The sequence below is a fragment of the Peribacillus butanolivorans genome, from assembly GCF_001273755.1.
Taxonomy (GTDB): Bacteria; Bacillota; Bacilli; order Bacillales; family DSM-1321; genus Peribacillus; species Peribacillus butanolivorans.
In genome coordinates, this window is record NZ_LGYA01000001.1 from 2,599,256 (window position 1) to 2,656,926 (window position 57,671).

At 35.6% G+C, this 57,671-nt stretch carries 46 protein-coding genes and 8 pseudogenes; 9 read left to right on the forward strand and 45 right to left on the reverse strand.

The features are described 5' to 3' along the window. The 4 genes and pseudogenes from AKG34_RS11865 to AKG34_RS11880 all read right to left on the reverse strand — a co-directional run. On the reverse strand, nt 1-259 hold a 259-nt coding region (locus tag AKG34_RS11865; RefSeq protein WP_161804927.1), incomplete at its 3' end, for a transposase. A gap of 103 nt (nt 260-362) precedes the next feature. Next, nucleotides 363-986: an FMN-binding negative transcriptional regulator gene (locus AKG34_RS11870; protein ID WP_053346256.1), complete on the reverse strand. Its 624-nt coding sequence runs from the start codon at nt 984-986 to the stop codon at nt 363-365. A 23-nt stretch (nt 987-1,009) separates the two neighbouring features. Beyond that, nucleotides 1,010-1,528, reverse strand: a complete 519-nt coding sequence (locus tag AKG34_RS11875; RefSeq protein WP_053346257.1) for a spermidine/spermine N(1)-acetyltransferase — start codon at nt 1,526-1,528, stop codon at nt 1,010-1,012. A 21-nt stretch (nt 1,529-1,549) separates the two neighbouring features. Beyond that, nucleotides 1,550-2,003 (reverse strand): annotated as a pseudogene (locus tag AKG34_RS11880) (MarR family winged helix-turn-helix transcriptional regulator). A 142-nt stretch (nt 2,004-2,145) separates the two neighbouring features. Between AKG34_RS11880 and AKG34_RS27550 the strand changes: the two are divergent. Continuing rightward, nucleotides 2,146-2,301, forward strand: a pseudogene (locus tag AKG34_RS27550) (YitT family protein); the annotation flags it as partial. Nucleotides 2,302-2,864: 563 nt separating this feature from the next. Next, on the forward strand, nt 2,865-3,848 hold the full coding sequence (locus AKG34_RS11885; RefSeq protein ID WP_053346258.1) for a glycosyltransferase family 2 protein: 984 nt from the start codon (nt 2,865-2,867) through the stop codon (nt 3,846-3,848). 352 nt (nt 3,849-4,200) lie between these two features. On the opposite strand, the pseudogene AKG34_RS11890 reads toward AKG34_RS11885, so the two are convergent. From AKG34_RS11890 to AKG34_RS28940, 5 genes and pseudogenes are all read right to left on the reverse strand, one after another. Further along, a pseudogene (locus AKG34_RS11890) lies at nt 4,201-5,398 on the reverse strand (IS110 family RNA-guided transposase). Nucleotides 5,399-5,943: 545 nt separating this feature from the next. Further along, entirely contained in the window at nt 5,944-7,104 is a 1,161-nt protein-coding gene (locus tag AKG34_RS11895; RefSeq protein WP_053346259.1) for a CapA family protein, read from the reverse strand. A gap of 410 nt (nt 7,105-7,514) precedes the next feature. Further along, on the reverse strand, nt 7,515-8,903 hold the full coding sequence (locus AKG34_RS29460) for a M28 family peptidase (protein ID WP_053346260.1): 1,389 nt from the start codon (nt 8,901-8,903) through the stop codon (nt 7,515-7,517). Between the two features lie 903 nt (nt 8,904-9,806). Next, the gene (locus AKG34_RS11910; RefSeq protein ID WP_053346262.1) at nt 9,807-10,493 is read right to left on the reverse strand and encodes an MBL fold metallo-hydrolase; all 687 of its coding nucleotides are present in this window, start codon (nt 10,491-10,493) and stop codon (nt 9,807-9,809) included. Between the two features lie 2 nt (nt 10,494-10,495). Further along, nucleotides 10,496-10,582, reverse strand: a pseudogene (locus AKG34_RS28940) (GNAT family N-acetyltransferase); the annotation flags it as partial. Nucleotides 10,583-11,074: 492 nt separating this feature from the next. Between AKG34_RS28940 and AKG34_RS11915 the strand changes: the two are divergent. Then, nucleotides 11,075-12,309: pseudogene (locus AKG34_RS11915) on the forward strand (IS110 family RNA-guided transposase). 463 nt (nt 12,310-12,772) lie between these two features. On the opposite strand, the gene AKG34_RS29660 reads toward AKG34_RS11915, so the two are convergent. From AKG34_RS29660 to sigH, 4 genes and pseudogenes are all read right to left on the reverse strand, one after another. Continuing rightward, the gene (locus AKG34_RS29660) at nt 12,773-12,988 is read right to left on the reverse strand and encodes a helix-turn-helix domain-containing protein (RefSeq protein WP_407946254.1); all 216 of its coding nucleotides are present in this window, start codon (nt 12,986-12,988) and stop codon (nt 12,773-12,775) included. Between the two features lie 139 nt (nt 12,989-13,127). After that, nucleotides 13,128-13,331 (reverse strand): annotated as a pseudogene (locus tag AKG34_RS29665) (GNAT family N-acetyltransferase); the annotation flags it as partial. A gap of 555 nt (nt 13,332-13,886) precedes the next feature. Then, entirely contained in the window at nt 13,887-14,441 is a 555-nt protein-coding gene (locus tag AKG34_RS11925) for a cysteine hydrolase family protein (protein ID WP_053346263.1), read from the reverse strand. A 347-nt stretch (nt 14,442-14,788) separates the two neighbouring features. After that, nucleotides 14,789-15,436: an RNA polymerase sporulation sigma factor SigH gene (gene sigH / locus AKG34_RS11930; protein WP_053346264.1), complete on the reverse strand. Its 648-nt coding sequence runs from the start codon at nt 15,434-15,436 to the stop codon at nt 14,789-14,791. A gap of 688 nt (nt 15,437-16,124) precedes the next feature. Between sigH and AKG34_RS28320 the strand changes: the two genes are divergently transcribed. Further along, complete coding sequence (locus AKG34_RS28320) at nt 16,125-16,301, forward strand: homing endonuclease associated repeat-containing protein (RefSeq protein WP_162878869.1); 177 nt, start codon at nt 16,125-16,127, stop codon at nt 16,299-16,301. A gap of 586 nt (nt 16,302-16,887) precedes the next feature. Here the strand turns inward: AKG34_RS28320 and AKG34_RS11935 are convergent. Next, nucleotides 16,888-17,847 (reverse strand): D-2-hydroxyacid dehydrogenase, encoded by a 960-nt coding sequence (locus AKG34_RS11935; protein ID WP_053346265.1) that lies wholly within the window; start codon nt 17,845-17,847, stop codon nt 16,888-16,890. A 96-nt stretch (nt 17,848-17,943) separates the two neighbouring features. After that, complete coding sequence (locus tag AKG34_RS11940) at nt 17,944-18,570, reverse strand: fumarylacetoacetate hydrolase family protein (protein ID WP_053346266.1); 627 nt, start codon at nt 18,568-18,570, stop codon at nt 17,944-17,946. Nucleotides 18,571-18,947: 377 nt separating this feature from the next. Between AKG34_RS11940 and AKG34_RS11945 the strand changes: the two genes are divergently transcribed. Continuing rightward, complete coding sequence (locus AKG34_RS11945; RefSeq protein WP_161804961.1) at nt 18,948-19,385, forward strand: AAA-type ATPase lid domain-containing protein; 438 nt, start codon at nt 18,948-18,950, stop codon at nt 19,383-19,385. Between the two features lie 28 nt (nt 19,386-19,413). Here AKG34_RS11945 and tnpB read toward each other — a convergent pair. Then, nucleotides 19,414-20,345 (reverse strand): annotated as a pseudogene (tnpB, locus tag AKG34_RS11950) (IS200/IS605 family element RNA-guided endonuclease TnpB); the annotation flags it as partial. 225 nt (nt 20,346-20,570) lie between these two features. Here tnpB and AKG34_RS27570 point away from each other — a divergent pair. Continuing rightward, nucleotides 20,571-20,753 (forward strand): hypothetical protein, encoded by a 183-nt coding sequence (locus tag AKG34_RS27570; protein ID WP_152952280.1) that lies wholly within the window; start codon nt 20,571-20,573, stop codon nt 20,751-20,753. Nucleotides 20,754-20,946: 193 nt separating this feature from the next. Here the strand turns inward: AKG34_RS27570 and AKG34_RS11955 are convergent, their stop codons facing one another. Next, nucleotides 20,947-22,305: a LysM peptidoglycan-binding domain-containing protein gene (locus tag AKG34_RS11955; protein ID WP_236694937.1), complete on the reverse strand. Its 1,359-nt coding sequence runs from the start codon at nt 22,303-22,305 to the stop codon at nt 20,947-20,949. Nucleotides 22,306-22,791: 486 nt separating this feature from the next. Then, the gene (locus tag AKG34_RS11960; RefSeq protein WP_053346268.1) at nt 22,792-23,043 is read right to left on the reverse strand and encodes a hypothetical protein; all 252 of its coding nucleotides are present in this window, start codon (nt 23,041-23,043) and stop codon (nt 22,792-22,794) included. Nucleotides 23,044-23,679: 636 nt separating this feature from the next. Between AKG34_RS11960 and AKG34_RS11965 the strand changes: the two genes are divergently transcribed. Next, on the forward strand, nt 23,680-24,330 hold the full coding sequence (locus AKG34_RS11965) for a 2OG-Fe(II) oxygenase (protein ID WP_053346269.1): 651 nt from the start codon (nt 23,680-23,682) through the stop codon (nt 24,328-24,330). A 1,124-nt stretch (nt 24,331-25,454) separates the two neighbouring features. Here the strand turns inward: AKG34_RS11965 and AKG34_RS11970 are convergent. The 8 genes from AKG34_RS11970 to AKG34_RS12000 all read right to left on the reverse strand — a co-directional run bounded on the left by AKG34_RS11970 (nt 25,455) and on the right by AKG34_RS12000 (nt 34,269). Next, nucleotides 25,455-26,024: a hypothetical protein gene (locus AKG34_RS11970; protein WP_053346270.1), complete on the reverse strand. Its 570-nt coding sequence runs from the start codon at nt 26,022-26,024 to the stop codon at nt 25,455-25,457. Nucleotides 26,025-26,170: 146 nt separating this feature from the next. Further along, complete coding sequence (locus AKG34_RS29670; RefSeq protein WP_201783550.1) at nt 26,171-26,359, reverse strand: cytochrome P450; 189 nt, start codon at nt 26,357-26,359, stop codon at nt 26,171-26,173. A 532-nt stretch (nt 26,360-26,891) separates the two neighbouring features. Then, a complete protein-coding gene (locus AKG34_RS11975) occupies nt 26,892-28,451 on the reverse strand; it encodes a class I adenylate-forming enzyme family protein (protein ID WP_161804928.1) in 1,560 nt (519 codons plus the stop codon). Between the two features lie 478 nt (nt 28,452-28,929). Further along, nucleotides 28,930-29,859: a nucleoside hydrolase gene (locus AKG34_RS11980; protein ID WP_053346272.1), complete on the reverse strand. Its 930-nt coding sequence runs from the start codon at nt 29,857-29,859 to the stop codon at nt 28,930-28,932. 23 nt (nt 29,860-29,882) lie between these two features. Next, nucleotides 29,883-31,064, reverse strand: a complete 1,182-nt coding sequence (locus tag AKG34_RS11985; protein WP_053346273.1) for a NupC/NupG family nucleoside CNT transporter — start codon at nt 31,062-31,064, stop codon at nt 29,883-29,885. Nucleotides 31,065-31,192: 128 nt separating this feature from the next. Further along, on the reverse strand, nt 31,193-32,122 hold the full coding sequence (locus AKG34_RS11990; protein WP_053346274.1) for a pseudouridine-5'-phosphate glycosidase: 930 nt from the start codon (nt 32,120-32,122) through the stop codon (nt 31,193-31,195). Beyond that, nucleotides 32,123-33,217 (reverse strand): carbohydrate kinase, encoded by a 1,095-nt coding sequence (locus tag AKG34_RS11995; protein ID WP_053348089.1) that lies wholly within the window; start codon nt 33,215-33,217, stop codon nt 32,123-32,125. A 152-nt stretch (nt 33,218-33,369) separates the two neighbouring features. Next, nucleotides 33,370-34,269: an EamA family transporter gene (locus AKG34_RS12000; protein ID WP_053348090.1), complete on the reverse strand. Its 900-nt coding sequence runs from the start codon at nt 34,267-34,269 to the stop codon at nt 33,370-33,372. 418 nt (nt 34,270-34,687) lie between these two features. Here AKG34_RS12000 and AKG34_RS12005 point away from each other — a divergent pair, with 418 nt between their 5' ends. Further along, nucleotides 34,688-35,779 (forward strand): carbohydrate kinase, encoded by a 1,092-nt coding sequence (locus tag AKG34_RS12005; protein WP_053346275.1) that lies wholly within the window; start codon nt 34,688-34,690, stop codon nt 35,777-35,779. Nucleotides 35,780-36,627: 848 nt separating this feature from the next. Here AKG34_RS12005 and AKG34_RS12010 read toward each other — a convergent pair. The 10 genes and pseudogenes from AKG34_RS12010 to AKG34_RS12050 form a co-directional block, all read right to left on the reverse strand. After that, complete coding sequence (locus tag AKG34_RS12010) at nt 36,628-37,005, reverse strand: nucleoside triphosphate pyrophosphohydrolase family protein (RefSeq protein ID WP_053346276.1); 378 nt, start codon at nt 37,003-37,005, stop codon at nt 36,628-36,630. Between the two features lie 148 nt (nt 37,006-37,153). Beyond that, on the reverse strand, nt 37,154-37,507 hold the full coding sequence (locus AKG34_RS12015) for a Na-translocating system protein MpsC family protein (protein ID WP_053346277.1): 354 nt from the start codon (nt 37,505-37,507) through the stop codon (nt 37,154-37,156). A 21-nt stretch (nt 37,508-37,528) separates the two neighbouring features. Beyond that, the gene (locus AKG34_RS12020; protein WP_053346278.1) at nt 37,529-37,939 is read right to left on the reverse strand and encodes a phosphate-starvation-inducible protein PsiE; all 411 of its coding nucleotides are present in this window, start codon (nt 37,937-37,939) and stop codon (nt 37,529-37,531) included. Between the two features lie 164 nt (nt 37,940-38,103). Continuing rightward, a complete protein-coding gene (locus tag AKG34_RS12025) occupies nt 38,104-38,592 on the reverse strand; it encodes a helical membrane plugin domain-containing protein (protein WP_053346279.1) in 489 nt (162 codons plus the stop codon). Next, nucleotides 38,592-38,792, reverse strand: a complete 201-nt coding sequence (locus AKG34_RS12030; RefSeq protein ID WP_053346280.1) for a helical membrane plugin domain-containing protein — start codon at nt 38,790-38,792, stop codon at nt 38,592-38,594. Before AKG34_RS12030 ends, AKG34_RS12025 begins: the two co-directional genes overlap by 1 nt. Further along, a complete protein-coding gene (gene fdhF / locus AKG34_RS12035; protein WP_053346281.1) occupies nt 38,792-41,746 on the reverse strand; it encodes a formate dehydrogenase subunit alpha in 2,955 nt (984 codons plus the stop codon). Before fdhF ends, AKG34_RS12030 begins: the two co-directional genes overlap by 1 nt. Before the next feature lie 303 nt (nt 41,747-42,049). Next, entirely contained in the window at nt 42,050-42,142 is a 93-nt protein-coding gene (locus AKG34_RS26980) for a MoaD/ThiS family protein (RefSeq protein ID WP_082527500.1), read from the reverse strand. Nucleotides 42,143-42,447: 305 nt separating this feature from the next. Beyond that, a complete protein-coding gene (gene moaA / locus AKG34_RS12040; protein ID WP_053346282.1) occupies nt 42,448-43,464 on the reverse strand; it encodes a GTP 3',8-cyclase MoaA in 1,017 nt (338 codons plus the stop codon). Nucleotides 43,465-43,522: 58 nt separating this feature from the next. Next, the gene (fdhD, locus tag AKG34_RS12045; RefSeq protein WP_053346283.1) at nt 43,523-44,320 is read right to left on the reverse strand and encodes a formate dehydrogenase accessory sulfurtransferase FdhD; all 798 of its coding nucleotides are present in this window, start codon (nt 44,318-44,320) and stop codon (nt 43,523-43,525) included. A gap of 355 nt (nt 44,321-44,675) precedes the next feature. Beyond that, a pseudogene (locus AKG34_RS12050) lies at nt 44,676-45,724 on the reverse strand (Mrp/NBP35 family ATP-binding protein). 911 nt (nt 45,725-46,635) lie between these two features. Here AKG34_RS12050 and AKG34_RS29465 point away from each other — a divergent pair. Next, nucleotides 46,636-46,827, forward strand: coding sequence for a Na-translocating system protein MpsC family protein (locus tag AKG34_RS29465; protein WP_330219170.1), 192 nt, complete (start codon nt 46,636-46,638; stop codon nt 46,825-46,827). Nucleotides 46,828-47,502: 675 nt separating this feature from the next. Here AKG34_RS29465 and AKG34_RS12065 read toward each other — a convergent pair. The 9 genes from AKG34_RS12065 to AKG34_RS12105 form a co-directional block, all read right to left on the reverse strand. After that, entirely contained in the window at nt 47,503-48,777 is a 1,275-nt protein-coding gene (locus tag AKG34_RS12065) for an MFS transporter (protein ID WP_053346285.1), read from the reverse strand. A gap of 66 nt (nt 48,778-48,843) precedes the next feature. Next, nucleotides 48,844-50,319: an aldehyde dehydrogenase family protein gene (locus AKG34_RS12070; protein WP_053346286.1), complete on the reverse strand. Its 1,476-nt coding sequence runs from the start codon at nt 50,317-50,319 to the stop codon at nt 48,844-48,846. A 35-nt stretch (nt 50,320-50,354) separates the two neighbouring features. Further along, nucleotides 50,355-51,521: an acyl-CoA dehydrogenase family protein gene (locus AKG34_RS12075; RefSeq protein ID WP_053346287.1), complete on the reverse strand. Its 1,167-nt coding sequence runs from the start codon at nt 51,519-51,521 to the stop codon at nt 50,355-50,357. Between the two features lie 22 nt (nt 51,522-51,543). Further along, complete coding sequence (locus AKG34_RS12080; RefSeq protein WP_053346288.1) at nt 51,544-52,740, reverse strand: acyl-CoA dehydrogenase family protein; 1,197 nt, start codon at nt 52,738-52,740, stop codon at nt 51,544-51,546. A 40-nt stretch (nt 52,741-52,780) separates the two neighbouring features. Continuing rightward, nucleotides 52,781-53,197: a Zn-ribbon domain-containing OB-fold protein gene (locus AKG34_RS12085; RefSeq protein ID WP_053346289.1), complete on the reverse strand. Its 417-nt coding sequence runs from the start codon at nt 53,195-53,197 to the stop codon at nt 52,781-52,783. Nucleotides 53,198-53,208: 11 nt separating this feature from the next. Further along, a complete protein-coding gene (locus tag AKG34_RS12090; protein ID WP_053346290.1) occupies nt 53,209-54,372 on the reverse strand; it encodes a thiolase C-terminal domain-containing protein in 1,164 nt (387 codons plus the stop codon). 35 nt (nt 54,373-54,407) lie between these two features. Beyond that, nucleotides 54,408-54,824: a MaoC/PaaZ C-terminal domain-containing protein gene (locus tag AKG34_RS12095; protein ID WP_053346291.1), complete on the reverse strand. Its 417-nt coding sequence runs from the start codon at nt 54,822-54,824 to the stop codon at nt 54,408-54,410. Nucleotides 54,825-55,016: 192 nt separating this feature from the next. Beyond that, nucleotides 55,017-55,475 (reverse strand): MaoC family dehydratase N-terminal domain-containing protein, encoded by a 459-nt coding sequence (locus AKG34_RS12100; RefSeq protein ID WP_053346292.1) that lies wholly within the window; start codon nt 55,473-55,475, stop codon nt 55,017-55,019. 7 nt (nt 55,476-55,482) lie between these two features. Beyond that, nucleotides 55,483-57,666 (reverse strand): acetate--CoA ligase family protein, encoded by a 2,184-nt coding sequence (locus tag AKG34_RS12105; protein ID WP_053346293.1) that lies wholly within the window; start codon nt 57,664-57,666, stop codon nt 55,483-55,485. Between the last annotated feature and the right edge of the window lie 5 nt (nt 57,667-57,671).

A 57,671-nucleotide genomic window follows, 5' to 3' on the forward strand; every position in this document is an offset into this window, starting at 1 on the left:
GGTTATAGTGTACAGCGGTCTCGTTGATCGATGCCCCATATTCGTTCATATATTTAAGTACCTCTAGTTTAAAGGGCAGAGTGTAATTTGTATAGGATGAAGCAAGTCCTTCCATCCCATGTTTTAGATAGCGAGCGACCCATCTTTTCAGAGGGGATAAACCTACATTTCTTTCTTGTGCAATGGATTTATAGGATTTTTTCCCTTCTAAGTACTCTAAAACTGCATGTGATTTTTCGTCTATCGTATATTTAGTCAAAAAAACTGCACCTCCAATTATTAGATGTTGTCTAACAATTGGGGTGCAGTTCATCGTCACAGCTCTTTAATTCTTGCATCTGAGGGTTGAATAAAAATTGGGCTTATATGTGATTTTTTAATCTCTTTTCCATCAGTTCTGCCATTTGTTTCGAATTTGGATTTCCTTCATTTTGTAATTTATCAATGATGTTAATATAATCCGTTTCATTTCGGTTCTGACTTAATTTATCAGCAGCCTGAATTTCTCCCACCTTAATCTTAAAACCAACTATACCTTTCAGTTCACTTTCTAAGAGATGAGGAGAAAGTTTATCCCATAAAACAGGATTTTCACGATTTTCTTCATATTTTTCCAGTATTATTGTTAACTCTTCTATTAATTCATCTTTCTCTAAAATGCTTGCATTACCATATACATGGACGGCTTGATAATTCCATGTTGGAACTTCTTCATGCCCATACCAAGAAGAAGAAATGTAAGCGTTCGATCCCTGAAACATTACAAGCACATCTTCACAGGTTTCAAATGTTTTCCACTGAGGATTTCCATAAGCCATATGCCCAGTAATATAGTAATCATCACCCTTTTTATTTAACCCCAAAGGCAAATGAGTGGCAATTGGTTTCCCTTGTTCTGTTGTGACAATCGTGCCAAAAGAGTTTTTTTGAACAAAATCCCAAATTTCATCAACATTTTTGACCTTATAATATTTTGGAATATACATAATAATCCACCTTTCAAAAAAAGTTATATGAGTGTTTTGGTCATTATAAAGTCCATTTGTCCTTCATCACCCATATAAAAAGAGTGGACTCCAGTTTGAACAAACCCCAGTTTCTTATAAAAAGCAATAGCATTTTCATTTTTTTCCCATACGCCTAGCCAGATTTTCTTTTTATTACGCTCCATCGCAATTTCCATAGCTTTATTTAGCAGATATTTACCAAGCCCATGTTTTTGAAATTTTTTCTTTATATAAATCCTTTCGATTTCAAGTGATTCAGCACCCATTTCTTCAGACTGAGCTTCATTGGTATTGACCTTTAAATATCCAGCGACTTCATTATTAAAATAAACAAAAAAGAATTGCGAAGAAATATTGGATAATTCTTTTTCTAATTGTTTTAAGTTAAATGCCCTTTCCAAATAGGCATTCATATTTTCGGGTGAATTCTGATGCTTAAATGTCTCATTAAATGTTTCATAACTAATTTCTTGAAGTTTGCGAGAATCTTCAAGGATACACTTTTTTATATTTATAGTCATATATGTCGCTCCTTTATATAATCAATAATTTCTCTTGTTTCCCTTTTTTACAAATTCCCAGTCTTTTTCTATATTTTTTCTTACTCTTTCAAGAAGATTGAAAATGGTTTCTACTTCTCTTTCGGAAAATTCCTCTAATGCAACGATATTGGAATAATCATTTTCTCTTTTTATAAAAGGATAAACATTTTTCCCTTTCTCTGTTGGAAAGAGTTTTTTAATTTTTTTGTTATGTTTATCTTCTTTCTTTTCAATAAAGCCATTAATTTCAAGTTATTTTTATAGCACGAGCTGCTGTTGTTCGATCTACCTTTATCATCTCAGCTAACTTTTCTTGAATGATTCCTGGGTTTTCGCATATTCGCACAAGGTACAAATACTGCCCTTTTGTAAGGTCATATTCTTTAAATTCTATATTACTTATAGAATCTAATGCCCTTGCAATCATTCCAATTTCACGAAGAATTTCATTCATAATTAACTCCTTAGTACATATTTTTGTTGCAAATGCAATAAAAATAACATATATTAAATTTAACCTAACTTTGTTGCGTTTGCAACAAAAATATTATGATAAAGAGGTCGAGTAAAGTAAATGTGTTTTTTATGTATTAGGAATTTTAATATTAACCCTTGGTATTTCTTTCACTATACAATCAGTCCTTGGAACTTCACCTTTTGATGCACTTTTGGTAGGACTGTCTATAAATGTGGGGCTTACTGTGGGAAGTTGGGAAATGATAATAGCTTTAATATTGATATGTTGTAATACATTTAGTTTATTATCAACATTAATTTTTAAATAAGCATAAAAAGCCCCTCTCTTTATGAGATGGGCTTTTTGATGTGGAGTACTTAGGGGGTACTCATGAATACTTTATCTATTCAATTTCATTTTATTCTCCAAATTACTACATTATACCCTAACTCTTTTTAAATGGTTTTAATGTTTGGGAAGACTATTTTGCTCTATAACTAACAGGTGGTTTACTTCAATAAGGGAGGTTGCTGCGACAACCTTATTCTTACGGAACTAAAGGGACAGGTAAGGTTAAGCGTAACGTGTGTAAATGAGACTTATTTATTATTCTTAATTATAAATGAACTCCATCATTATTCAAGAAGCTTTGCTACATCAATAATCACATTAATACAAAGAAGATTCAGCACATCAATTTCTAGCGAATTAAATATGATTAATATTCCTCGTAACAATTATTAATTGTTAAATTCATATAAATCATCTATTAACTAGACTTATAATGGTATAATTAACCAAAAAATGACGATAAATATTTCTGATGTGCAGTTTATAGTCTTTTAAGGAGAAGTGGTTATGCGTAAGGTTACAGTTGGGATACCTTGTTACAATGAAAGTAAAAACATTTTAAAATGCCTAGATAGTATAACATCTCAATCAGATATATTTCAGGGTATCGAAGTACTAATAGTAGATGACGGGTCAACGGATGATACAGTAAAAATTATTGAGAATTATAAAAAACAGTACAATATAAATGGAAATATGAGGATATTAACTCAAAAAAATACTGGCGGCCCATCAACCGCTAGAAATAGAATTATCGATGAAGCCGAAGGGGAATATATCTTCTTTGTTGATGGAGACGATTATCTTGCTGAAAATTCCATTTCAAATATGTATACATTAGGTAAAGAAAATGATTCAGATGTTATTATCGGAAAATATGAGGGTGTCAATCGTAGAGTTCCTGTATATGTATTTAAAAGTACGCAAATAAACACGAATTTTTTTGATTCGCTAGTAAAAGACACGATGTCAGTATTGAAAATGTTTAAAACTGAATATCTCCGTTCTTTGAATATTCGTTTTAGAAAAGATATTAGATTGGCAGAAGATCACCCCATTGCTATGAGTGCTTATTTACACACTAAAAAAATTAGTATATATGCAGATTCTCCTTGTTATTATTGGGTGAGACATATTAATTCTGAGAATAAAACTCATTTAACTGGCGGGGTCATCCCAGTAGATGAATTTTATAAGTATTTATTTGAAACATTTGAAGTAATAAAAAATGCCCGAATCACTGAAAAAGAAAGAACAGAAGCTTATAGAATATATTGGGACAGATTACTTACACTTGATATAGTTAATGAGTTTAAACGTAATAGAACTGAAATGGAAAGAAATCATTCATTTGCGATTCTACTACGTTTGTTTAATAAGTATGAAGGATCCTTAATAACACCGTTATTAGCAGGTTATAAACGTTATACTGCAATGCTACTTTGCAATAAGGATTATCTTTTATTTACTGAGTATTTGAAAATAAAATAATGTTAGTTAATTTTTATAGAGGCCATTATTAGTAAATAGAAATTCACTCGAATATTTTCAATTGCTGGCTTTCTGATACAAAGTATAACAAACTAATCGACGTCATTCTTAAGTTTATAAAAATAAACGATGTATAGAAAAACTTCTAATATCAAGTGTTATATGCATATCTATATTGTTCTTACTTCAATAAGGGGTTACTGTGGTGAACCTAGTACTAAACCAGCTAATAGGATGTCAATATCTTTCTCTAAAATTTTCATTTCCCTTATAATATACTATTTTTGGCCATGCCAAATAACCCTCCAAAATCCTTTTGGAAGGATTTTTCTCTGTTACACAATACCGTTAATCAGGCTAAATCTAGGAACGTTTCTTTTCTCTTTAATAAAGCGTAAATCCAGTGAAGCAACTTATTTAATACAGGCAACGATTGACACTTTGGCAGGTTTTCCTTCTGATTTTTTCTTATCATAGAATTCATTAAGCTTTTTGTTCCTTGAACTTCTTATGCCGCATAGGACAGATACAGAGAATGACGTAGTCTGCTCGAACCTCTTTTAGTCATACGATTAATGGTTGCCGTAAACTTACTCGATGAGTGAACACTTGGATCTACTCCAGCGAAGGCAACCAGTTTTTTCGGATGATTAAACCGATCGATTTCACCAATTTCAGAGATAATCGTGGCTGCGATTTTTTCTCCTATACCGGGAATCGATTGAATTATCTTATATTCTTCCATTTCATTTGCCAGGGCCACTATACGATCTTCCAAATCAGAAAGTTGTCCCTGGTAATGTAAAAGCAACTCAATATACATACGCAGATTAATTATGTGACTTTGATACATGCTTGTTCGAAAGGATTTCGTGATACGGAATCCATTATTTTTTTGGCTTTTCCCCATGCCCATTGACCAGATCGGCTAGGGCAGAACTCCATTACTCTCTCTGCTAGTTTACTTTCCCCGGCTGTTAATACCGCCTCTAAAGTGGGATATTTCTTTGCTATCAATAAAGAAACCCTTGAATATAGATCGCCAAAAACCTTTCGGGTATTCAGGTAACACTTGATCTAAAATAGTGTGAAACTGAGGTTTAGCTTCCACATACATATTCGTTAGGATTTCCTGTTGTCTTGACAAATTCCGAAGGTCTAAAAGCTGAATCCCTCTAATTTTATGAGGTTCAAAATCCTCCTTGTAATACAGTACACACCACTGATACGCATCGATTGCGTCTGTTTTTACCTTTCGTAAACTAGACTTCTTTGCCTGATAAGAAATAATCGGATTGAGTAAGATATATAGAATCCCTTGTTCCTCCAAGTATTTTGAATAACGGGAGAATGGTAATGCCATGTAGCTTCTAAAATGATCATAGGCATTCTCCCTGTCACCTCTTCGATCTCTACTAAAAAATCAAATGATCTAATTCCTCTTTGATATGCTTCATTGAAAAGCTCTTCGCATACGGTTTAGATTGATCTAAAAATGCCTGAACTTGGCTCTCTCCTTTTGCCACATCCAGACCAACAATTGGATTCATTATTTTTTCCTCTTCTACTTATTAACCAGTACCCCTAGTCCCCCAGGCAGTGTCATAGCTTCGCTTGTTATACGAGATCTACCTTCTACAAGTAGAGGCGGACAGTTTAGTTCACTGGATCATTTCCCACGCACCCGTACGTCCTACCACTGCTACTGATAAAATAGATTCTATTAAAAAAAGGTCAACCAGTAATTTTACTGGTCGACCTTATTATACGAACGCACCTGTTAGTTGAACAAGGGGTTAATATCTTGTTTTTTCTTTTTTCTTAATAATACGGACTATTTTATCTAAATTCCACCACTCTTCAACTTTAGATATAAGAGAAATAACCTCATATGACAGTTTTTAGTATATGGTTTGCGGAATAGGTTCTTTGTCAATGAGTCGTGTTCGTCTGTTGGTCCAAGCCGTTTAGCTGGAACATGGCGAATAGTGTTTACCTTATTAGAAGGAATATGCGGTCCACCGGCTACATAGCCGGTGGCTTTTTCATTATGTAAAACAATTAGTTTTTTCCAAGTCCAAAGACTGTACCTTCATTAAAAATCAAATGACAGTTCAGGCATGAATTGATTCATATGTTTTTGGATTTCGTTATATTTGTCGGACTGATCATTCAAGGCTTTCATTGGAATGATCTCATATGGCCGGTTGACCCAGGTTGGCAGGAATTTGGGATTTTGCAGTTCGATCTTCACATCATCCCCGGTTTGGATTTTCTTTACGCCAATTTGCATAATACCGCCGATGTCTTTGTAATCTCCCTGCTGGCCGGATAAGAAATTCCCAAGCGAATAAGCAACAAATGCCCGTTCGCCGTTAGGTTTTGTAAGCCATGAAACAGGCTGCAAAACGTGTGGGTGGTGGCCAATAATAATATCAGCACCTGCATTAGCTGTCGTTTGAGCAAGCTGCTTTTGCTCATCATTAGGCAAACGTTCATACTCTTTGCCGAAATGCAGACTGACCACAACGACATCTGAAACTTTCTCTGCTTCTTTAACTTCCTCCTGGATTCTCGTGGTATCAATTAAATTCACAAGATGCGGCTTCCCCTCAGGAACAGGAATCCCGTTCGTTCCATATGTATAGCTGAGAAACGAAAAGGTAATATCGTTTCTTTTTAATATCCGAATGATCTCCTGGTCTTCAGACGATTGATAAGCTCCTGTATAAGGCATCCCAATACTGTTCCAGTGGTTAAGCGCATTCAAAATGGCCTTTTCTCCTCGGTCAAGTGTATGGTTATTGGCGATTGTCACGAGATCAACCCCGTTTGCCTTTAGAGCATCTCCCACCTCTACTGGTGAATTAAAGGAAGGATATGAGGAAAGCCCTATTTCTTTCCCGCCAATCATCGTTTCCTGATTAGCCACCGTAATATCCGTTTTTCCCAGATAGGACTTCACAAATCGGAACATCGGATTAAAGTCATACGAGCCGTTTGACTTGCGGGCGGGTATATACACCCTATCGTGAATTAAAATATCTCCCACAGCGCCTATGGTTGCTGCCGTTACTTTTTGTTTCGGAACAGGTGTATGAGCGTGAGATGAAGCGTTTTCGGCTTTAAGTTTCTTTTTATTCTCAGCCTTTGTTTCCGAGACTTTTGGTTCCTCTTGAAATTGACCTTTTACAAATGGCGCAAGGAACCATAACAAACACATAAATGTAGCTAGAAACACTAGTATTCTTTTCATGGCAAATGCTACCTCCCTACTATTATAGTAGAGTGTTTTTAGGAAATAACAACAAAAATATCTATTTGATATTTAAAATGAACACTTCATTCGTTTGAAACAGAGTACGAAATAGGAAAAAACTTAGACATATCATGTGTTGCTATGTCAGATGTGCTTGCTATCTATGATATGCCTACCGTATCTGTGAGTATTTACAGTGGGAATGGTATTGGAGTTGGATAAGCATGTATGTTTTATTACATATTTCATATAGGATTTTCACTAGACTTAGAGCTTAGAAATAGTGAAATAATTAAGCACGAGGCGCTGGCCGATAAAAAGAAGAGAGCATCTGTAAACTACACAGCTGCCCTCCTGATTTTCTCCAAGATCCATTATTAATCTCGTAATTCTGTACAATGAAGTATTTAATCTACCGGACGGTCATCAAAATCATAGTCTACCGTGCCAGGAGCTACACGTGCATTTGTTAATGCCGGAGTTTCCGGACGGGCAATTTGATACACACTGGCACCGACAATTTCAGCTGCTTGCTGCAATTTTTCTTTCGATATCTTATCCAGTGTATCTGTAGGCTGGTGATACCAAGGCTCTACAGGGGAATGGATAAACAAGGCGGATGGAATGCCAAGCTCATGGAATGGTTGGTGGTCACTCCTGCCCAGCTGTCCATAAGGAATCGCAACATCCATCGTTCTGGCCCCTGCTGAGGAACCCAGGTCCGTCACAAGGTTTTTCATTCCATCAATGGTATACATAATCAAACCACCTGCAGGATTATCCTCGCCAGCATCACGTCCGCCTATCATATCCATTTGGAAGTGAGCCACCATGCGGTCTACATCCTCTTTGGGAAGGGAATCTGCATAGAAGGATGATCCAACGAGCCCTCTTTCCTCAGATCCGAACGTGAGGAAGCGAATTTCAGTGTCAATTGGCGTTTTGGCCAGGATCCTTGCCAGTTCCAGCACAGCTGATACACCCGAAGCATCATCGTTTGCACCAGGGCCGCCCGGGACAGAATCATGATGGGCTCCAACAGTCACGATTTGACCATTATCCTTATTGGCTTTTGGTTTTAGGGAAGCGATGACATTGTAGGATGTTTTTTCGATTCTTTCAGCTTTTCCCACTTCTAGAGTGGACGTGATTTGTTTAGTTTTAAGCTGTTCGACCAACTCTAACCCTTGGGCTTGGGTAATGGCTACAGCAGGTATATTTTGCCCCGCTGATACTTGTCCGAAATTATTTCCTGATGGTGAGTTGTTGTACATTAAAACGCCAACCGCTCCTTTATTTAGGACATTCTGAACCTTTTCAACAAAGGTAATGTCCCCACGTTCAACTAGTGCAATTTTCCCAGATACATTTTCTCCAACTTCCTCTGGCTTTGCTTTTCCAACATTAACAAGTTCGGCCGTTACCTTCCCGCTGATACTGCCGCTAATGGCACGCGGTGTTCCTCCTAAATCACTGTCACCAATTTTCACTTTTACATTTTGCACCGTATCATAGATGGGAAAAGGCTGAACCTTTGTTTCAAAACCAAGACTCTTAAACTGACTTTCTATGTATTTGACTGCACGGAGCTCCCCTTCTGTACCAGCAGCCCTCGGTTGCTCTGATAGATAGGCAATCGTATTATACATATTGTCCGCACTAATTTTTTTGATAACTTTGTTATCAAAAGCTGTGTCAGACTGGGCATTTGTTGCCCCGTTTGTTTGTGCAAATACTGTACCAGTTGATAGAACCATACCCGCAGCTAATAGTACTGTTAGTGATTTTTTATACATATAATCCCTCCTTATTCATAATCTTCCTAATTATGCATTTAACTGAATAGTTTGTAAATGAGTCATTAGTCTTTAAATTCCAACTATCAATCGGTATCTGACACCCGTTCTCTTACCAGCCCTTTTTCTATTTCATCACTATCCATATGATCAATAGAATTACCGCAATATTACTCAAATTATTACTTGACCGTTTTTTTTAAGTTTTTAGTATTCTTTATAGGACTTTTCTTTGTGATAAATACAACAAAAAAAGAGTAGCAATACGCTACTCAACTTCCATTTCATCAATCAATTGTCCACTATATTTTTGTTTCTCAATGAGACTCTTGATTAAATTTCAATAAATCTTGATTCCATGCAGCAATTAATTTATAAAAATACACATTTTCATCTTTACCCTTGTACTGATCTAGCTCACGAATTTCGTTCAGGGCGTTCGTAAAAGTATATGAGGGTCCAAGGACGTTCGTAAAGTGTTTCAGAACTTTAGCGAACATGAATAACGGGTGTTTTGAGAAGAAACTTCACCGTTCGTAAAAGTCTACTTTTACGAACCTACAGCTTTCATAATTAGATAAATAAAGATGAAATAGAAAAAGCTCTAGTGGTTAATCTAGGGCCTTTTTATTGATCATCTAGCAAACCCTTGCTACATCAAGGTTGTATAAAATCCTGAATAAACGATAAAAAACAAACAAACGCCAAACTCTTGAACCATATAGCAACTCTCTTATTGAAGTAAAGCACCCGTTAGTTCTTTAAGAAAAGCGATTCTTATTAAAGTATCGCGCCCGATTACGGAAGATATAATGTAATATAAAAGGTTGTTAAACCCGGCTTGTGTGTAGAGATAATAAAGTTGTTTAATTCAAGTGCCGAATATTAATGTTCAGCCCCCAATTATAAAGTGAATTTTCCACCATGATAACAATAGTAATTTTCAGCTTTAAGATTTTTAATCTTTGTCAAAGACTGTTTTGCTTTCTCAACATTTAAACAAAAGTGTGGATTAGCAATGACTAATTCATGATTTTCTTTAACAGCTGAATCACCTGTAATTACACTTTTTAAACTTGGAAAATATAATGAAATATGCCCTGAAGTATGCCCTGGTGTTGCTATGACTCTACAATTGTTATCTAAAATCATATCACCATCATGTAGCTTTTCATCTATTGAAACATGCTTCAAATTCTTTAATTGCTGTATAAACCATTTACCAAATTCCATATCTTCATTTGGCATATTTTCTAGCATTTTTTCGGCTTGAACCAATCTCTCTGCCTTCATTTCACCACTAATGTATTTTGATTCAATTTCACTAGCTATAATGTTAATCCAAGGATACTTTTCTTTGAAATCATATAAGGAACCTATATGATCATCATCATAGTGAGTAATGATTATATTCTTTAAATTTTTTATTTCATATCCATTTTTTAAAATTTCATTTTCGATTAAATTTAAAAAATTTGTATACCCTGTATCGACCAAGGTAAGTTCATTTTCTAATATAATTAAGCTAGGATAAATGTAATTTTTTTGTCCATTAAATTCAAATTCAATTGGTAATTCTATAATCTTCATTTTTCTTCCTCCATTGTATTTTCTATCATAATAGGTGCATCTAACTCGCAAAGAGGTCTTAAATAAAACCTCTCACTCTCTAATTTCATTTTAAATTTCACCTTAATTCTGTTGTTTTATGTATAGTTTAAATTATATGAATCTTACTTCGATATTACATGAATCTTATAATGCTATGATATACCAAAAACAAATAATAAAAGTTTTATACATAACAAAATACAATTTCTTGCAATGCTATTATTATTGCTTTTCATTCTACTTTTAAATGACCATGAATTTTATATAGATGTTCTAATCCAAAAAAAACCTTATATCACTAACCTGCCCCTTTCGTATTATAAAGTCAGCCAGTTATTTCTGGTTGAACAATTTTTATATCGATATATGATAACGGTAGCCGGGGTAGAACGTACCTGCCCGTGGGGCTTAAGATCCTGTTAACTAAACAGTTCGCCCCCTACTTGCTTAAACATGATTTGGCTGGTTGGGACCAAGATCTCGTATAACAAGCGAAGCTATGATACTGTAAGAAGGATTAGGGGTTACCGGCAATACTATGTTTTTGGAGGAGATAAAAAATGAATCCAGTGGTTAGTCTGGATGTAGCTAAAGGTGAAAGTCAGGTTCAAGCGTTCTTGGATAAAAAGAAGCCTTATCAAGGTAGTTTTAAAGTTACGCATACCATTGAAGGACTAGAAACACTATTTCAGTTTCTGAGAGAACTAGAAAATAAAACGGGGATCAAACCTCCGATTGTATTGGAATCCACGGGGCATTATCATACGCCCGTTGTACAGTATTTTGAGGAGAGAGGTTACTTATTAATTGTCGTTAACCCACTCATTTCTTATCGTGCGAAGAGCTCAAGTTTACGCAAAGTAAAGACAGATATAATTGATGCACGTCACCTCTGCGAGCTGTACTATAAAGAGGATTTAGAGCCTTATAAAAAACGAGGGATACAACTCTTAAATCTTCGTAATCTTTCAAGACAACACGAAAATATAACAGGGATCTATGTACAAACAAAACTACAGTTCCAGGCTGTTCTTGACCAAGTATTTCCAGAATATAGAGGGGTTTTTGGAGATTTGTATTCAGTTGTTTCTTTGCTTACTCTATTAGAATTCCCTACTTCTGAAGACATATTAGCAGTCGGTGAAGAAACTGTAGCAAATAGGATTAATGAACTTTGTCCAAGTCGTTCTAAAAAGTGGGCGAATACACAGGCAGAGAAACTTACGGCTGCCTCAGCTCGAAACCCTTTTCAGAGAACCTTATATCAGAGTCACATTTTAAGCCTTGAAATGTATATAAAAATGCTTATAGAATACCAAAAGCACCTATCCAAGTTTGAAGACGAGATAAATGCTTTGGCAAAAGAAATTGAAGAATATAAGATTATCCAATCCATCCCTGGAATCGGCGAAAAAATCGCTGCAACGATTATTTCTGAAATTGGAGAGATTGATCGGTTTAATCACCCTAAAAAACTAGTGGCATTTGCCGGAATTGATCCAAGTATCTTTGAATCAGGTAAATTTAAAGCACAGTAAATCGGATTACCAAAAGAGGTTCTGGCAGACTACGACACGCCTTGTATATGGCTGTTAAATGTGCCATTCGTGATTGTCGCAAGAAGAAAACGACAGATGAAATCATCCCTCGTAACAAGCGATTACGAGAGTTTTATGATAAGAAACGTGAAGAAGGAAAGCCCTTTAAAGTAGCTGTGATAGCATGTGCCAATAAGCTTATACATTGGATTTATGCACTATTACAAAATAACACGATTTTCCAATATCTAGCCTAGTTCAAAAGTATAACTAAATAGTACAAAACTTTCCAAATACAGTTCATTGGAAGGTTATTTGGCATGCACAAATTTAGTATAGCATGAAATATTTTAAGTTTTCATTGAAAAATGTTGACTAACTATTAGCTGGTTTAGTTGATTAAGGAAACTTTAATAATCAAACAGTTATATGTAAAAACTTAGTTACCATAATGGATTTTATCAGAAGCAAAAAAGCCTTTACGAATATTCTTCATAAAAGCTTTTTGTTTAAAACTCTACAGCTCGTTAAAATCTTTCTTTACACTCCATAATATCTTTTTTAAGTCTTCATAAAACGCCATTGTCAAAAAACCTAAAATAGTGATACCGATAGAATAGGAGCCTAAGTCAATAAAAAGTCCAAAACATACGAATATAATACCTATATAGAAGCCAGGACCTGTAAGATCATTTTCCTTTTTTTTATCCTCATCAATACTTATTTTTTTTGAAATGTACGATCATTTTTAATCAGTTCATCTAATGTAATCTCATAAAGTTCGCTTAACTTTATAAGATTCTCAATATCAGGATATCCCTTATTGTTCTCCCACTTATAAACTGCCTGTCTAGATACATTCATTTCTTGAGCTAGTTCTTCTCTAGACATGTTCTTTTGTTCTCTTAACTTTTGCAAGTGTTCTCCCAATTCCATATACCATCACCTCTTAGTACCACTTTATAACATTTATGGGAAACAACCACAAACGCTTAGTAATATGGTGTAAACCATTGGTTTACATAAAGAAAATCATAGGTAGTACAGTAGTAATTTAAGGCATTGAGACTGTAACCTAAAAGTATACATCATCTCTGCTTACTCCAGATGTATCCAAATAATTTGCTCTAAAAACTCCTTCTTTTGTTGCTCCTAACTTTTTAATTGCCTTTTGTGAACGAATATTTCTAATATCAGCACTAAATTGTACTCTTCTAAAATCCATAATTTCAAATGCATATTTTAATAGTTCAAATTTACAGGCTTTATTTAATTCAGTTCCTCTATATGGCTTACCCTACCAAGTCCATCCAATTTACAATCGCTTATTATTAAACTGAATATGTCCAAACCTTGTTGAACCAGCAATTTCATTGGTTCTTTTATCAATCACTAAAAAAGGATATGAATAGCCCAACATTCTTTGATTAACGGTTTCATCTATGTACTTGTTGAGTTCTGCATCATTCTTACACTCTATTGTAGAGTAAACCTCTTCATCATAAATGATATTTTTTAACTGCTCTTTGTATTTTTCTTCAAATGGAATTAACTTAACAAGATGATTTTCTAAAATTATTTGGCTTTAATAAAATTCATTCACCACGTTTAACATTTCCCCTTAACTTTACATTTTGATTATTCCAAATTATAGCACATGCGACTTTATTCTTAATAAACCTATACTGCCCCGTTATTGCCATAAGAAAAAGGCTGCCTCAGCAATCTTGCTTATTGAAGTAAAGCACCTGTTAATTCTATAAGAAAAGCGATTCTTATTAAAGAATCGCGCCCAATTGCTGAAGAACCCTAAATGAAAGGTTACTAGTCTCCCTTATCTGGGGTTTACTTCATTTTTTATCCAGTCAAGATCTAATGATTTTTCCAAAGTTATTGTTGCATTTGGACTCCAAAAATTCTTTAACGTTACATGGGTATGTTCGATAATGCGGGGGGCTGATAGGTGATCTGCATCACTCGTGGTATGAGCATCTGTGATGAGGGTGACGTTATAATCTAAATCAAAGGCTCCTCGACACGTAGAATCAACACAGAATTCCGTCTGTGCACCACAAATGTAGATGTGCGTTGCGTCTAGCTTGTCGAGTGTTTGTTTTAAAGGTGTGTGAGTAAATGAATTTGGCACGGTTTTATAGATGGTAACCTCTTGATGGAGGGGCTTCTCAAGTCGTGGGTGAAACTGCCATCCAGGTTCGCCCTTACTCATCGGACCTTCTGGATATTCGTGTTGAATATATATAATCGGTATCTGTTGCTCTCTTGCACAACGAATTAATCGGTTAATTTTGTCAATTGTCTTATCGCGTTTATACCCGTGTTCAACAACGGCCGTTTGCACATCAATGACAACTAATACTTTCTTTCCCAACCGTAAACATCTCCTTATTTCACTTATTTTTATAGTAACAAAACTCTTATTCGTTAAATATTAAGAAGTGATATTATTCTTAGTTTATTTAGCTATACTGCCTAAATATACCTTAAATAACCTTAACATAAAGAAAGAGCACAATTCTTGCTACAGAATTGCGCCCATTGCGGGAATAAGTAAGGCACAATTTCTTTGTTTGTCTATTTAATATAAAACTTCTTATGGGCAATGAAAAAACCACAGAAACTGCCTGGCCCTCCAAGCAACTTCTGGGGTTGAAAATAACGACGTTTTTAATTTTCAAATGGAACTATATATCAATTTGGGAAATTTAAACGAAGTTATCAGATAGCCATCCTTATCCCCAGATGCCGTTCAAGTTTTCTTTTTACTCGTTGGAGAGCATTATCAATCGACTTTACATGCGTGTTTAGTTCTTCAGAAATTTCAACATATGATTGTCCATCCATATATAAGGCCAACACTCTTCTTTCCAAATCACTAAGCAATTCTGATATTTTTAGTTCTATATCATCAGCTTTTTCTTTGTTAATGATTAATGCTTCCGGATTCGTTATTTTTTCACCGGATATCATATCCATAAGCGTATAGTTAGATTCTTCATCATAAAGAGGCTTGTCAAGAGAAACATACGAATTTAGAGGTGCATGCTTTTGACGAGTAGCCGTTTTGATCGCGGTTATAATCTGTCTAGTGATACAAAGTTCAGCAAAAGCTTTAAAAGAAGTCATCCTGTCCTCTCTAAAGTCACGAATAGCTTTATATAGACCAATCATTCCCTCTTGAACAAGATCTTCTTTATCTGCGCCAATTAAAAAGTATGGGGTTGTCTTCGCACGAACAAAATTCTGATATTTATTAATTAAAAAAGCCAATGACTCGCTATCTCCACTATGAACCATCTTTACCAAAACTTTATCTTCTAATTTAACATAATTTTCAATCTGCTGTACTCCGATGTTTTCCCTCACTCATATCCCTCCGCCAAACTTAATTGAGTTCTGATGTTTAGTAAACTGATAGATTGTCTTTTCCTTAAGCAACTAAACCAATATAGAAATAATGTATTCATTATGAAACTAGCACTTGTTTAACCCACTTTAATATCTCTTGATCATTTCTCTATCAAATTAAAAGTATAAAGGACAACAAATGAAAACGCTGTCGAAATATGAAAAAATTAAAAATGCTATTGATCTAAGATAAAGATTGATTAAACATTTTTGTTAAGATTCTTTTCTTATGCTAAAGGACGGCTTTAGTTTCATAACACATAGTGTATTGATAAATGATCAAACACTTTTATAAACCAAGATCATTACTAGTCGGGGCATGGCTTGTATATTCTTTTAGAGTGTGCTTTCTTATATTCAGGCAAAATATCGATTGTATCCATTTCATCATTGCTAGTACTAGCTTCAGTTTTTGCTTTAGCCATTTGTTTCAATCGTACGAGTTAAAGAAATTTCACTTTTACTTTAATTTATGGGGCAATACAGTTAGCAGTAATGCCATATTGCCCAAGTTCAAGAGCAATCGATTTTGTAAATCCAATGACGCCTGCGTTTCGAACTGGGCAGTTCAGATAGAAAAAATGTATTATTTTTCTTTAATAGGAAAAAATATATATATAACTAAATCTCCAGAAGGAGGATACAAATGGAAGTAAGTATGAGTGTTGAAGAAGTCGTGAATCAAATTTCTGAATTAGTAGAAAAAGAAGGGAAGCCACCTCGGAAGAAAGAGGTAAAGAAGTCAGATCCAGAGTTAATGAAAAATGCATTGTATTATTTTCCCAGTTGGGATAATGCAGTAGAACATAGCATTGGATCTTAACCATAAACGATACGTAAACATTTATTTTCCAAATTGGGGGATAATCATTTCGCTTATGTAAAAGTTACAAATGTGTTGGATCCAACCCCAGAAGCTACCTGAGTTGAAAAGGGAGTTTTTGTGGATTTTAGAAAGACGTTGGTAATGTTGACCAAACTTCTATAAGGGGTCCCACCATCTTTTTGGCTAAAATGTACGCTAAGCGTTGAATCCTTGGTATAACAACAAAGTACCAATAACGTTCGTTTATGGTACTGTTCAAGATAAGCTTAATTCGGTATGGAAATTAGTGCCAAAAGGCATTTCAAAATCAAAGTGCCTTTATGGAAATGCCTTAGCGTACGGAAATTCATCATTTTCATTGTCGAATAATACTTAGCGTACAGTATAACTGCTATCAAAATTTAGCCCATTTGAGTCTGATTATTTCTATGGTAGTGAATTCAAAGCAAGTGAAGTTTTTAACATTGTCCTAGAAGTCTTTCTCAACGGTTGTTTAACAAAAGGAATATCTGAAGAGATAATAGACGACATGAATAAACCGTTTTGAATGAATTGATTCAAAGCGGTTTATTCATGCTTCTAGTTAATATCCGCGTTTCCGATCTACCAATCCATGTAACGGCTGTTCACTTAAAAATCGCTTTAAATTTCCAATAAAAAAACTGCTTACGCCTTCAATAGTACTCGGTCCTGACAGATGAGAAGTGACAAATACATTCGGCATTGTCCAGAAGACATGGTCTTTAGGTAACGGTTCTGTCTCAAAAACATCAAGGATGGCTGTCTGAAGATGTCCTGATTGCATAACAGATATTAAATTCTCTTCTTCAATTAATAATCCACGGCCAACATTGATAAGACAAGCTTTTGGTTTCATTGCTAAAAGGAGGTCCCTCGTCATAATATGATGTGTGGAATCCGTTAAAGGAAGGGTTAGGACCAAATAATCTAGATCTTTTACAAATTCACTCAATTGATCTGGAGTAAAGTGACAGTCCACTAATGATGCTTGTTTTCCGCTAAAGCTTAATCCATGTACATTCATATCAAACACTCGAGCTTTACGTACAATTTCGGCACCAATCGATCCGAGTCCGGCTACCCCGATTGTTTTCCCCTTCAGAGTTTCAGAAATGAAAGGATCCCATCTCCGTTCCATTTGTGATTGTCTCATACGGGGATTGTCTTTCACTATGTACAAGAGAAACGAAAATACATATTCAGAAATATAAGTACCAAATTGGTTGACAATTCGGGTTAGTATAATGCTCTCAGGTATAGATTTGTCTTCAATTAAATCATTGACTCCGGCTCCCATTGACTGAAACCAGCGGACAGATGAGGCAATTGGTTTACTTAGTAGATGTGTGGGGAAGTTCCATCCCAAAATAACTTCAGTACCAGGTAAATATTTTTCAACTTCATCCAAAGTTGTAGCTGTCTTTACTGACATAAACCCATTATTGCGAATACTTTCAGCATAAGTCTCAACATCTGTTTGCATAGGGCTAAAGACAAGAATATTAGGTTGGATTATACTCATTAAATCGCTCCTTTTTAAATACAAATACGCCACACAGCGAGATCTAGAATCTCATATTATGATAAATTTAATTAGTAAAAATATAAGAAAACTGAATTAAGCTAATTTAATATAACATTCACCGAGAACTTTATTATCCCATACCATTGATAAATGATCTCCGTCTAAAACTGGTCCAACTCCTTCAGGTGTTCCCGTAAAGATTATGTCACCTTCACCCAATCCAAAGTGTAGGGCCGTGAAATCCACGATTGTCTGCAAATCAAAAATCATATTTTTAATATTTCCTTGCTGAACCTTCTCCCCATTTTTAATTAGCATGAAATCTACTTTTTTTATTTCTTCTATTCCTGGAAAAACAACGAATTCACTCACAATAGCCGAATTAGGGAACCCTTTTGCAAGTAACCATGGCTGCCCTTTTTTCTTAAGTTCACTTTGAACTTCCCGTAAAGTAAAATCGATCCCAATCCCCATACTTTCTATCACTTCATCTACCTTCATGCCTACTTCATGTTGTCTTCCAATCTTTATGACAAGTTCAGTTTCAAAATGGACAGAACCACGATTGCCAGGCAGGTAAATCTCTTGACCATTTGCTTCCATGTAGGCATGGGTAGGCTTAGAAAATAGAAATGGGGAAGTAGGTACCTCATTATTTAATTCCTTTGCATGTGCTACGTAGTTTCGACCAACGCAATAAATATTTCTAATCTCATTCATGTTCTTTTCCCCTTTCTATAAATATAGTGTTATAGCTTTTAATTCTAAAATGTTACTCTTTATCTAAGTTTCTCGTTAGAAAATAAGAGATAGTGTATGCTGATGTCTTTATTGTAACACACAAAAAACTCTAATAATTATGTGAATTAAAGACTACGAATAAGCGAATAGAAGACACACATCGTTAAAGTCTTGAGCTCTGGCTACATGTTTGAATTTTGCGATATCGACACCGTTAATTAGTGTTTCAGAAGTAATTTAAGAGATTTTTTTTTGGGGGTTATACTTCATGTTTGGCCTCCTGGTGTTGATGTATTTGTCCGTTTCGCTGGCGAGCTTTGGGACACCTCCATCATATCAAGAGGTAGTACAATACACTGTACAATCGAAATGTAGCCTTCACCCCGGATGCAATCGACTTGCTATGTATCTATCAATGGCCCGGTAACGTGCGCGACCTTGAAAATACAGTTGAGAGGCTTGTGATTACAAGCGGAATACCTGATTTGGATGTTGCATTGGTTAAAGAGGTCCTCCCTTTTAAAGGGCCCAAACCCACTTCACTACCTGTTATCGATTTTCTAATGCCTTTGCAAGAAGCAGTCGAACTTGTGGAGGAACAACTGATCAACATGGCAATGGAACAATACAAATCATTAAAACTAGCGGCAAAGGTATTGGAAGTCAGCCAGCCGACGATGAGTAGGAAATATAAAAAATTACGTAATAAAATTGAAGAGGCACGCTTTTCACCAGTGATTGAACTACCCACCACTTATCGACCTTACGGTCTGATTGAAGTGGGGGATTCCTAAGAACATTAGCCTATCGGCCAATTTTTAATTAGGCTACTCCCGTAGTTCCTACGGTTAGAAGCCTTATGGCTTCATTCATTAGATTGAGTCCTGCGTTAATATCTCGATCGTGGTGAGTAGAACAAAAAGGACAATCCCATTCACGAAGATTCAGATGTTTAACGTCTTTATTTTGGTAACCGCAGCTAGAACACAATTGGCTAGAAGCAAACGTTTTAGATACGGTCACGATTTGTTTACCATACCATTTTGCTTTGTATTCCAACATTTTTTTGAATTGGTACCAAGATACTTCACTAATAGCTTTAGCTAGTTTGTGATTTTTCATCATATTCGACACTTGCAAGTCTTCCATTCCAATAACATCGTGGTTTTTGATGATTTCGGTAGAAACTTTATGTAAGTAATCCATTCGGGCATTTGAAATTTTTTCGTGTAGGATAGCCACTTTTCGTTTTTGTTTTTGATAGTTTTTGGCTTCAGCCAATGGTTTATTTTGATTCAAGGCTATTTCTTGTCGCCTTGAAAGAATCCGTTGTGCTTTGGCCAATTTCTTTTCGACCGTCCAGAAGAATTTTGGGTTTTGATAGACCGTACCATCTGAAAGAATAGCAAAGTTCTTCAAACCAACATCTACACCGCACGAACGATTCGTTTTAGGAAGTACTTGTACATTGGTTTCGGCTAAAACGGAAATGAAATATTTACCCGAAGGGTTCCGCCTGATTGTGGCATTGATGATTCGCCCTTCGACTTCGCGGCTTTTAGCAAAACGAACTAGACCGAGTTTTGGCAATTTGATTTTGTTTTCAACAATTCCAATATTCCCATTCGTATGTTTAGTCGTATAGGACTGGATAGGATTCTTTTTCGATTTGAAGCGTGGTGACTTGTTTTGCTTTTATAATATCGACTATAGGAATCTGCTAAATTTTCCACCGATTTCTGTAAGGCAATACTTCTTTCAGGAAAGAATACTCTGCTGGAAGTTCTTAGAAAAGAACCTTTCCATTCATTAGAGGGTAATTGGCCCTTCTGCTTCATTTCTTCACAGATATACCAGTAGGGGCTTCGTTCCGTTGCCGCTGTAACCGCAGCTATCATTCCAACTGAAGAGGTTATCAGTCTACAAAAAAATATGAACCGGCAAACTTCCTATTCCCAGAAATTAAACAAAAGCTTACCTTGATTCAAGAAAAGGAAGGCGTAATTGAATGGGTCTTTATATTTAGCATGACGGAGGATGGACGTCTGATACACCTCGTTGCAGACAAAGGCTTTGTAATTGAACCGGGGGAAGAATATATTGGTCCCCCGGAAATGGTTAATGTCGCTTACCAGGTTTCAACATTTCAACTAGAAACGTAATACCCAAGCTATTGCCGACTTTAGTTAATTTCCTAATGGCCATTATTCATTCCTCCTTCAAATTGTTTATACTACTTTTATCTGTAATCTGTTATTTGTAATTACACAAAAAAAGCTTGCAGATATAGACCCTAAAAGGGACCTTTTTCTACAAGCTGAACAACCTCCATTATCCGAAGATTGTTCTGTTACACTATTGATTAAAATGAAATACATCCCAAATGTCAGGTGTTTCTGATCCAATGTACCAAGCAGATACACCGCCTATATGATTTTGTTTTACCAGATCAAGCCGAAGCTTCATCGATTTTTTATCTTCTATCCATATTTGATGCTTTTTCCCTTTGGAAGTATACTCCACGTAATTTTGTGAGGTCTTTTTATCCCATACCTTTTTAAGTCCATGAGATGAAATGATTTTGTTGACCTCAGCCATGGTACGGTCATGACTTTTCACTTTATTGGTCGATAAATCGGTTACCCATTCTCTCGTATAAAATGGTACAGCCAATATTATCTTATGAGCAGGTACTTCTTTCATTAAAAGCTTAGTTCCTTCTTTGATCCAAGGTAACGAGGAAACGGACCCGGCTACTGGGCTCCCTCCCCAATGCTCGTCATAACCCATAATGATTATATAGTCCGCTATTTTGCCAAGTTCTTTCCTATCTAGACTTTTTGACCAAAAAGGGTCGTCATTTTCTCGAGTGACATCCACCGATAGTTTAATACCATGAGGTTTTAGGGCCTTTTTTAGCTCGCCAATGAAAAGTACAAAGTCCTTCTTATTTTTTGGATCGATGTTTTCAAAATCTACATTTATTCCATCACTTTTAGTTTTAACAAGCGAATCTCGTAAAGCTGAAACTAATTTCTGGCGTTTTTTAGTACTACCTAGTATTGAACCTGTTAAAACAGGGTCGAATTTATTACCAATTAGTTGCCAAACTTGTTTTCCTTGTTTATGAGCGTATTGAACGTATTTTGTATCGACAGAAACGGAAACGAAATTACCGGAATCCTTCAGCGTATAGGAACGAGGAGATACTACATTTAAATTGGGGTTTTTAAGTTGTTGGGTGTAGTTTTCTTTCGATCCATTATGCTTCCAGCCCATGACGATAAGGCTTTGCTTCTTTTTTTGAAGTAGAGATTTCTTTATCCATCCCTTTTTACCATCAAGCAGTTGAACCTGGTAGTAATAATCGGGAATCTTCAATTTTTGACCAACTTTAAGGGTAACTGTTCGTAAGTTATTTAATTTCGTCAAATCACTTGTGGTTACCTCATATTTAGTAGAAATCTTCCACAATGTATCTCCTGATACAACCTTATGGATCTTATATTTTTGGGGAATCTTCAGGTTTTGGCCAACATTAATTTCGGAAGAGGTTAATTTGTTTTCTTTCTGTAACTCACTTACTGAAACTCCATATTGATTTGCTACTTTCCATAATGTGTTTCCAGTCTTTACTTTATGTATAATAGGCTTCGTAGAATCTCCAACGACAGAAGAAATGATGGGAAACTCCTCGCCTTTTTTTAAGGTCATTAGTATAGTGGAACCTAGTTTAGGAGAACTATAAACCTTTGAAGTGCCCGCTTTAACAGAACCTATGTAAAGTGTATTACTTGATGCTTTACCACTGGTTGGAAAGAGACAAATACAAAGAAGGCAGAACATAATAAGACATCCAAAGAATTTTTTCACTATTATTTTATTCTCCTTAAATTTTGATAAATTTAACTTTACTAGTTTACTATGGAGAATAGTTATAAAATAGAGGTACTTTGTGGAAAAGTTACCTCCTGAATTTTAAACTCTTTTTATTTACAAGGCATTAACCCTTCTTGAATCAATGCCCCATTTGTTTAAGATTCGAAGTTTCATAATCTATTACTATAATTGTTCTACACATAATAAAAGCCACTATAGTACTTAGCTCTATTTCTTTGAATTATGATTACTCTTTTAAAATTCTTATTTAAGGTTTTATAAAAAAGGCATTATTTTTCAGAGAAGTATAGACTCCTCATTTTAAATTTCTTCGTACATATGTTTACGGATAAAGAGTGAGTAAATTGTTGCAACAATAGCTAATCCAATTGTTACAAGTGAGGTATAGTTAATGGCATCCAGTAAAGCTTGTTTGCCTGCTATTGCAGCATCCATTGTATGACTTAGTTCTGTCGTACGATCTGCAGCATACGTTGTCATTAATGTAACAAAAATAACTGTACCGATTGCACCTGCTACTTGTATACCGTACTGTATACTGATATTATTCAAGTTTGCTGCGTCTTAAATACAATAAATTCAACAAAATAATGCCTTAGAGAATTAGAGTTCCTCACCACTTGGCCGGATTACACAAACAAAAATAATAGATAATATTCGGAAAGCAATTTAGAGTTATTACAAGGTTTTTTTCTTAACCAACTCTTCTTAAAAAACAATGGATTTCGAGATGCGGAGTCCATTATGTTTTTGCTAGTCTACTTTGCCCGGCTGTTAATCCGGCCTCTGAAGTGGGATATTCCTTTAATATCAATGTGCGAAAATGAAGTTTAGCTTCCACATACATATATTCGTTACGATTTTCTGTTGTCTTGACAAATTCCGAAGGTCTAAAGGTGAATTTCTCTAATTTCATGAGGTTCAAAATCCTCTATAAAGCACACCAACTGGTAAGCATCGCACGCACCCGTACGCCCTCCCCTGGCTACTGATATCATAGAATCTATTAAAAAAAGGTCAACCAGTAATTTTTACTGGTCGACCTTATAATACGAACGCACCTGTTAGCTGAATAAGAAACAGTTATATAACGGGAGGTTCATGATATAATTATCATAGATAAACTCTTAAAGAAACAAAACAAATTAATCATTCTGAAAATTAAATCTTTTAAGGAGTCGATGAAAGTTGACAATTGATAGTAAAAAATCAATTAGTAAAGAACAAACTATTTTTAATCACATTGGAAATAAAATCAAAACAGAAGATAGAGAAATTAATATAATTGCTAGATTAGAAGAACCACTAATAGTAATTTTAGGAAATGTTTTGAGTGACGAAGAATGTGACGAACTAATTAGATTGTCAAAAGACAAAATGCATCGTTCTAAAATTGGAGTTACACACGAAGTAAATGAGATAAGAACAAGTAGTAGTATGTATTTTCAAGATAATGAAAATGACATCATTACCAAAATTGAAAAAAGAGTATCATCTATTATGAATATACCCATTGAACATGGGGATGGTATTCAAATTCTTAAATATACTCCTGGTCAAGAGTATAAAGCTCATTTTGATTTTTTTACATCTTCAAGTAAAGCAACAAAAAATAATAGAATTAGCACAATCGTCATGTACTTAAATGATGTGGAGCATGGAGGAGAAACTTTTTTTCCTAAACTAAATCTTTCAGTATCCCCACGAAAAGGAATGGCGGTGTATTTCGAATATTTCTATACTGATATAAACGTAAACGAACTAACATTACATGGTGGAGCGCCAGTTATAACTGGCGAAAAATGGGTTGCAACACAATGGATGAGAAGACAAAAATAGTATATTTTTTACCTGTATTCTTTCGTTCCAAGACAGACACATCCTTTCAAAAATCATTGTAAGGACTAACTAAAATGTGTCCATGAAACAATATTAACACCAAGTTTGTTGGGTATACACGAAACGATGGAAGGAAAGCCATAACCTACGGCGTGTCCTAGAGAAGTAAGTAAAGGTAACTTTTTACCATCAATATTTTCATTGAACGAAATTACATAACACTAGTTTCCTACACCATGTTTATTAGTAACTTGGAAATTTCAATATGGTTTGAATTAGGTTTTGAAGTTTCAATCATATATTCTTCACAAAGCGTTTCTTTGAAATTATGGTTAAGTCAAAACAGTTCAATCGAGAAGTAATGCGACTATACATCTTGATAACTGGGCTTATATCTAAAAACCACAACCAACTTCTAGGGCGGCTGGTTGTAGTCTTCAGTTTCTTTGTTATCCCCAGCTAGAACTGACTCTTTACTTTATAGAGTTTCTTACTTTACGTAAGAATTCTATATGTTGATCCATAATACTCGAGCGAAGTAACTGGCTCTCTTTTAATAAACGAATAAAAGTTCTTCTGCTGCGGATTCTTCTGTTTCTCATAAATAACACTCCTTTCATCTTTTCTTTATTTTATTAATGCTTGTCTTTACTTGTAACGGCTAGTTCCTCTAGATGAAAAAAAAGTTAGTGATCTAGTTAATATTCCCTTACTAGTCCAACATCCATTTCTTTTTTAAATAGGACAAAACAACGCAAACGCCTGTGAAGCCATCCCTAAGTCATGTGTTTCCAGCTGGATGATTCCCATACAGGGTAAATAGATCAAGAACATTTTCCATCTCTACTTTTAGTACTAGGAAAACAGTAACCGAGGTTTCATTTCTTATTGGTGCCGACATTTATGGGTATGAAGATGGATATACCAGCATTAATAACTATATTGTGGATTACATTCAAAAGGGCTACAGAAGTCGTTAAGGCATTCTAGAGCGGAAGAGATTCCTATTCTGGGTTTCTGTCTTGGAGGCTCAATGGCTGTCATCTATGCTTCATTTGCTAATGAACCGATAAAAAATCAAATGCTGTCAGTAGCACCATTTGATTGGGTCATTCCCCCCATCGTCAATCGAACCAACGCAACACAGGGCTTTTGAGATCCATGGTGAATAGGCCGTAATCAATGACAACCATTTCATTATCCTCGGAAAATGCGACATTATCTAACCGCAAATCTATTGGAATAATGCCATATCTTAGGAATTTTAATTCCAACTCGATTAGTTTCGTATATTCCATGATTGCAAGTGGCACTTTTGTGCCCATCTTCTTCATAATAATCCAGCCAGACCCAAACTCCTTAACCGGACATAGGTACTTTTGGGCTTCCTCATTGCAGTTATTATAAATGTATGCTTCATTTGCGTTGCCCATTAATCCTACTTCACACAGTGCAATTTTTAAGATATAGCCATTATTGAGATCATAGACAATTCTGTTATAACCATATCCAATCATTTTATACTTGAATTTTAGAGTTTTTTTAGCAGTAACCATTTTTTGTTTTGCCGTTTTAAAAAATTGGTATATTCCCATTTGGGATATCCAGGATTCAATGGATTTTATCTCTTCACGGGACAACATAGAACTTTCATTAGACAGTATTCTTTCATTACCATTGTTAATTGCGCACATCCCCTAAACGTCTCCTTTTTTTAAAAATTTGTAACTATAGAATGATATTTCCAGGGATATTGAAAAACATATACTTAGAAGAGTCACTAAGTAAAAGATTGTGTTCTAGCTGTTTATATTGGAGTGTTGAGAAATTATTTATTTTGCTACTGGTTGATAGCCGACCGAGATGGATGGGGCTTTACTTCATGATGATTCGAAACTACCCTTAGCTTGTACCGCTTTGCAATAGTCGCAAGCACAAGCACTGCTTCCATCAATGCAAAATAATTACCAATACAATCTCTCGGACCTCCGCCAAATGAAAAGTAGGCATATATCCGGATGGTTTTCACAAAATTATTTTCAATCGTTCAGGCTTAAAAGACTATATATTATAGAAATACTCGGGCTTTCGGTGCATTACATACTGGCTTACCAGGAACACATTCCTTTTTTAAATTGATACTTATTTATCTCCACCTCCTCCTCCACTTCACATCCAGTGAAGACAGGAGGAAAAAAAGCATCGATTCCTAGATCATTTTTTGAGTATAGGTAAATTTCATGAAATCCCCAGGCGAAGAAGGGCCGTAATTTCGATCATATCCTGCCTTTTATACATGATATGACTTTTATATAAAATGGCTTGTACTGTAGTTGAGAAAAACTAGAGTTTTGACTAAAAAAATTCAACACTATAACTTTTTTTATAGGTGTTTATAAACTTATTTAACAAAATACTCCCCTTATCCTCTAAAACAGCCTTTTACTCACAAGGAGCAAAGGCTGTTATTTTAAACCTATTAGCGATAGTCTATTTAATAAAAAAAAGCAACTGCCTAATCAACGCAGTTGCTTTTCAACTTGTTTCGGTAATAGAAAAAATTAATTAATATGAAAGATTCCATTTCTATCATTTGCAAAGGAATCCCGCAATGTTGTTTTTAATATTTTCCCCGATGGGTTTCGTGGGAGTTCATGTACAAAGTCTACTGATTTTGGTTTCTTATAGCCGGCTAATTTTCCTTCGCAGTAACCAATGATATCTTCTGCTATGAGATTAGCCCCTTCCCTTTGTACAACAATGGCTTTAACCGATTCCCCCCACACGGCATCAGGTACACCAATCACCGCAACATCGAGAATCCCGGGATGTGAATAAAGGACTTCCTCAATTTCACGCGGATAAATATTAACGCCGCCGCTGATCAGCATGTCTTTCTTTCGGTCCACAATATAGTAAAATCCATCCTCATCCTGTAGCGCCATATCTCCCACTGTAAAAAAACCATGATAAAACGAAGCGGCGTCAGCATCCGGATTTTTATAATAACCGTCTAAGTTGTATGGTGATTTAAAATATAGCTCCCCTACTTCACCGTTCGAAATCGGGTTCTTCTCGTCATCCAAAATTAAACATTCCACAAGAGGGAAAGGATGTCCCACTGAACGTTCCTTCCGGCGAATGTCACCTGGTTTAATGTTCAGTGTAATCGCACTTTCAGTCGAACCGTAAAATTCGTTCAAATCGGCATTTTTGAAAAATTCCAGAATATCCAGTTTTGTTTGTGTCGGCAGCGGCGAGCCTGCTGAAACCAACACACGCATAGGGGAGATGTCATGCTTTGCTTTTATTTCTTCCTTCGTGTTGATCAGGAAATTGTACATCGTTGGTGCAAGGAACGTGTTTGTTATCTGGTATCGCTCAATGTCTTCAAGTACTTGTTCTGTATTAAATGATTCATGAATGACAAGGGTGCCACCCACGAGCAGCTGCATGACAAGAAAAATCCAAGGGGCTGCATGATAAATGGGCCCTGCAACAAGGTGAATATCTGATTCGCCAATCTTGTATTCATAAGCTGCCGCCATTCCTGTCAGTATTCGGGACCGATGGGAAATGACCACTCCTTTTGGCTTTCCGGTCGTACCGGAAGTGTAGCCCAAATAGAAAGTATCTTTCTCATGAACCTCAATGTCCGGTTCCGCATCACAGCCTGAAGTAAGAAAATCTACATACCCTTCCATAATTTCATTGGACGCACCGCCCACTACCAGTACGGTGTCTAATTGAGAGTTTCTTGGGAGCAACTCTTGTGCAATACCTTCATATTCTTCTGAAATAATGAATCCCCGGCTTTCAGAGTTTCTTAGTATATATTCTACTTCCTGTCCAACCAGACGATAGTTTATCGGTACAATGATGACTCCGATTTTGGACAGCCCGGCAATGATCTCGACATAAGCAGCATGGTTTTTTAACATGACAGCTACTTTATCGCCTTTTTGAAAGCTACGATCCAAGAAAGCGTTTCCAATTTTGTTCGCGCGAATGTTTAACTCTTCATATGTCTTGATCGTATTTTGAAAAATAACAGCCGGCTTATTTTTATACTTACTTGCATTTTGCTTTATAACTGTACCAAATGTCAGCAAACTCTCCACCAGTCCTCTCTTAAATAAATATAATTTTAAGAAAATTATATCATTTTTAAACAAGATGGTAAAAAAATATTTTTTTGGTAAAAATTAATTTTACCTCATTATATTATCGTGCATCTAATACCAACCATTATTTACTGAGACCCCTGCTTTAATTTAAAAACAGATAAAAAAAGCCTAATTTTTAGGCTTTTCTACTGGATAATTGTCTACTTCTTCTTTTGAATACTAATTTCTTATTATTTCAAAACAATTTTAGCTGCTCATACTTTACTATGAGTTGTTTTTGTTCCTTATGAATTTTTTTCAACGATGTTACAGGTACAATTTCATTTGCAAAGACTATCTGTTGAGGCTTGGGTGTATTTCTGAGATAGTTCTACCTGGCATAGTCACCGGGTTTTTTCTTTTGACTCTTATTATCTATCTAGGGTTTTATCATGAGATACTTCCGTTAATGTTTCAAGTACACCACTCAAATCTAGTATTTTTTAAGTGCTTCAATCATTAGCTTCCAAAAACCTTCTACATCAAGTTCTAATCCAAACTTAGCATTAACTTTTCTACCAGTGACCCCATGTAGATCAATTAACGTTGTTCCTGCAGTAAACTCTCCTTTAGTTTCCACTGTAATATTTACATCTTTCGTCTTAAACAATTCTGGTGCAACACAATATGCCACAGTTAATACATCGTGTACTGGTGCCCCATCAAAGTCGAACATCTCTTTATATGTTGATGCAAAAAACACTAATAATTCACCAACTATTTTAGCAACATTGTTATCAATTTTATTCACTTGATCGATAACTTCTCGTGTTGCTATGGCTTGATGTGTTATATCTAATCCCATAACTACTATTGGAATACCACTATCAAATACTTTTTTTGCAGCTTCTGGATCAACCCAAATATTAAATTCAGCAGTTGGAGTCCAGTTACCAAATGTTCCACCACCCATAAGAACAATTTCTTCAATATTGTCCTTAATTTCTGGTGCTTTTGATAAAGCTAAAGCAATATTTGTTAATGGTCCTGTTGGAAGAATTGTAACAGGCTCTTTTGACTCTTTTAACAGTCTTATGATTGTGTCAGCTCCATGCTCCTCACTCCAGCTACGAGAAGGTTCGGGCAATTCTGGACCATCCAGGCCTGAATCTCCATGAATACCAGGTGCAGTTTCTCGTAATCGAATCAATGGCTCGCTTGCCCCTTTTGAAACAACAACATCCGTTAGTGAAACTAAATCACAAATTTTTAATGCATTCATAGTTGTTTTTTCAATTTCAGCATTCCCGGAAACTGTTGTAATCCCTAAAATCTCCAATTCTAGTTGTGCAGCAGCTAAAATAATTGCAATTGCGTCATCATGTCCTGGATCACAATCCATAATAATTCTTCTTTTAATCATCCTATTTCACCTCTATATAAAAATTACATGAAAATACCCATAATTGTGGCTGAAATTACAGATGCTAATGTCGCACCTAACAATAATTTCAATGAAAATTTTGCAACATAACTCCCTTGTTTTTCACTGATTGATTTGATTGAACCTGAAACAATACCCACAGTTCCAAAGTTTGCAAAACTAACTAAATAAACTGAAACAATAGCAACTGTTTTATCGGAAAGATGGTTTGAAATCTCACCAAAATTCAACATTGCAACAAATTCATTTGTAACTAGTTTTGTCGCCATTATTCCACCTGCTTGTACAGCTTCTGCCCAAGGAACACCTATTAAATAAGCAATTGGTGCAAAAATATAACCAATAACCGTTTGGAAAGAAACATGAAATACACCTAGAAAAATCACATTGATCAATTCCATCAAGGAAATAAACCCTAATAGCATAGCAGCAACGATAATAACAATTTTAAATCCATCCATTACACTTTCTCCAACCATTTGGAAGAAAGGAACTCTTTCATTTTCTTCAATTTGAATTAGATCCTCATTATCGTCTAAATCATATGGGTTAATAATATTAGCAACTATGAGTGCACTAAAAATATTCAATACAACAGCAGTTACAACATATTTTGGCTCTAACATTGTCATATATGCCCCAACCATCGCCATACTTACTGCACTCATTGCTGATGTACAAATTGTGTAAAGTCTTTTTGGAGATAAGAGTGGTATTTGCTTGATAATGGTTAAGAACACTTCTGGTTGTCCCAGCGCAGCTGTAGATACAGCAAAATAGCTTTCTAGTTTACCCATTCCTGTTATTTTACTTAAAACTAAACCGATATATTTGATTACGAATGGTAATACTTTTATATAATTAAGTATTCCTATTAAAACTGACATAAAAACCAGAGGTAATAACGCTACAAAGAAAAACGTTATTGCACCTTCATTCACCATTCCACCGAATACAAATTGAATTCCTGAATCAGCAATCGCCATTAATTTTTCAAAAAACACTCCTATTTTGGTAATCGCAATTAGCCCTATACTAGTATTCATCATGAAGTAAACTAAAATGATTTGTACAGCTAACATAATCAGAATACGTTTATATTGTATTTGTTTTCTATTGTTACTTACTGAAAAAGCAACAACAAAAACAAGTAAAATTCCTGTTATTAAGAAGATAAAATTCATTTTCAGGCTCTCCTTTTAAATGGAAACGTTTACATTCGATTTAAAAAACAACTTCTATAAAGTCTAGTTGTTAACAATAATCTGAGACATTTAACTTTATAGAAGTTGAGTTTATGCTAATTACGAACTCAGTTTAGTATTAGTTTAGTTTTGTTGTTGAAACTAACTGCTATTTCAGCTCCTACTTTAGCATTATGTTTTACTAATTCTATATTGGCATCAAGGCTTTTACCGCCGGTTAATTCTTTTATTTTTCCGAGCAGGAATGGTGTACTATCCTTACCAATAATATGATTTTCTTCTGCTTGCTTAATTGCTTGACCGATAATTTCATTGATATAATCTTCATCCATAGCAAATCTTTCAGGAATAGGATTAGCGATAACTGCTCCACCATTAAGATTTAATTCCCATTTCGTTTTTAATGTTTCAGCAATTTCATCGATTGAATCAGTGGAGAAGTTTAATAGATATTCACTATTTCTTGTGTAGAATGCTGGTAGACACTCCGTTTCATATCCAATTACAGGCACCCCTTTTGTTTCAAGGTATTCTAGTGTAAGCGATAAATCTAGGATTGATTTAGCACCAGCACAAATTACGGCTACATTAGTTTGGGCTAATTCTTCAAGGTCAGCTGAGATATCCATAGTAGTTTCTGCACCTTTATGAACCCCACCAATACCACCTGTTACAAAGATTTTGATTTCTGCCAAATCAGCGCAAATCATCGTTGTAGCAACAGTCGTTGCTCCTAGTTGTTTTGTAGCAATAATTTGAGCTAAATCACGTCTTGATACTTTAGCAACATCTGAACTTTTACCAAATAATTCTAATTCATCTTCTGTTAAACCAATTTTAATTTTTCCATCAATGATAGCAATTGTCGCTGGAACAGCACCGTTATCACGAACAATTTGTTCAACTTCACGAGCCATTTTGACATTTTGAGGATAAGGCATACCATGTGAAATAATAGTAGATTCTAATGCAACGATTGCTTTTCCTTCCTCTTTTGCTTGTTGTACCTCTGCAGATAATTCAATATATTTTTTCATTTAAATTGCCTCCATATCTAACATTAATTGTTTTTTTGATAATTCTTGTCTAACTGTATACTTCGACATAATTGTTTTATGGGAATTGACCAAACCAGCTTTTATGATGTAATCAATTTCTTTATTTTGTAACCAGGAATAAATAACGCCTGAACAAAATGAATCTCCAGCACCTGTAACATCAACAACTATTGGTGTTTCTATGGCAGGAAAATAATGAATCTCACCATTTTCACTACCTGTCATTACACCTTTTGAACCATTCGTTACAATAACATTTTTGACTCCTAAATCTAACCACTCTTTAACTGAATTTCCCCAATCTTCTTCATCATTGATTTTAATATTCATAAAAGTTTCTGTTTCATCTTTATTTACTATGAGCCAACTAACTGCATTCAAAGTTTTTGGAAGTCTATTCATTTTGGGAGACGAAACAGGAATAATGACTAATGGAATATTATGTTTAGATGTGAAAAAACAAAGAAAATCAATTGTTTCACTTGGACAATTTAAATCCACTACGATACATTTAGCTCTTCTAAGAATATTACTGTTTTTAATCAACAACTCAGGTGTAATATTCTCAAAAACGTCCATGTCTGCTAATGCAATTGATAAATCCCCATTCATATCTAAAACTGCTGTATAAGATCCTGTTGTCAAATTTTCATTTTGAGAGACATGTTCTAAATTCATAAAAGGTGACGATAAATCATAAATCTCTTTCCACTCTGAATCGAGACCACTTGCTGAAATTAATGTAACATCCTCACCTAATCTACCTAAATTTTCAGCAATATTTCTTGCTACTCCTCCAACCGATCTAGAAGATCTTACTGGATTAGATGTTTCATTAGTAATTTTATATTTTGTATAAAATTTCTTATCTACGTTAGCACCTCCTATGCAAACAATAGGAGCTATTTCATTTAAAACATAAGCCTTGCCAAAGACATACTCTTTCTTGATTAATCCAGAAATAATATTAGCAATAGACGACTTTGATATACCCACAATTTCCGATAACTCCTGTTGAGAAATAAAGGGATTTTCTCGAATCATATCTAAAATCAACTCTTCTTTTTCATTAATATCATTAGCCATTTGTACACCTCACTTCTTTAAACAATTGTTTATGCTATGAACATACGTTTAGTATACGCTTACATTTTTAATTGTCAATAAATTTTAAATAATTATTTAATGACAAATGACACCATGTTATTGAAAATTTTATTTTGCGCCTAATGTTGTACTACTTTCTTTTTAATTAACACTATATTTCTATTAAGCATTGTTGGTAAGCTCATGCCTAGAAGAATGGTTACAATACCTACTATTTGCATTGAAGTAACATTTTCACTTAACAATATGACTGACACCATCACTGCGATTGGCAATTCAATAGCACCCAATATTGATGACATACTCAATCCAACTTTAGGAACTGCAATAGTGAATAAGAAAACCGGAATAATCATCCCAAATAACCCCAATATCAAACCATAAATCCAAAGTCCCTCGCTAAACAAATTTCCATTCCAAATAACTTCCGGAGACTGAAAAACAACCGACATCATAAAAGCAAAGAATGAAACCAATACTAAGCGATTAGTGGTATTCATATTTGTAGTTGCTCTACCGTTAACAAATAAAAATAGGGAATAACAAAGAGCAGCTGCTAAACCCCATAACCAACCTTGAAAAGGTATTTGAGATAAATCAACATCTATCAAACCCGCTGCTGGTATAGTCCCTGCAACCAATATTATTAGAGATATCAATTCAATTCGACTGGGAAATTTTCGTTTTGTTATACAAGAAATCAACATGCCTATCCATGTAAATTGAAACAATAGTACAACGGCCAAGGATGCAGGTAAATAGTTCAAAGAAAGACCATAAAAAATATTTGTCAACCCTGTAAATACTCCAGCTAAGATAAGAATTTTAACTCCATTAAAGCTTAATTTTGTTCGGTTTGTAAGAATGAAAATACACACTGCGATACAAAAACCGAAAAAAAATTGACTTGTAACAGCTTCAGATGCCGAAAAACCACTACGCATTGCTAGTTTTATGATAGTTGAAACTAAACCATAACTACTAGCTGCTATAACTACCAACAAGGGGTACAGATAAATCTTCATTATTTTAATTCCTCCTATCATTTTTTATTATTCATTGAGTTTTAAATATGATTTTTGAAAATCTAACAAAAAATCATAATCTTCAATATAAATCAAAGATAATCATTTTTACAATCTATTTTTTGTTTATTATTGATTGGCCAATCATTTGTCTGTAATATTTAGATAGCGTATAATTTATTTGTCGCTAGAAATGAGAATACTAAAAAATTTTAATATCTTTCAAAAAAATGAATTAATCCTATTGCTTTACTCGGGTTCGAAAAAAGGGTATTTTGTATACTAAGAAATTTCGGCTATCTTGTAAACAAACAGAAGATAAAGTTATTATGATTAATCTATTTACAATTAAAAGTTTACAAACTTTTGTTTATATAATAAACTATCGTTTAATGAGAAGTGAGGCTACTTCATGGATAAAGAGAAACAAATTTTAGATTACATAAAAATAAATCCTTTCATATCACAGCAAGAATTAGCAAGTAAAGTTGGTTTATCACGACCTGCAGTTGCCAATTATATTGCTAACTTGACGAAACGTGGTGAAATTAAAGGACGCGCCTATATTCTCCGAGAAGAATCGTCGATCCTCTGTATTGGAGGGGCAAACACAGACCGGAAAGCCCGATCAAATCAGGAGGTGCGTTTATATTCATCTAATCCAGTAAAAATTTCTGAAGCTTGTGGCGGTATAGCACGCAACTTTGCCGAAAATTTAAGTCGACTCGGCTGTAGCACTACTCTTATGGCTTGTGTAGGGGACGACAAAGAAGGTAACTGGATACTGAATGAAACGAAAAGACAAGGAGTGGATGTTAGTCAAGTATGGGTTTTACCAACAGAGCGAACAGGGACTTTTACCACCTTATTAGATATTAATGGTGAAAGCATTGTCTCCATGGCTGATATGAATATATACGAAAAAATAACAACATCTATGTTTGAGGAAAAATGGTCCTATATCATTTCCTCCCAAGCTGTTTTTTTGGATACGAATATTCCTAAGGAATGTCTCAGTTATTTAATTAACCGCTGCCGCGATGAAAACATTCCTATGTACATTGACCCTGTATCTACAGCCAAAGCACGAAAACTTCCATTTCGTCTTGACGGTGTAGAACTGCTGATGCCTAACCGAGAAGAAGCAGAGATACTTGCTGAAATAAAAATCGAATCAATCAAGGATTGCCAATTAGCCTGTGAAAAAATTAGACAGCGTGGCGTTCAAAAAGTTATTATCACACTTGGTGATCAGGGGGTTTATTATTTTTCTACAGAGGAATCTGGACACTTGCCTCCTTTCAAAACTAACGTAGTTGATGTCACAGGGGCTGGTGAAGCATTTTCTTCATGTGCAATCTACGGAATCCTGAACGAAGAATCGCTATTTAGTGCTTGCAAATTAGGTCTTGCTGGTGCTGCTCTTACCATTCAAACTGAAGAATCTATATCATCATTTTTGAAACCTGAAAAAATTCATGAAATAGTAAAGAATTTTTCGTGATGAAATCATATTCTCACCATAGTAATATCTCCATTTCGTTACTTAAAGATGATTATTTGTTGTGAATGTCATATCCAAAAAAAATTAGTCCCCTTTTCTTGAAAGAGCATCTGCCTTTTCCTTAGCAGATGCTCTTTTTAGACGAGTTTCTTCATATATAATATTCCTTTTTACATCTCTTTCGTATTCTTATACCAACTTATAAAATGTCAGCTTTTTAACGTCTAATTCCCCCATCGCTTTAAGTTATTCAACCCTCCTGTTTTCCAACAATCAACTGATTTTGAGTTCGATTGAAATCTTTTCCACTTTGTTTGTCCAAGAAAATGTCTTGGTCGCCTATCCCCTTTTCTCTCATAGCTTCGAGCCGACATCCTTAATTTTAATTCTTACTACTAACCCGTATTTATCCAATTTTTCTACCTTCCATCTGTATCTACCTCATTTTCCTTCCTTTTTCTATTATTCTACAAAAAACCGGCTTATGAATAAATGAGTAAGATACTCTGAGTTTCCTAAGGGCTTAGCAAGATTTATTTGCTAATTAGGATTTTTTCTCATTAGATTGTCGAAATTCTATGTTGGACTTTCTCATATTGATTTTCTGAGCGTTAATTCCCTTTTTCTTTAGCTCTGTAACTATAAGATCAATCGATTTCATCAAAATCTCCTTTCTAGAGATCTTGTACAATGAAAATTCACCTAAAAGAAAATCACTATCTTCTAATCTTTTTATATTTAGAAGAATTTTTCAAAGAAATCTCATATAAAATAATTTTTTTATTAATAGTAAAAGCTTAAAATATAAACTGGAGTGATTAACCAGACTTTTTACATTTTCAAAAGAATTAAGTACCTGTCTTTTCAAAGAAATTCTTTTCAATATCACTCATATCAAACCTCAAAATAAAAGCCATTCCTAAAAATAAAGAAAATAAATTTAAATACCAATCCTTATTGCTGCTTCTCGTGCCTAGACACTTAAATATTTCTTGAAATTGATTTCTTTCATCTGCAGCAACAATAGGAACTGCACCAAAATACTTTAAAACTAAATCAAATTTAAGTTGAACTGCTAACATTAACATATCATTTAAGATTTCTGTGTAATCTCCAATATCTTTTTTGTTATAAAGGTTTATGAGATTTCTGTTTACTTTGGAAACAAGTAATTCTGGATCAACTTCTGTTTTATCTGTTATATCTATCATTTTTTTTATATCCATAGAATGTTTAATCACCGGAACTTTCAAAAGGATTTATTCAAAAAATAGGTATACTGATAATATGACTTGATCACCTAAATCATTTAAATATTTCAAACAGTAGCTTTTAGGGTAAAAGGTTATCTTTTCAGTACTAGCATGGTAATGATTAACACTGTAAAGTTTTGTCAAACACATAAATTGTCATCGCAGTATCAATATCTATATTAATATCTGTAAAGATACTCACAATTTTCGCATCCATCATTTCCTCAATTTTTTTCAACACCACCGGATCCTTATAAATTTGCTTTACTAATTTAGTTCGTGCTTCATGAACCATACGCTGTCCTTCTCTCGAACTAATCATAAACTTTTCAACATTAGTCAGATTACCTTTCATCTCACTAATTACCCAAGGACCTACAAGACGAGTAGTGATTTCCTTTGGTCCATTTCCAACATATTCCTTGCGTATTTCACGAAGTAACATATTGAATTGATGTTCTCTATTTTTTTTCATTCCATTTCTCCTATCTATCATTTACTCATTTTTAGCTTCCAGGTGAGGTAACATTAGATAACTTATTGTAAGTACAAATACCACAGCAGCTAACCATAAAGTCTGGATTGAATTTTCATTATTTACTATGATAAATCGAATTGTAGCTGTAATCCCAATATAAATAAGATATCTTAATGGGAAATGGTAATCTTCTCTGAAATATTGTACGATCATAGAAATGAATCCAAAATATAAGAAAAATATTAAAATTTTACTGAAAATACCATGAACATCCTTATTTTCCCAATAAACATCATTCGAAATGTAGTAAAGTTGCCTAAAAAGAAAATATATAAGAATAAAACTAAGAATAATCAATGATGTATTCAACACCGTTTGATAAAGTTTTATCAGCCACTTAGCTTTTTTTAACCTGTATGGCCCAAACATCAGTACCCTCCATCTTTATCCTACCCTTTTAACCTGAAATGAAATTAAATTTGCCCCTAAAACCTAGCCTTCTCTCTATTTTGAAAGAACATACTCACAGAACCGAAGATAAGATAGTCCATGAGTATGAACAGTAAAAAAGTTTTCCTTTGAGAACAAAACACTTACTTTGATTGACCCTTTAATCCTTCTCCTAACCCTTTTAACAAATCAAGAGAAAACCTCATAACACGATTAACATCAGGATCTCTCATTAATTTTACTAAATCGAAAACACTAACTTTTTTGTTTAACTGAAATCCTTCTTCTGCTTTTTGAAGACCTTTTGACAGTCCTCCCACCAGTTTTTTCGTCATTTCAGGATTAAGTTCAGTCAGCACTCCGGCCGCTTCCATTGCATTGTTAACAGCATTTGTTACAGGCGGACGCAGCAATTGTCCCACTGCAATTTTTGCCACTTTCTCTTTTGCTTCAACGAGATTATTGATAGCTCCAAGAATTCCACTTTCGTGAAGTTCTTGGAGAAGTTTAATTGTTTCTTTAATCCCATCGGCATTTTCGGATAAATCTTGTAAAACCTTTTCAAGCGTTTGATCTTGTTTTTCTTTTTCGGTAAAGATTGGTTCATCTATCTTTGTAATTGGTTTTGCCATTATTTTATACCTCCCGGTATATTCAAATCTGCGAGAGCTTCAAGAATGCCCATTTTATTGAGTGTTTGGAGAAGTAGAATAGTTTTTCCAATAACATCTGCATTTTCGGATAAATCTTGAACTACCTGTTTAAGAATTTGATCCCGTTTTTCATCTTCTGTCAGAACTGATGCATCTAAAGTCTTCTTCGGTGTTTCCATTACTTTTTAACTCCTGATTTATTCAAGTCTGCAATTGGCTCGTAATCTTTCCGTGCCCATTTTCGTTCCACTTGTACCCCTAACTGAGGTTTACGCGTTGCATAACGAGGGTTATACATTGGAAGTGGTCTGTTTCCTTTTGCTTTCATTAACTCCATTTTTACTTTTATCTGTTTATATGCCGGAGTCTGTGTATTAACATCGCCAACACTTCCAGTTAAAAGGTTGATTGCATTTTCATGACTTACTGAGTGCATTGGAACATACAGTTCTTTTCCTGTAACTCTATCTGTTACGACTGCATGAAGCTTAATTGCACCATAAGGAGAAATTAGGCGTACTAATGATCCATCTTCTACCTTACGTTCTCTTGCAAGTTCAGGCGAAACTTCTACGAATACCTCAGGTAATTTATACTGAATTCCTTTTGATTTATTTGTCATATTCCCTACGTGGAAATGCTCCAAGAGTCGTCCATTGTTCAATGTAAGATCGAAATCTTGTGTGAATTCAACAGGTGGAACATATTCTGCAAGAGAAAAACGCGCTTTTCCATCAGGAAAGTTAAAACGCTTTGTATAAAGAAGTGGCTCATCTATGCCGTCTTTTTGCACTGGCCACATTAAACTATTCCATCCTTCAAGTCTCTCGTATGATACACCCGCAAAAGTTGGACAAAGTCTTGAAATTTCGTCCATAATATCGCTTGGGTGTTCATAGTTCCAATCCACACCCATATATTTAGCAATTTGCTGAATAATCCACCAGTCTGGTTTTGATTCTTCTAGTGGCTCAAGTGCTTGATACAGACGTTGAATGCGACGCTCTGTATTGGTGAATGTTCCATCTTTTTCAAGAGAAGGAGCTGCCGGCAAAACAACATCTGCAAATTGTGCAGTTTTTGTTAAGAACACATCTTGTACAACAAAGAACTCTAGCTTACCGAGGGTGTCATGGACATGATTGGAGTTTGAATCTACCCATGCCATGTCTTCCCCCATGAGATACATGGCTTTCAGTTTGCCTTTCTCTGATGCTTCTAGCATATCAATGTTCGTAAATCCTGACTTTTCAGAGATTTTTACGCCGTAAGCTTTTTCAAAATTAGCACGTGCGACATTGTCTGTTAAACGCTGATTGCCCGCGAGCCATTGTGGAAGAGCCCCCATGTCACATGAACCTTGCACATTATTATGACCGCGAAGTGGGTATGCTCCCGTTCCAGTGCGACCGAAATTACCCGTTACAAGTAGAAGGTTAGCGATAGCTCCTGATGTATAGGAACCTGCAATATTTTGAGTAACACCCATTCCCCATAAAATACATGTTCCTTTTGATTCATGAATCATTTTAGCTGTTTTAATCAGTTGTTCTTTTGGAAGACCAGTCACTTTCACTGCAAAGTCTAGCGTATATTTATTAAGAAGTTTCAGATACTCTTCGTAGTTATTTACACGAGCTTTAATGAATTTTTCATCATGCCAACCTTGATCAATCATATATTTTGCAACAGCAGTCAACCAAACAAAGTCTGTTCCTTGTTTTGGATGTAAAAATAAATCAGAACGCTCTGCCAGTTCATGTTTACGAAGATCTGACACAATCAATTTTTGTCCGTGTAATTTCTTAGCCCGCTTAACTCGTGTCGCTAAAACAGGATGTCCTTCAGTTGGGTTTGCCCCAATCGTGATAACAAGACCTGCACTTGCAATATCCTGAATGGTACCTGAATCCCCACCATATCCAACAGTGGCCAGTAGCCCATCTGTCGCAGGCGATTGACAGTAACGAGAACAGTTATCCACGTTGTTTGTTTCAAACACTTGACGAGCCAATTTTTGCATGAGATATGATTCTTCATTCGTCGTTTTCGAAGAACTTACAAAGCCAAGTGCATCTCCTCCGTACGTTTCTTTAATGGCACCCATTTTTTCTGTAATTAAAGTAAGTGCTTCATCCCAAGTAGCAGGAACAAATGCATCTCCTTTCCGAATTAAGGGAGTAGTAAGGCGTTGTTCACTATTAACAAAGTCCCATCCGAATTTCCCTTTCACACAGGTTGAAACACTGTTTACAGGACTATTTTCAGTTGGCTCAACTTTTAAAATTTCACGTCCTTTAGTCCATACTTCAAATGAACATCCTACCCCACAGAATGTACAAACTGTTTTCGTTTTTTTCGTACGTGTATCCCGCGCGGCTGCTTCTACTTCTGATAGGGCAAAGATTGTTTTATAGTCCGGTTCGACTTCTTTAATGAGATCAACCATTGGGTTTAACAAATCCTTCGGAATGGCTGTCATAAGCCCAGCTTCGCCCAACATTGATTTTTCCATTAAGGCGTTACATGGACAAACTGTCGCACACTGTCCGCAAGATACACAAGAAGATTCATTGATGGATTTACCATCATCCCACATTACACGTGGGATTTCACGTTCCCAATCGATAGATAGAGTTTCATTCACCTGTAGGTCTTGACATACTTCTACGCAGCGTCCGCAAAGGATACATTGGTCCGGATCGTATCTGTAAAAAGGATGTGACATATCCACTTCGTATCCTTTTTCTCGGTATGGACGAGTTTGATGTTCAATTTCCAACAACTCTGCTGTGTTATGAACACGACAATTTCCATTGTTATTGTCACAAACCGTACAATACAGTAAGTGATTCTCCAAAATACGGTCCATCGCTTCTGTTTGTGCATTTTTGGCCCGTTCTGAGGAAGTCAAAATATTCATTCCATCCTCAATTTCAGTCGAGCACGCCCTCATAATTTTCCCATCAATTTCACACATACAGGTATCACAGGTTTGAATGGGACCTAAAACTTCTGAATAACAAATATGGGGGTGCTCTACTCCTTGTTCCAAGAGGTAATCAAGAATTCGAGTCCCCTGCTCTACTTCATGTTGCTGTCCATTAATTTTTACTAGGACTATTTCTGCCATTTTAAATTCTCCTTTTTTTAAAAATCAAAAAAGCCCGCCATAAAATAAATTGTGCAAATGCAACACACAATCTATTTTATGGCGGGCTAATAACTAAGCAGTTTTTATCCTACTAGTAATCCTTCTCACCACATATAATAAAAAAAACAGGACATTAAGGCAATTCGTCGTTACCTAACGTCAATGATTTTTTAGTTCATAATCTTATTATAATACTCTATACGTTTAACCTCAACAATAATATGTGATTTAAACGATAAAATCATCTTTTTTGTTTATACTACATAAAAAATACCGTTCTCTTTATCCTCCGCTTACTGGAGGGATAAATGCAATGATATCTTGATCTTTTATTATTTCATCGTCTGTTACAAAGCTTTCATTTATAGACGTCACTATTTGATTGAAAGAAATTTGCCCCTTCGTATGCTAAAGATAATTAAATACAGCAAATGTTGTGATCCGTAATAGACTTTATTCTGGGAAAAAAGGACTGACTTACAAAGATTATTAACATACTTTGAAAGTCAGTCTCATTTTCTAAAATAAATTATGTTTCAAGGTATGATTCCAATTATTTGAACAATACAAGAGCGTTAGGTGAATTAAACAAAGATTCCTTATCCACCCTATTTATTAAATGCTTTCAAACCAATTTGAGAATAATGAGACTAGAATTTCTTCTTCACAATTTTTATATTTTAGCCGCCTATATGAGACATTTCTACTTTTGAGCTATTTCTTGAACTATTACCATTTACTCTTTCATCAGAATAGCGATCGCTACGATGATTCCAAATATCAGTAATTTTATTTGTAATCACATCATCCGACTCTTCTGAGCGGAGCAATTGACGAAGATCATATCCTTTTGTTGCAAATAAACATGTATATAATTTCCCTTCAGCAGAAACTCTAGCCCTTGAACAGGTCGAGCAAAAAGAATCGGTCACAGATGATATTATTCCAATTTCTTGATCACTGTCTATATACCGGTATCTAGTAGCAACCTCTCCTACATAATTTGGCATAATTTGTTCTAACGGCATGACTTCTCCAATTCGATCTAAAATCTCTTGCTTTGTCATTACTTCTGCCATTCTCCAGACATTTGAATTTCCTACATCCATATACTCAATAAACCGAAGAGTATGTTTATGCTCTTTAAAATATCTCGCCATTGGAATAAGATCTTGATCGTTTTTCCCTTTTTGAACGACCATGTTTATTTTCACTTTTAGTCCTGCATTAGAAGCTGCCTGAATACCCTCTAAAACTCTCGCAACTTTGCTTCTATTCCCATTTAACTGGTTAAAACATTCATCATCTAAGGAATCAAGACTAACTGTCACCCGTCTTAACCCAGCATTAATTAACTCAGGCGTATACTTTTTAAGAAGAGATCCATTTGTCGTAATGGCAATGTCTTCTACTCCATTAATCAAATTCAAACGATGAATCAATTCAGGAAGATTCTTGCGTAATAGAGGTTCTCCTCCTGTAATACGTATTTTTCTAACACCTAATGAAACAAATATACGGCTCAATCTCTCCATTTCATCAAAAGACAGAATTTTATCAGAGGATAAAAAAGGATAATTAGGTCCAAATATTTCTTCAGGCATGCAATAACGACAGCGAAAATTACAACGATCGGTCACAGATAAACGCAGATCACTCAATGGGCGTTGTAATTTGTCCAATATACCATCTTCCATGTTTTTCTCGTCTCCTCTCTAATATAGAAAACCAACTAAAATTAATGGCAATTATTTCTTACAGTTTCTGTTGAATTCGCTCTGGACATGTATAAATATTCAAAGATTGATTGCGAATAAAACCTACTGTCGTAATCCCTAGTTCTTCTGCTAGCTGTAATGCCAATTCAGTCGGCGCAGATTTTGAAAGAACTACCTCACAACCAATTTTTGCTACTTTCAATAAAATTTCTGAAGATATACGTCCGCTAAAAACAATGATTTTATTTCCAATCGAGATATTATTTTTTAAACAATATCCGTATATTTTATCCAAAGCATTATGTCTTCCTATGTCCATCCGACTTAGCATAAAACCGTTTATATCACAGAGTGCAGCATTATGCACTCCTCCTGTATCTTGGAAAATAGTGGCGGAAATTTGTAAATTATTCATTAAACGAAAACAATCATCTGGCGAGAGCTTGACTCGAATTTCATTCATCTTCTTAGCAGTTAATGCATCGTTAACGAAGACAAACCCTTGTCTGCTCATTCCACAGCATGATGTAATATAGCGCTTGTTCTGGAAATTTTGGTAATAAGGATTCAATTTATCTATTTTCACATGTACATACCCTTCTTTTTCTTGAACCCAAATGTCTTTGATTTCCTCATATTTCCGTATAATTCCTTCAGATGCTAAGTAACCGATAACCATATCTTGAATATATTCGGGTGTACAAACCATCGTAACAAATTCTTGTTCGTTAATTTTTACTGTAACTGGAAATTCCGTAACAATTATATCTTCAGCATTTTCAATATGTCCGTTTGTGAATCTAAGGATTTCCCTTTTCTCCACTGCTGGTTTCATATAGCACCACATCCTTTACATTATATTTTTATCGAAGAATTCTTTCTTTCTTCAATTAGCTTGGTTCCTACTACCTTTCTATTTCTACAGAGGAATAACTAGATATACACCTTGAATCATTTTTGTTGTGGTTTAATGAACCATGTGCAGCCTTGGAGGTTCTTAAAATAAATGTTTTTGTTAGCATAAATACCCATACAAGGATTGAACATTATATATAGAAGAAACTCATCAAAAATAAGCTTTTTTACACTGAACTTTTTAAAAACACCTCAGTATCTTTATGAGAAAGATTTGATTTACAGGGATACCGCCTTTTCTTCATTGGCAACGAATAATTCTAGATGGTAGATAACTATCCTCTATGAACAAGATCTTGAGCTAATGATGTAAACATCTCTCCAGTAAGCGAATCTTCATCGTATATACTTGAACCTTTATTTTCCTCACGTTTGGCAAAAGGAATTCTTGCTACTACTTCAGATTGTAGCTGTTGAGCTAGCATATCGCCGCCACCTTTTCCAAAAAGGTAGTTCCTCGAACCATCTTGTTCTTCATAATATGCCATATTTTCAACGATACCTAAGATTTCATGATTGGTATGTTTCGCCATGACACCTGCTCTTGAAGTAACATAAGAAGCGATATTGTGAGGAGTCGTTACGATAATTTCCTTTGCCTGTGGAATCATGGCAGCTACATCAATGGCTACGTCTCCTGTGCCAGGAGGTAAATCAAGAAGGAGGTAATCCATTTCTCCCCAATGCGTGTTGGTAAGGAAGTTTTGAATCCATTTGTTTAGCATCGGTCCTCGCCACATAACTGGTTTATTATTGTCTGTAAAACATCCCATAGACATGACTTTAACGCCATGACTTACAATTGGAATGACTGTCTGGTCAATCATGGTTGGCTTTTGACCGATCCCCATCATCGCAGGGATACTAAATCCGTAAATATCCGCATCTAACACTCCGACTTTTTTCCCATACGGGCCAGAGCAGTGGCCAGATTAACGGTAACCGTTGATTTTCCCACTCCACCTTTTCCACTTGTCACAGTAATAAATTGTACATCTGAATCAGGTCGTAACATGTTAGGCATTCCGGACGCTGTTGTAGCACTTTTCTTTAAAGTTTGTGTTAATGAAGCCCGTTTTTCTGGGGTCATATATCCAAAGGTTAACTCAACACTTGAGGCTCCCATATTTCGAAGAGAGTTTTCAACATCTTCTTTTATTTTTGCTTTCAATGGACAGGCTTGGATTGTTAAAACCACCTCAAGTTAAATACGTGTACCATCAATTTCTATATTTCTTACCATGTTCAAATCCACGATGCTTTTATGGAGCTCGGGATCTTGGACATGTTTTAAAGCGTTCATAATTTCTTCATGTGTCAACATAACTATCAGTCCTTTTTATTTAATAATTTCATTCTTAACATGGTTAACTGCTAAAAAAAAAGATTTTAACCAACTTTAAGCATATGTTGATGCTAAATTCCTATCATTAGGTATCGCAGAATAACAGATATTTGAGTTATCAACTATTCCTGTTGTAAGAGTAAGTAAAGCATTGGAGGGGATTCAGATCTATTTCATGATGCTCTCCACTAATTTTTATTCGGACTTTCCCAACTTAAAAAACTCTCCTTCTTTTAAAAATCAAAAAGCCCACCATAAAATAGATTGTGTACATGCAAATGCAATACACAGTCAATTTTATGATGGGCTAATTACTAAGCAGTTTATCCTACTAGCGATCCATCTCATCACGTATAACAAAAATAAAAAACAGGACGTTATGGCAATTTGTCATTACCTAACATCAATGATTTTTTTATATTTTTATTATAATACTTTAAATGTCTCACCTCAATAGCAAATAAGCAGTAAAAAAGTGGTTACGAGTACTGACATGTCTTATATCATGTAGACGTTTTGATAAGTATCTTATAATATCACTCAAAAGGATACCACTCATTTTTGTTAATAGAATTATTAAGTAAATGTTAAATAATATTTCAAACAGCATAATGTGATCTAATCTTTAATTACATAAAATATTTTTCTTTAATTTTCATTAATTTAATTACTTTATTACAACAATTTTAATTATACTTTATTCATTAATTAATAAGAGTAAATAGTTAAACTACCTTGCATTATTGGTTCTTCATGGAGACAAATAGAGAGTCTAGTTTAACACTTAAATGATGAGATAGGAGAAATCAATGACAAAAAGTATGGAGCATCAATTCAATATGTAACTTCGTGAAATACGTAAGCAATACGTTGGAAATGGACCAAAGGAAATTACTACTCGTTTTGTAGGTCACTGGGTGATTAGTGAGATGAAAGGTAATCTGACGAATATAGAAAAGTTTATGATTGGCTCCAAAGAAGGACAACGAATGGTTCATGAAGCACGAACTAAATTAGTGAAGGAAATCTATCAGGATCCTACCGTGTTGAAAAAACTTGAGGAATGCACGGGAAAATTGTGAGCATCTTTACGGATATTAATATAGATATTGATACTGCGATGACGATTTTTGTGTTCGATATGCCTATTCAGCCTTAGTCATTAGCTATACTAGAATAAATTAGGAGGTATAATCCATCGTTACAAGGATAATCAACGTTTACATAGAAAAAGCAGCCCGGCATACTTATGGTATTGTTCACTAATCCATGTTCGATAAAGATTTGTGTATGTATTTCCCATACAGATTCTCTTTTACTACTTCCACTTAAAAGTTGGATGATAAGGACGAACGATCTGATACTTTTTTCACAAATGTTGGCGGATAGTCGGACCTCCATGCTCTTTGGACATCAAGGTAATCGCTGTGACCTGCCACTGTGATACTCTCTGGATCCATGCCCTGTAATTGGTTTCGATATTAAGGGACAAAAATCCCCTTCACAAATAACCCTAAACAGACACATGAATATTCTTAATATTTCTTGGATATTCTCATAAATGATGAATTTGATTACTAATTGACAAAATAGAGAATAGCTCACCTTGGTTATGAAAAGTTGAATAAGAAAAAAGACACTACTCGTAAAGTTAGTGTCTTTTTTAGAAAACATTCATTTAATAGGAATGGTACATTTTAAGTTGAAATGTCATAGCAGTGATATTTCTTAGGATCTATTAACATGATTCAACAACTTTATATAATTTTTTGATTGGAAGTGTTTTTGAATTTTTCTTTCGTTGTTTTTTTCATACTGTTTGCTACTAACACACAGACCATACTGAAGATGAATAAGCAAAGGAAGAAAATCCAAGCTACACGGTAGCTTTGAGTCACATCATAGATTAAACCAGAAACTATTACCCCAAAGGAACCTGCCGCTACAAAGAAAACTTGCACTATACCAAAAATAGATCCAAAATCTTTCTTTCCAAAGATATCATTAGTCATAAAAGGCGGACCTAATGTGGAAATGACAATACTAAAGCCAAATGCAATTGCAAATAAGAAAGCGAATGCTTGTGTCTTAGCTAACAGAAGCGCTACCATAGCAGTCGTCATACAAAATCCAACATAAATTGCACCACCTGCAGTACCGAACTTATCAAATACTGCACCTAAAATCAACTTCCCTACCGTATTTGCAAGGGAAAGAATACCAAAAATTGTGCCGGCAAAAATGGCTGGATGTCCGATATCCATTAGATAGGCTGGAATATGCATTTGAACGCCGCCTGCAACTAATGCAAAGCAAACGATTCCTAGGACAAAAATCCAAAACATAGCTGTCTTCTTTGCTTCTCCCATGGTTAGGCCACTCTGTTCAGACCCTAAATTCTCCGCAGATTCCATCTCGTCTGCTCCCAGTGGAACTAGTCCTTTTTCAGCAGGACTTTTCTTGGCAAATAGTAGTACTAAAGGCAACGTTAAAACAATGATAAGTGCACCAGCAATAACGTAGGCTATTCTCCAACCGTAGTTTGAGATTAATGTAGTTAAAATTGGACTTAACACTGCAGCTCCAATACCTGAACCCGCAAAGGCTAAACCCATTGCTTTTCCTTTTTTCTCATAAAACCAGTTGGTTACCATAATTGAAATCGGGATATTGGAGAATCCTGCCACGCTGATACCAATCATAAATCCTACAATGCTAAAATATAGCGCTGAGTTTGCTAGCGAATATGACATAAATCCTACTCCGGCCATTATTACGCAAATGGACATAATCAATTTCATATTTCCTTTTGCTAGCAGTTTACCCATGAATGGAGAAGCAACAGCCACTCCAAGGCCGGCAATCGAAAGTGCGATTGAAAAAGCGGTTCTGCTTATCCCTAAATCATCTGTAACAGGGACCATGAATAGACTGTGTAAAGAATTTATTATAGAGAAGCCGGCGAACATAATAAAGAAGCCACACAACACAACATACCATCCATAAAAAACACCTTTAGACCCTTGTGCCATTTATTGAACCTCCAGTTTCTCTATTTACAACAAGTTCTTTACTAGCTAGATTACATAATGTAAGGTTCATCCGATTTCAATATAACAGGTCTTCTCACGGGTATATTCAAGGATGGAATCCGTTCCAAATCCACTGTCTTTTTGTCCTCCAAATGGAAGCTCTGGTCCAACTCTACGGAACAAGTTCACCCAGACATTTCCTGATTCTAATTGACGAATCATCCGGTGAGCTCGATCCAAATTCGATGTCCAAACGCCAGCTCCTAAACCAAATGCACTATCATTTGCAATGGCTATTGCTTCCTCTTCCGTATCGAATGGTATCACGGTTGCTACAGGACCAAAGATTTCCTCTTGGCAGATTCGAAGAGAATTACTATTTACCTTAATTAACGTAGGCTCAACCCAATAGCCATCCGCTAATTGGGGATCGTCAGGTAATAGAGCGGCACCCCCATGACGACCGCCTATGATAACTTCTCCCCCCTCTTTTTTTCCTAATTCAATATACGAGCATACCTTGTCATATTGTGAGGAGTTAGCAATTGGTCCCATTGAGCTTTTTAGATTCATTGGATCTCCTAGTTGAATTTGCTGAGCTATTACTTCTTTCATTTTGATAATCATCTCATCAAAAATCGGCCTTTGAATAAGAATCCGTGATCCACCTACACAGAGTTGACCTGCGTTACCACTGAAGATTCCATAAATTGTAACTCCATGTGCAGCTTTATCAAGATCAGCATCTGCAAAGACTATGTTTGGTGACTTCCCACCCAGTTCTAAAATCATCGGCTTTGGTTTCCGAGCTATTGATTGCGCAATCGCCCTAGCCGTTCCTCCAGATCCAGTTAGACTAATCTTGTTTACTCCAGGATGACTGACTAATGTATCTCCTACTTCCCCTCCATTTCCTGATACAACATTTAGAATTCCAGGTGGAATGATCTTATTAATTAGTTCACCATATCGCAATGAAGCAATAGATGCCATTTCTGATGGTTTAATAATCACCGTATTTCCAGCAGCAAGCGCATAAGCTGCTTTAATAGAAAAAGTAAAAAGTGGGGAATTCCATGGAAGAACGCCTACTACGACCCCTAATGGTTCCCTCAATGTATATCCAACGCTTGTTGGACCCAATTGAACAGTTTTCCCCTTACTTCCAACAGCCGTTGCTCCTGCTGCATCATACCAAAGACTTGCTAAACTAGGGATTAGACCATAGCTCGTTTCTTTAATTACCCATCCATTATCTCTTGTTTCTAGTTCAGCTAACTCTTCACCATGTTGAATGATTAAGTCACCTATTTGTCTTAAAAAAGCAGCACGCTCCATAGCCGGTCGAGACGACCACTCCTCAAAAGCTGCTCGAGCTGCTTCTACTGCCGATTCAGCATCTTGGCTGGTGCTACAAGGAAATGTAGCCCAGACCTTTCCTGTTGAAGGATCAATACTCTCTAATCGGGTTCCCGAAGAAGAAGAAATCAGGTTTCCATTAATGATATTATGAAACTCTCTTATTTCATTTGCAGTTTTCAATGAAAATCTCCGCCCTTTCAAAATAAGTAAGCCTTTTAAACAGAAATAATAGCTTCATCTTTGTTAGACCAACCTAATGCTGTAGCCGCTTGATTATAATAATGCTCTGTACTGCCTAAATAATTTTCATAGAACCTAGCACGCTTGACAAAAAGATGGCAATCAATTTCTTCTGTAAATCCAATGCCGCCATGAATCTGAATATTATCGGAAGAAATACGGGTAAATGCGTCAGTTGCAAATAATCGAGCGCAAGAAATAGCCTGAACACGATCTTCTGCATTACTTTCCAAAGCCCAGTTTGCGTAATAAGCTAAGGACCGAGCTGTCTCAAGATCCATTTTCATATCTACTATTCTATGTTTAATGGCTTGAAATCTTCCGATAGGCTGACCAAACTGTTCCCGAATTTTTGCATACTCTGCAGCCATCTCTACCACTTTCTCCATACTACCGACAATTACTGCGGAAAGAGCCGCATTGAAAGAGAGTAACCCTTCTTGAAGAGTTTCCCAGCCATGATTGAGAGGTCCAAGTATTTGATTCATTGGAATTTCAACATTAGTGAATATTAGTTCTGCTAATCGTCGCGTTTCATCAATGTTTTTTTGGCTTTGGATAGTCATGTTTGTTGCTGTTCGATCAATAATGATTAATGAAATCCCTTCTTTACCATTACCTGTACTGGTGCGACCTAGTACGATATAATGATCAGCTAACTCCGCATCGGGAACTAATGATTTCACACCATTTAATACCAAATGGTTATTTTCTTCTTTTACTGCTAGATTAATACCAGATGGGTTATAACTTCCACCTGGTTCCAACCAAGCTAGAGAAAATGATTTTGTCCCATTCGAAATTTCGGACAAATATCTTTCTTTTTGTTCTTCCGTACCGAATTTTTCTAGTAATGGAACTGCAAGTGCATTCGTTTCTAAATATAAGCCTGGCAATAAAGAACGACCAGTTTCTTCAAGAACAGGTATTAAATCTAGAGGACCTAAACCCATTCCTCCGTAATTTTCCGAAATATTAATACTTGTACAACCTAATTCGGCCATACCTGTTAATATTGATTGTAATGATTCTGTTTCACCTTTTATAAATTCACGGGCCGTTTTTGTTTGCCCGGCATCATCTAAATACTTTCGGACATATCCTCGAAACATCTCTTGCTCTTGATTTAAAGAAAAATCCATCTTTAATCACCCCTTTTTAGTCTTAACGTCCCATATCTTTCGGCAAACCTAGAATTCTTTCTCCAATTGTGTTTTTTTGTATTTCGCTCGTTCCTCCGCCAATTGTCTGGCCGAAGGAATAAAGATAATTATTTTGCCAGTATGAATTGGCAGTGATTGCATCTTCTTTCCATAAAATGCCTTGATGACCCTGTAGAGATATCGATTGAGAAAGAAGTTCTTTGGTGAGTTCACTTACCATCAATTTATCCATTGAGCCTTCCGCTCCCGGGTGACCGTTTTTTAATGTTTTCGTTAAATTCCGATAATAATTTAATAGCGAACCACGGGTACGAGTATATAAATCTATCATTTCTTTACGAACAAGCGGGTTAGCCATTAATGGCTGATCATCCTCTTTTAACTCTTTAGTCAAAGACACAAGTTCATTAAACTGCTGCTCTAGTGTAAAAACCTGTCCGCCGATTCCAGTTCTCTCGTGCATAAGCAGGGCGATTGTAACCTTCCAACCTTCATCCACTTCACCAACAATTTCAGCATCATACGCAATCGCATCATTTAAATACACTTCATTAAAATCATGCTGACCATCCATTTGAATGATAGGTCTAGTTTCTACTCCTGGTTGATTCATATCTAAAAGAAACACAGTTATTCCTTTATGCTTCTTATCGAAACGATTAGTTCGAGCTAGTAAAAAGCATCGATCCGCTAAATGACCAAAACTGGTCCATACCTTTTGACCATTTATTATCCAACGATCTCCATCTTTCACTGCGCTTGTTTGAATAGCTGATAAATCGGATCCTGCATTTGGTTCGGAATATCCTTGACACCATACCTCTTCACCTGTGAGAATCTTTTGGATATACTTTGATTTTTGTTCTTCTGTCCCAATTTGCATTAGAGTCGGTGCTACCATATGAATGCCTACATAATTTACAAGTGCAGGCGCCTTTACACGAACCATTTCCTGTTGATAAACAATTTCCTCCATCAACGTTGCTTCTCGACCTCCATATTTTTCAGGCCAAGCAATCGCTGCCCAACCACCTTCATATAATTTTCTTTGCCAGTTTCTCAAGAAAATAGCATACTCACCTTCATTTTTAGATATTTTGCTAGTTCCATCTAACCAACCTTCAGGTAAATTTTCTTCAAGCCAGGTTCTCAATTCATGTCGGAATTCTTCTTCTTTTGTTGTAAATGAAAAATCCATAGTTTTCTTTCCTCCTTTTTAGCTAAACAAAATTATTTTTCTACACTTGAGTCCATTGCGGAAGTGAGCGGTCTTCCGTAATTTCTTTCCAAACCATCTTAACAGGCATTCCTATTTCAATATCATCAGGTGAACATTGAAGAATATTTCCGATTAATTTGACCTGTGGCAACTTATTTAATTCAACAATCGCAATAATGAGCGGTAAATCATCTTGAAACCCTGGAAGAAAAGGACGATAAGAAACAATATACGAATAAACTTTTCCATTTATATCATTGCCTTGGCTTTCCCAGCTTAGTTCAGTACTGCCGCATTTTGCACAACTCGGACCTGGAGGATGTGAATATTCATTACAACTTTTACATTTTTGTAGAATCAGTTCATGACGGTCTGCTCCATCCCAATACGGACTATTATCTTGTGTTTTCAGCGGAATTGGTTTTTGGAATTCCATTTTGTCCCCTCCTAATTTCTAAGAATCATAGCTCCAGCCATATCAGGACCAGCCCAGCCAGTACATATTCCTATTTCGCAATTTTCTACTTGACGATCTGATCCTTTATATTCGTGTCGTACTTGCCTAACAATTTCCAATACGTTATTCATCCCATGTGTATAGCCTTCTGACAGCATTCCTCCTGCTGTATTTGAAGGTAATTTTCCACCCATACGCAAGTTTCCTTCGGCTACAAAATTCCCTACTTCACCTCGTGGAGCAAATCCATATGCCTCTAACTGACGAAGGACAACCCAGCTATAACAGTCATAAATAGAAGCAACATTAATATCTTCAGGTTTTACATCAGCCATTTTATATACTTCAGGGGCAACATAGTCTGCTGCTACTTCAGTTAAATCATTCCAATAATGTGCATGTGACACACACTGTCTAGCTGATAAACCCATGATGTATACTGGCTTGGATTTGCAATCTTTAGCTCGGTCTGCTGATGTAACAATAATCGCATTTGCTTCATCAGATTCCAGACAGAAGTCATGTTTTTTAAACGGATAACTTAAATATGGTGTTTTCTGATATTCCTCCATCGTTAAAGGTTTACCGTAAAAGTAAGCTTTAGGATTCCGTTGAGCATGTTCATAAAAACTTAAGCAAACATGTCCAAGATGCTCCTGGGTAAGCCCAGTTTCATGCATATGACGAGTTGCAAAAAGTCCGAACCATTGAGCTGGACTACCAGCTCCGTAAGGAATGATAAAGCTTCCACCTTCAATGGCTGATTGAAGCATATTTACATCCCATCCGCCTCCGCCCATGCGCACACCAGAACGACCATTCATAGAACGATAAATCAACACTGTATTTAATTGGCCTGTTTCAATAAGTCCAACGGCATCAGCAATCAACATTTCCGTACTGCTTCCTCCACCCATAATATCTTTTACATATTTCGGACGGACCCCTAAATATGTTGCTAACTGATGTGATGTACAAGAATCATTTTCTGAATAACTCATAAAACCATCAATATCTTTCGCTTGAAGACCAGCATCATTCAATGCAGCTCGTGCTGCATCCAATGCCAAATGTAACGGAGTTGTGCCCGAATTCTTGGAACGCTCGCTTTCTCCTACACCAACTATGGCATAGCGATCTTTTATGCTTCCCATAAAAAATACCTCCTCTTTGATTGCTTAAAAACTACTTACTGAAACTGTAAAACTACTTGGCCTGAACCAACTACCTGCTCTGGTTCCTTTTCAGCAATAAGGTCAAGTCTGACAAACCGCTGACCTTTTTCTTCATAAACATTATTTACAAACGCAGAACAAGTAATTTGGTCTCCTGGTATAGTTACAGCGCCAAATCTCATTCTAAAGTTAGACGGCATCGCTGTATCACCAGCTAGTTTCATTACATATTCACCTAAAAATCCCATTACCAGCATTCCGTGAGCAATCACACCTTGCATTCCGATTTCCTTTGCGAAGGCAACATCTGTATGTAGCGGGTTAAAATCTCCTGAAGCACCTGCATATTTGACTAGTTGCACCTTTGTTACTGCCGGCTTGATGAGGGACTTAAGCTTTTGACCTTCATATAAACCTTCATAAATCAACATTTTCAATTCCTCCTTTCAGTGGCAAATTATCCTTCTGGCTCGGATGGTTATTCACCCCTTATAATCTGTGATCGACTCTACTTGCTATAAGGTATCAACTTATTTTTCAAAAATAGATATCTTTTACTTACAATTATTTGAACGCTCGTAATTTAAGTGAAATTTGCTTCTCACTTATAATTGATGATGTTTTCAAACAGGAGAATGACTGCCCCTTAAAGGACGGTAAATAATATTCGTTCTGCTAATAACAACCAACTCTCCAGATTCATCTTTCATTTCTGTATCAAGTACCAAAAACTGCATAGGTCCTTTTCTGCCTTCACGTTCGTACACATCAGATACTTTCATCTGGCAATATAAGATATCCCAGGGTCGAATTGGACGATTATAAATAAACTCCTGTTCCCCATGCAGCATTCTTCTTTGATCGAGACCCAAGTCAAGGCTTTCTCCACTATCTTGTCCAATTGCTATAGGGAAGGTTGGTGGTGCAATAATGCCGCCATATGACGTTTTTGCAGCATACTCTTCATCCACGTATAAAGGATTTAGGTCGCCTATCGCTTCTGCGAATTGACGTATATGCCTTTTTTCGACTTCAAATATAAATTCAGATCCCGTTAAACCGTTTAAATTTTCCAAATCCATTTGCTTTCTACCCCCTAATGGTTGCTTTATCATCGACTTTGTTTCCTACTACAATCATGGCATCTGCCGCTTTGATCCCATTTTCATAAACTATTAAAGGATTAATATCCAACTCTTCGATGGAGTCTTTATAATCAGTAACCAGAGCAGAAACCTTTAATAACACATCAATGATGGCTTCAATATCAATAGAAGATTTTCCGCGCGTCCCTTTTAAAATGGCTTTTCCTTTAATATCTTCAATCATTTCAAGCGCATCTTTTCTCGTTAGAGGTGCTATTCTAAACGAAATATCTTTGTAAATCTCAACAAATATTCCGCCTAAACCAAACATAATAACTGGTCCAAATACAGGATCGTTACTCGCACCAACAATAACTTCAACTCCATCAGGTAACATTTCCTGAACAGAAATTCCATTGATTTTTGCATCTGGTTTATAATTTAGTGCATTACGTTTTATCTCATTAAATGCTTTCTTTACTTCTTGATCATCTTTTAGATTCAATCGAATGGCATCTGCCTCCGTTTTATGAGGAATATCTGGAGAATCAACCTTTAGCACTACCGGGTAACCGATTTTGTTTGCATGTTGGGAAGCTTTTTCTGCATTTTCAGCTATTACCCGCTTTGTTGTCGGAATCTGATAGCGTTCTAAAATATCACTTGCTTGAGATTCACTTAATGTAGTACCGGGCTCCAACAAGCTTTGTAATCTTTGTTTCTCTATTTTCTTTGAGGAATTGAAAACGTTCGCTTCCTGATTTTTCCGATAGTATTCACTGTACTCCACTAATTTAGCTAATCCTCTAATTGGATTTAGATTACCTGGTATAACTGGAATACCATTTTTCACAAGCTCTGGAGTTCCCGGAGGAAGGGACATACCATCTAACGGGAATGTTGTAATAAATACAAATTTATTTGAACGGCTACAAATATCTATAAACTCTTGCAATAATGGATTTTCAGCGGTCCAACTGAACGGAAATTCTGTGAAAATGATGTTATCGACATCTGGATCCTCAATAAGTGCTCGTAATGGAGCTAAAAATAATTCTGGATTTGAAACTGATGCAGCAGCTGTTAAATCAACAGGGTTGGAAACGCTTGCAAAGTTAGGTAAAAATCGCTTAATCTCTGTTGTTGTCTTCGAACTTAGTGGTATGATATTAAGACCATAGGCCTCACAACGATCTGCTTCATTTATACCCCTGCCACCAGAACTAGTGATTATTACCGTATTCCTCCCTTTTGGAAGTTTATTGGAAAGGAAAAGCTTAGAAAAAGATATGATATCTTCATAATCGTCGGCTCTAACCATGCCTGATTGTTTAAAAAAGGCATCATATACCTTATCTGATCCGGCAAGTGATCCTGTATGAGATGCAGCAGCTCTGCTACCGGCTATACTTCGTCCTGTTTTCATGACAACAATTGGTTTATTTCTATCCAACGCTTCTTTAGCTAAGCTTCTTAATTTATCTGGGTTTTTAGCTCCTTCTAAGTAACCACTTATTACACTTGTTTTTGGATCATGAATCATATATTCAATAATATCTGAGAATTCAGTTTCCATTTCATTTCCTACACTCACGAAGTAATTAAAGCTTAGCCCATTCTGCGCTGCTGCTATATAAGTTAATACACCAAACGCTCCACTTTGTGAAACATACCCCACACCTCTTTGATCATTTAAAGGTACAGATAGAATAGCAGGTGAAAAAGTACCTATTAAACCATTAGACAAATTCACTAAACCAACGCAGTTAGGTCCCACTATCCGTATGCCATTCTTTCTAGCAAGTTCAGTAAGTGTCTCCTGTTGTCTGGCACCTTCTTCCCCAGTTTCAGAAAAACCTGCAGCAAAAATGATCGCCGCTTTTACTTTCTTTTGCGCACAGTCCTCTAAAGCTTGCTGTACCTGTTCAGCACCTAGGCAAAAAATAGCTAAATCAATATCGTTTGGGATATCTGATAAAGATGGGTAACATTTTAAACCTTCGATTTCTTTTGTTTTACGATTGATTGGATATATCTCTCCACTAAACTGGCCATCTAAAAGAGCTTTAACTTGTAAATATCCGATTTTGTATTTACTCTCAGAAGCACCTAGGATTGCGACAGATCTAGGATTAAATAATGGCTCAAGAGTTTCATAAGAATTATTTAACTTATTATCTTTTGTCAAAAATC

Excerpts from the sequence above, each read along its gene's own strand:
- AKG34_RS11910 (WP_053346262.1), bottom strand. The coding sequence starts at position 10,493 with ATGAAGATTATAGAATTACCAATTGAATTTGAATTTAATGGACAAAAA.
- AKG34_RS28320 (WP_162878869.1), top strand. The coding sequence starts at position 16,125 with ATGGAAGTAAGTATGAGTGTTGAAGAAGTCGTGAATCAAATTTCTGAA.
- AKG34_RS12080 (WP_053346288.1), bottom strand. The coding sequence starts at position 52,740 with ATGGATTTTTCATTTACAACAAAAGAAGAAGAATTCCGACATGAATTG.
- AKG34_RS12090 (WP_053346290.1), bottom strand. The coding sequence starts at position 54,372 with ATGGGAAGCATAAAAGATCGCTATGCCATAGTTGGTGTAGGAGAAAGC.
- moaA (WP_053346282.1), bottom strand. The coding sequence starts at position 43,464 with ATGGAAGATGGTATATTGGACAAATTACAACGCCCATTGAGTGATCTG.
- AKG34_RS12010 (WP_053346276.1), bottom strand. The coding sequence starts at position 37,005 with ATGGATATAAAAAAAATGATAGATATAACAGATAAAACAGAAGTTGAT.
- AKG34_RS11980 (WP_053346272.1), bottom strand. The coding sequence starts at position 29,859 with ATGATTAAAAGAAGAATTATTATGGATTGTGATCCAGGACATGATGAC.
- AKG34_RS12015 (WP_053346277.1), bottom strand. The coding sequence starts at position 37,507 with ATGAAAAAAAATAGAGAACATCAATTCAATATGTTACTTCGTGAAATA.
- fdhF (WP_053346281.1), bottom strand. The coding sequence starts at position 41,746 with ATGGCAGAAATAGTCCTAGTAAAAATTAATGGACAGCAACATGAAGTA.
- fdhD (WP_053346283.1), bottom strand. The coding sequence starts at position 44,320 with ATGAAACCAGCAGTGGAGAAAAGGGAAATCCTTAGATTCACAAACGGA.
- AKG34_RS12030 (WP_053346280.1), bottom strand. The coding sequence starts at position 38,792 with ATGGAAACACCGAAGAAGACTTTAGATGCATCAGTTCTGACAGAAGAT.
- AKG34_RS12085 (WP_053346289.1), bottom strand. The coding sequence starts at position 53,197 with ATGGAATTCCAAAAACCAATTCCGCTGAAAACACAAGATAATAGTCCG.
- AKG34_RS29660 (WP_407946254.1), bottom strand. The coding sequence starts at position 12,988 with ATGGAATTGGGAGAACACTTGCAAAAGTTAAGAGAACAAAAGAACATG.
- AKG34_RS11875 (WP_053346257.1), bottom strand. The coding sequence starts at position 1,528 with ATGACTATAAATATAAAAAAGTGTATCCTTGAAGATTCTCGCAAACTT.
- AKG34_RS12075 (WP_053346287.1), bottom strand. The coding sequence starts at position 51,521 with ATGGATTTTTCTTTAAATCAAGAGCAAGAGATGTTTCGAGGATATGTC.
- AKG34_RS12020 (WP_053346278.1), bottom strand. The coding sequence starts at position 37,939 with ATGTTTGGGCCATACAGGTTAAAAAAAGCTAAGTGGCTGATAAAACTT.
- AKG34_RS12100 (WP_053346292.1), bottom strand. The coding sequence starts at position 55,475 with ATGGATTTGGAAAATTTAAACGGTTTAACGGGATCTGAATTTATATTT.
- AKG34_RS29460 (WP_053346260.1), bottom strand. The coding sequence starts at position 8,903 with ATGTATAAAAAATCACTAACAGTACTATTAGCTGCGGGTATGGTTCTA.
- AKG34_RS11955 (WP_236694937.1), bottom strand. The coding sequence starts at position 22,305 with ATGACCTTAAAAAAAGGCGAGGAGTTTCCCATCATTTCTTCTGTCGTT.
- AKG34_RS11870 (WP_053346256.1), bottom strand. The coding sequence starts at position 986 with ATGTATATTCCAAAATATTATAAGGTCAAAAATGTTGATGAAATTTGG.
- AKG34_RS12005 (WP_053346275.1), top strand. The coding sequence starts at position 34,688 with ATGGATAAAGAGAAACAAATTTTAGATTACATAAAAATAAATCCTTTC.
- AKG34_RS12025 (WP_053346279.1), bottom strand. The coding sequence starts at position 38,592 with ATGGCAAAACCAATTACAAAGATAGATGAACCAATCTTTACCGAAAAA.
- AKG34_RS11935 (WP_053346265.1), bottom strand. The coding sequence starts at position 17,847 with ATGAGTATAATCCAACCTAATATTCTTGTCTTTAGCCCTATGCAAACA.
- AKG34_RS11985 (WP_053346273.1), bottom strand. The coding sequence starts at position 31,064 with ATGAATTTTATCTTCTTAATAACAGGAATTTTACTTGTTTTTGTTGTT.
- AKG34_RS12065 (WP_053346285.1), bottom strand. The coding sequence starts at position 48,777 with ATGGCACAAGGGTCTAAAGGTGTTTTTTATGGATGGTATGTTGTGTTG.
- AKG34_RS11895 (WP_053346259.1), bottom strand. The coding sequence starts at position 7,104 with ATGAAAAGAATACTAGTGTTTCTAGCTACATTTATGTGTTTGTTATGG.
- AKG34_RS11990 (WP_053346274.1), bottom strand. The coding sequence starts at position 32,122 with ATGAAAAAATATATTGAATTATCTGCAGAGGTACAACAAGCAAAAGAG.
- AKG34_RS11970 (WP_053346270.1), bottom strand. The coding sequence starts at position 26,024 with ATGTGCGCAATTAACAATGGTAATGAAAGAATACTGTCTAATGAAAGT.
- AKG34_RS11885 (WP_053346258.1), top strand. The coding sequence starts at position 2,865 with ATGCGTAAGGTTACAGTTGGGATACCTTGTTACAATGAAAGTAAAAAC.
- AKG34_RS12095 (WP_053346291.1), bottom strand. The coding sequence starts at position 54,824 with ATGTTGATTTATGAAGGTTTATATGAAGGTCAAAAGCTTAAGTCCCTC.
- AKG34_RS11940 (WP_053346266.1), bottom strand. The coding sequence starts at position 18,570 with ATGAATGAGATTAGAAATATTTATTGCGTTGGTCGAAACTACGTAGCA.